General features: G+C 36.1%; 55 protein-coding genes and 1 riboswitch (2 of these 56 running past the window's edge). Of the genes, 30 read left to right on the top strand and 25 right to left on the bottom strand.

The window, feature by feature from the left end; translation table 11 throughout:
• From AC27VX_RS15710 to AC27VX_RS15700, 3 genes are all read right to left on the bottom strand, one after another.
• Positions 1-778: the 5' portion of an alpha/beta fold hydrolase gene (locus AC27VX_RS15710; RefSeq protein WP_236855495.1), read on the bottom strand. The gene continues 2 nt to the left of window position 1, outside the view; only the first 778 of its 780 coding nucleotides appear in the window; the start codon lies at positions 776-778; only part of the stop codon is in view: it crosses the left edge, with 1 base visible at position 1.
• A gap of 90 nt (positions 779-868) precedes the next feature.
• Positions 869-1588 carry a pyridoxine 5'-phosphate synthase gene (locus AC27VX_RS15705; RefSeq protein ID WP_300690989.1) on the bottom strand — a complete coding sequence of 240 codons (720 nt, stop codon included), beginning with the start codon at positions 1586-1588 and terminating at the stop codon, positions 869-871.
• 156 nt (positions 1589-1744) lie between these two features.
• Positions 1745-3013, bottom strand: coding sequence for a mechanosensitive ion channel family protein (locus tag AC27VX_RS15700; protein WP_236855497.1), 1269 nt, complete (start codon positions 3011-3013; stop codon positions 1745-1747).
• Positions 3014-3284: 271 nt separating this feature from the next.
• On the opposite strand from AC27VX_RS15700, the gene AC27VX_RS15695 reads away from it, so the two are divergent.
• From AC27VX_RS15695 to AC27VX_RS15685, 3 genes are all read left to right on the top strand, one after another.
• Positions 3285-4469: a peptidase associated/transthyretin-like domain-containing protein gene (locus AC27VX_RS15695; protein WP_488696559.1), complete on the top strand. Its 1185-nt coding sequence runs from the start codon at positions 3285-3287 to the stop codon at positions 4467-4469.
• A 76-nt stretch (positions 4470-4545) separates the two neighbouring features.
• A complete protein-coding gene (locus tag AC27VX_RS15690; protein ID WP_236855499.1) occupies positions 4546-5037 on the top strand; it encodes a DUF456 domain-containing protein in 492 nt (163 codons plus the stop codon).
• A 16-nt stretch (positions 5038-5053) separates the two neighbouring features.
• Positions 5054-5563 (top strand): hypothetical protein, encoded by a 510-nt coding sequence (locus tag AC27VX_RS15685; RefSeq protein WP_488696557.1) that lies wholly within the window; start codon positions 5054-5056, stop codon positions 5561-5563.
• Here AC27VX_RS15685 and AC27VX_RS15680 read toward each other — a convergent pair.
• The 3 genes from AC27VX_RS15680 to AC27VX_RS15670 form a co-directional block, all read right to left on the bottom strand.
• Positions 5550-6191 (bottom strand): uracil-DNA glycosylase, encoded by a 642-nt coding sequence (locus AC27VX_RS15680; protein ID WP_236855501.1) that lies wholly within the window; start codon positions 6189-6191, stop codon positions 5550-5552. The genes AC27VX_RS15685 and AC27VX_RS15680 overlap by 14 nt on opposite strands.
• 78 nt (positions 6192-6269) lie before the next feature.
• Positions 6270-6782: a GNAT family N-acetyltransferase gene (locus tag AC27VX_RS15675; RefSeq protein ID WP_236855502.1), complete on the bottom strand. Its 513-nt coding sequence runs from the start codon at positions 6780-6782 to the stop codon at positions 6270-6272.
• Positions 6783-6883: 101 nt separating this feature from the next.
• Positions 6884-7093 (bottom strand): hypothetical protein, encoded by a 210-nt coding sequence (locus tag AC27VX_RS15670; protein ID WP_488696554.1) that lies wholly within the window; start codon positions 7091-7093, stop codon positions 6884-6886.
• Between the two features lie 62 nt (positions 7094-7155).
• On the opposite strand from AC27VX_RS15670, the gene AC27VX_RS15665 reads away from it, so the two are divergent.
• Together AC27VX_RS15665 and AC27VX_RS15660 are read left to right on the top strand one after the other, a co-directional pair.
• On the top strand, positions 7156-9303 hold the full coding sequence (locus AC27VX_RS15665; protein ID WP_300690995.1) for an endonuclease MutS2: 2148 nt from the start codon (positions 7156-7158) through the stop codon (positions 9301-9303).
• Positions 9304-9461: 158 nt separating this feature from the next.
• Positions 9462-9722: a hypothetical protein gene (locus tag AC27VX_RS15660; protein WP_488696552.1), complete on the top strand. Its 261-nt coding sequence runs from the start codon at positions 9462-9464 to the stop codon at positions 9720-9722.
• Between the two features lie 117 nt (positions 9723-9839).
• Here the strand turns inward: AC27VX_RS15660 and AC27VX_RS15655 are convergent, their stop codons facing one another.
• Positions 9840-10925: a GEVED domain-containing protein gene (locus AC27VX_RS15655; protein ID WP_488696550.1), complete on the bottom strand. Its 1086-nt coding sequence runs from the start codon at positions 10923-10925 to the stop codon at positions 9840-9842.
• Positions 10926-11097: 172 nt separating this feature from the next.
• On the opposite strand from AC27VX_RS15655, the gene AC27VX_RS15650 reads away from it, so the two are divergent.
• The 3 genes from AC27VX_RS15650 to AC27VX_RS15640 all read left to right on the top strand — a co-directional run bounded on the left by AC27VX_RS15650 (position 11098) and on the right by AC27VX_RS15640 (position 14153).
• Entirely contained in the window at positions 11098-11898 is an 801-nt protein-coding gene (locus tag AC27VX_RS15650) for a hypothetical protein (protein WP_236855507.1), read from the top strand.
• A 34-nt stretch (positions 11899-11932) separates the two neighbouring features.
• A riboswitch (cobalamin riboswitch) is annotated at positions 11933-12112 on the top strand.
• 116 nt (positions 12113-12228) lie between these two features.
• Entirely contained in the window at positions 12229-12612 is a 384-nt protein-coding gene (locus AC27VX_RS15645) for an acyl-CoA thioesterase (protein WP_236855508.1), read from the top strand.
• Between the two features lie 167 nt (positions 12613-12779).
• Positions 12780-14153 carry a hypothetical protein gene (locus AC27VX_RS15640; protein ID WP_488696548.1) on the top strand — a complete coding sequence of 458 codons (1374 nt, stop codon included), beginning with the start codon at positions 12780-12782 and terminating at the stop codon, positions 14151-14153.
• A gap of 67 nt (positions 14154-14220) precedes the next feature.
• Here AC27VX_RS15640 and AC27VX_RS15635 read toward each other — a convergent pair whose 3' ends face one another.
• Both AC27VX_RS15635 and AC27VX_RS15630 read right to left on the bottom strand, forming a co-directional pair.
• On the bottom strand, positions 14221-14811 hold the full coding sequence (locus tag AC27VX_RS15635; RefSeq protein ID WP_236855510.1) for an HD domain-containing protein: 591 nt from the start codon (positions 14809-14811) through the stop codon (positions 14221-14223).
• Position 14812: 1 nt separating this feature from the next.
• Positions 14813-15511, bottom strand: coding sequence for an XAC2610-related protein (locus AC27VX_RS15630; RefSeq protein ID WP_236855511.1), 699 nt, complete (start codon positions 15509-15511; stop codon positions 14813-14815).
• 513 nt (positions 15512-16024) lie between these two features.
• Between AC27VX_RS15630 and AC27VX_RS15625 the strand changes: the two genes are divergently transcribed.
• The 5 genes from AC27VX_RS15625 to AC27VX_RS15605 all read left to right on the top strand — a co-directional run bounded on the left by AC27VX_RS15625 (position 16025) and on the right by AC27VX_RS15605 (position 20665).
• Positions 16025-16354 (top strand): PadR family transcriptional regulator, encoded by a 330-nt coding sequence (locus AC27VX_RS15625; RefSeq protein WP_103234940.1) that lies wholly within the window; start codon positions 16025-16027, stop codon positions 16352-16354.
• Positions 16355-16365: 11 nt separating this feature from the next.
• Positions 16366-18087: a PspC domain-containing protein gene (locus AC27VX_RS15620; RefSeq protein WP_488696545.1), complete on the top strand. Its 1722-nt coding sequence runs from the start codon at positions 16366-16368 to the stop codon at positions 18085-18087.
• A gap of 314 nt (positions 18088-18401) precedes the next feature.
• A complete protein-coding gene (locus AC27VX_RS15615; RefSeq protein WP_236855513.1) occupies positions 18402-18995 on the top strand; it encodes a 1-acyl-sn-glycerol-3-phosphate acyltransferase in 594 nt (197 codons plus the stop codon).
• A gap of 61 nt (positions 18996-19056) precedes the next feature.
• Positions 19057-19485, top strand: coding sequence for a PaaI family thioesterase (locus tag AC27VX_RS15610; RefSeq protein ID WP_236855514.1), 429 nt, complete (start codon positions 19057-19059; stop codon positions 19483-19485).
• Positions 19486-19696: 211 nt separating this feature from the next.
• A complete protein-coding gene (locus AC27VX_RS15605) occupies positions 19697-20665 on the top strand; it encodes a chorismate-binding protein (protein WP_488696542.1) in 969 nt (322 codons plus the stop codon).
• A 153-nt stretch (positions 20666-20818) separates the two neighbouring features.
• On the opposite strand, the gene AC27VX_RS15600 is transcribed toward AC27VX_RS15605, so the two are convergent.
• The 11 genes from AC27VX_RS15600 to AC27VX_RS15550 all read right to left on the bottom strand — a co-directional run bounded on the left by AC27VX_RS15600 (position 20819) and on the right by AC27VX_RS15550 (position 31113).
• Complete coding sequence (locus AC27VX_RS15600; RefSeq protein ID WP_236855516.1) at positions 20819-21022, bottom strand: hypothetical protein; 204 nt, start codon at positions 21020-21022, stop codon at positions 20819-20821.
• A gap of 5 nt (positions 21023-21027) precedes the next feature.
• The gene (locus AC27VX_RS15595) at positions 21028-21630 is read right to left on the bottom strand and encodes a MarC family protein (protein WP_236855517.1); all 603 of its coding nucleotides are present in this window, start codon (positions 21628-21630) and stop codon (positions 21028-21030) included.
• A gap of 44 nt (positions 21631-21674) precedes the next feature.
• The gene (locus tag AC27VX_RS15590; protein WP_236855518.1) at positions 21675-23414 is read right to left on the bottom strand and encodes a BatD family protein; all 1740 of its coding nucleotides are present in this window, start codon (positions 23412-23414) and stop codon (positions 21675-21677) included.
• Complete coding sequence (locus tag AC27VX_RS15585) at positions 23414-24154, bottom strand: tetratricopeptide repeat protein (protein ID WP_236855519.1); 741 nt, start codon at positions 24152-24154, stop codon at positions 23414-23416. The genes AC27VX_RS15590 and AC27VX_RS15585 overlap by 1 nt, the downstream gene beginning before the upstream one ends.
• A 98-nt stretch (positions 24155-24252) precedes the next feature.
• On the bottom strand, positions 24253-25260 hold the full coding sequence (locus tag AC27VX_RS15580) for a vWA domain-containing protein (RefSeq protein WP_236855520.1): 1008 nt from the start codon (positions 25258-25260) through the stop codon (positions 24253-24255).
• The gene (locus tag AC27VX_RS15575; RefSeq protein ID WP_488696539.1) at positions 25260-26252 is read right to left on the bottom strand and encodes a VWA domain-containing protein; all 993 of its coding nucleotides are present in this window, start codon (positions 26250-26252) and stop codon (positions 25260-25262) included. The genes AC27VX_RS15580 and AC27VX_RS15575 overlap by 1 nt, the downstream gene beginning before the upstream one ends.
• Entirely contained in the window at positions 26245-27141 is an 897-nt protein-coding gene (locus AC27VX_RS15570; protein ID WP_236855522.1) for a BatD family protein, read from the bottom strand. The genes AC27VX_RS15575 and AC27VX_RS15570 overlap by 8 nt, the downstream gene beginning before the upstream one ends.
• 56 nt (positions 27142-27197) lie before the next feature.
• Positions 27198-28061 (bottom strand): DUF58 domain-containing protein, encoded by an 864-nt coding sequence (locus tag AC27VX_RS15565; protein WP_236855523.1) that lies wholly within the window; start codon positions 28059-28061, stop codon positions 27198-27200.
• A 66-nt stretch (positions 28062-28127) separates the two neighbouring features.
• Positions 28128-28586 (bottom strand): GNAT family N-acetyltransferase, encoded by a 459-nt coding sequence (locus AC27VX_RS15560; protein ID WP_488696536.1) that lies wholly within the window; start codon positions 28584-28586, stop codon positions 28128-28130.
• Positions 28586-29590, bottom strand: a complete 1005-nt coding sequence (locus AC27VX_RS15555) for an AAA family ATPase (protein ID WP_236855525.1) — start codon at positions 29588-29590, stop codon at positions 28586-28588. Before AC27VX_RS15555 ends, AC27VX_RS15560 begins: the two co-directional genes overlap by 1 nt.
• 215 nt (positions 29591-29805) lie before the next feature.
• Positions 29806-31113, bottom strand: coding sequence for a hypothetical protein (locus AC27VX_RS15550; RefSeq protein WP_488696534.1), 1308 nt, complete (start codon positions 31111-31113; stop codon positions 29806-29808).
• 236 nt (positions 31114-31349) lie between these two features.
• Between AC27VX_RS15550 and AC27VX_RS15545 the strand changes: the two genes are divergently transcribed.
• From AC27VX_RS15545 to AC27VX_RS15505, 9 genes are all read left to right on the top strand, one after another.
• Entirely contained in the window at positions 31350-32684 is a 1335-nt protein-coding gene (locus AC27VX_RS15545; protein ID WP_300691021.1) for a peptide-N-glycosidase F-related protein, read from the top strand.
• A 283-nt stretch (positions 32685-32967) separates the two neighbouring features.
• Positions 32968-33441 (top strand): DinB family protein, encoded by a 474-nt coding sequence (locus AC27VX_RS15540; protein WP_236855528.1) that lies wholly within the window; start codon positions 32968-32970, stop codon positions 33439-33441.
• Positions 33442-33550: 109 nt separating this feature from the next.
• Positions 33551-34300 (top strand): 23S rRNA (guanosine(2251)-2'-O)-methyltransferase RlmB, encoded by a 750-nt coding sequence (gene rlmB, locus AC27VX_RS15535; RefSeq protein WP_236855529.1) that lies wholly within the window; start codon positions 33551-33553, stop codon positions 34298-34300.
• A 3-nt stretch (positions 34301-34303) separates the two neighbouring features.
• Positions 34304-35425: a serine hydrolase domain-containing protein gene (locus AC27VX_RS15530; protein ID WP_488696531.1), complete on the top strand. Its 1122-nt coding sequence runs from the start codon at positions 34304-34306 to the stop codon at positions 35423-35425.
• 15 nt (positions 35426-35440) lie between these two features.
• Positions 35441-36490 (top strand): DUF6263 family protein, encoded by a 1050-nt coding sequence (locus tag AC27VX_RS15525; protein ID WP_488696529.1) that lies wholly within the window; start codon positions 35441-35443, stop codon positions 36488-36490.
• 38 nt (positions 36491-36528) lie between these two features.
• Complete coding sequence (locus AC27VX_RS15520; RefSeq protein WP_236855532.1) at positions 36529-37710, top strand: outer membrane beta-barrel protein; 1182 nt, start codon at positions 36529-36531, stop codon at positions 37708-37710.
• 11 nt (positions 37711-37721) lie between these two features.
• Entirely contained in the window at positions 37722-37952 is a 231-nt protein-coding gene (locus AC27VX_RS15515) for a hypothetical protein (protein ID WP_236855533.1), read from the top strand.
• Positions 37953-37983: 31 nt separating this feature from the next.
• On the top strand, positions 37984-40500 hold the full coding sequence (locus AC27VX_RS15510) for a YfhO family protein (protein WP_488696527.1): 2517 nt from the start codon (positions 37984-37986) through the stop codon (positions 40498-40500).
• 36 nt (positions 40501-40536) lie between these two features.
• On the top strand, positions 40537-41853 hold the full coding sequence (locus tag AC27VX_RS15505; RefSeq protein WP_488696525.1) for a glycosyltransferase family protein: 1317 nt from the start codon (positions 40537-40539) through the stop codon (positions 41851-41853).
• 138 nt (positions 41854-41991) lie between these two features.
• Here AC27VX_RS15505 and AC27VX_RS15500 read toward each other — a convergent pair whose 3' ends face one another.
• Positions 41992-42636: a hypothetical protein gene (locus tag AC27VX_RS15500; RefSeq protein WP_236855536.1), complete on the bottom strand. Its 645-nt coding sequence runs from the start codon at positions 42634-42636 to the stop codon at positions 41992-41994.
• A gap of 180 nt (positions 42637-42816) precedes the next feature.
• Here AC27VX_RS15500 and AC27VX_RS15495 point away from each other — a divergent pair, with 180 nt between their 5' ends.
• Entirely contained in the window at positions 42817-43797 is a 981-nt protein-coding gene (locus tag AC27VX_RS15495) for a YpdA family putative bacillithiol disulfide reductase (RefSeq protein ID WP_488696523.1), read from the top strand.
• Between the two features lie 82 nt (positions 43798-43879).
• Here the strand turns inward: AC27VX_RS15495 and AC27VX_RS15490 are convergent, their stop codons facing one another.
• Positions 43880-45073 carry an MFS transporter gene (locus tag AC27VX_RS15490; RefSeq protein WP_300691049.1) on the bottom strand — a complete coding sequence of 398 codons (1194 nt, stop codon included), beginning with the start codon at positions 45071-45073 and terminating at the stop codon, positions 43880-43882.
• 306 nt (positions 45074-45379) lie between these two features.
• Between AC27VX_RS15490 and AC27VX_RS15485 the strand changes: the two genes are divergently transcribed.
• From AC27VX_RS15485 to AC27VX_RS15475, 3 genes are all read left to right on the top strand, one after another.
• Positions 45380-46258: a helix-turn-helix domain-containing protein gene (locus AC27VX_RS15485; protein ID WP_488696520.1), complete on the top strand. Its 879-nt coding sequence runs from the start codon at positions 45380-45382 to the stop codon at positions 46256-46258.
• Positions 46259-46347: 89 nt separating this feature from the next.
• Positions 46348-48288: an oleate hydratase gene (locus tag AC27VX_RS15480; RefSeq protein WP_488696518.1), complete on the top strand. Its 1941-nt coding sequence runs from the start codon at positions 46348-46350 to the stop codon at positions 48286-48288.
• Between the two features lie 135 nt (positions 48289-48423).
• Positions 48424-49320, top strand: a complete 897-nt coding sequence (locus tag AC27VX_RS15475) for a 3-hydroxyacyl-CoA dehydrogenase (protein WP_488696516.1) — start codon at positions 48424-48426, stop codon at positions 49318-49320.
• 209 nt (positions 49321-49529) lie between these two features.
• On the opposite strand, the gene AC27VX_RS15470 is transcribed toward AC27VX_RS15475, so the two are convergent.
• Positions 49530-51200 (bottom strand): glutamine--tRNA ligase/YqeY domain fusion protein, encoded by a 1671-nt coding sequence (locus AC27VX_RS15470; protein WP_488696514.1) that lies wholly within the window; start codon positions 51198-51200, stop codon positions 49530-49532.
• A 278-nt stretch (positions 51201-51478) separates the two neighbouring features.
• On the opposite strand from AC27VX_RS15470, the gene AC27VX_RS15465 reads away from it, so the two are divergent.
• Together AC27VX_RS15465 and AC27VX_RS15460 are read left to right on the top strand one after the other, a co-directional pair.
• A complete protein-coding gene (locus AC27VX_RS15465; protein ID WP_488696512.1) occupies positions 51479-52609 on the top strand; it encodes an alpha/beta hydrolase in 1131 nt (376 codons plus the stop codon).
• A 519-nt stretch (positions 52610-53128) separates the two neighbouring features.
• Positions 53129-53296, top strand: coding sequence for a bacteriocin-like protein (locus tag AC27VX_RS15460; protein WP_236855543.1), 168 nt, complete (start codon positions 53129-53131; stop codon positions 53294-53296).
• Between the two features lie 14 nt (positions 53297-53310).
• Here the strand turns inward: AC27VX_RS15460 and AC27VX_RS15455 are convergent, their stop codons facing one another.
• Both AC27VX_RS15455 and fbp read right to left on the bottom strand, forming a co-directional pair.
• A complete protein-coding gene (locus AC27VX_RS15455) occupies positions 53311-54315 on the bottom strand; it encodes an o-succinylbenzoate synthase (protein WP_488696510.1) in 1005 nt (334 codons plus the stop codon).
• The gene (gene fbp, locus AC27VX_RS15450; RefSeq protein ID WP_236855545.1) at positions 54316-55332 is read right to left on the bottom strand and encodes a class 1 fructose-bisphosphatase; all 1017 of its coding nucleotides are present in this window, start codon (positions 55330-55332) and stop codon (positions 54316-54318) included.
• A 324-nt stretch (positions 55333-55656) separates the two neighbouring features.
• Between fbp and AC27VX_RS15445 the strand changes: the two genes are divergently transcribed.
• On the top strand, positions 55657-56895 hold the full coding sequence (locus AC27VX_RS15445; RefSeq protein WP_300691046.1) for an aspartate kinase: 1239 nt from the start codon (positions 55657-55659) through the stop codon (positions 56893-56895).
• A gap of 23 nt (positions 56896-56918) precedes the next feature.
• On the top strand, positions 56919-57671 hold the beginning of the coding sequence (locus AC27VX_RS15440; protein WP_236855547.1) for a bifunctional lysophospholipid acyltransferase family protein/GNAT family N-acetyltransferase. The gene runs 1089 nt beyond the window's last position; the window shows 753 of its 1842 coding nt (coding positions 1-753); its start codon is at positions 56919-56921; its stop codon lies off the right edge, out of view.

Genomic DNA, 57671 nt, shown 5'->3' with positions numbered 1-57671 from the left:
AATTTAAATCAAGAAATTCCTTAACTACTATTGCGAAATCTACAGGATTTTCAGCCTGCACCCAATGTCCTGCATTTTTCACCGTAACTATTTTTGCTTTTGGAAACTGTTGTTTAATCCCAAATTCATCCTGCGGCAGAATATAATTGGACTTTTCTCCTGCAATGAATAAAGTTTCTCCTTCAAAAACACCATATTTTATAGCATTGGAGACAAATTCAGTATATTTTCGAGATAATGTTTCAAGGTTGAATCTCCACTTTAGCTTTTTATCCTCATCCCAGTAAAGATTTTTCGTCAAAAACTGTATGGTAGATCTTTCGGGGATATATTGAGTCAGAACTGCTTCTACTTCATTTCTTGAGCCTACTGTATTAAAATCTACACTTTCCAGCGCTTTTATAATCCCCTGGTGGTGTGGTGGATATGCTTTTGGGGAAATGTCTACAACAATCAGTTTTTCAACTCTTTCAGGATATTTTATGGCAAACTGCATCACTGCCTTTCCTCCTAAAGAATGTCCTAAAACATGTGCTTTCTGAATTCCATAATGATCCATATAACGGGCAATATCATCCGCCAGATCATCATGAGACATATTTTCTGAGTGAAAGCTTCTTCCGTGGTTTCTAAGGTCAATAAGGTGTACAGGAAGATATTCTCCCAGATCTTTTCCGAAAGTTCCCCAGTTATCAAGCATTCCAAACAGTCCGTGAAATACTAAAAGCGGTGTGGCGGCTACATTTTCACCGAATATTTTTGAGTTTAAAATTTCCATATTTTTTAATAATAGATTTGAGATAGAAGATTCCAGATCATCAGCTCATTTTTAACAAATGCGTCAGAAATATGGCCTCTTCTACCTATTTTACCATTTTGCCAGTCTCTTCAAATAAGCCTGTACCGTATTTTCCAATCCCATATAAAGTGCTTCAGAAACTAAAGCATGGCCGATGGATACTTCCAGCAAATTAGGGATATTATCGGCAAAGTATTTTAAATTTTCTAAGCTTAAATCATGTCCTGCATTGATTCCCAATCCAAAGTTGGAAGCAGCAACAGCAGTATCATAATAAGGTTTTATAGCTTGCTCTTTATTACTCAGATAGTTCTTTGCATAGGCCTCTGTGTACAGTTCAATTCTGTCTGCACCTGTTTTGGCAGCATACTCCACCAATTCCGGTAAAGGATCCAGAAAAACAGAAGTACGAATTCCAGCATTTTTAAATTCTGCAATAATTTCCGTAAGGTAATCCAAATGTTTTTTCGTGTCCCAACCAGCATTTGAAGTAATTGCATCATCTGCATCCGGAACTAATGTCACCTGCTCCGGCTTTACTTCCAGCACCATATCAATAAAGTCCTTATGGGGATTCCCCTCAATATTAAACTCAGTCGTAACCAATGGTTTCAGATCATAGACATCCTTCCTTGTGATATGCCTTTCATCAGGTCTTGGATGGATCGTAATTCCCTGTCCTCCAAACTCCTGAATCTTTACAGCTGCTTCTGTAACGCTTGGTGTTTCACCTCCTCTTGCATTTCTTAACGTCGCAATTTTATTAATGTTTACGCTTAGTTTTGTCATTTTATATTTAAGATGTTAGATATTAAAAAATTAGAAATACAGATATCTGTTATAATTTCAACATTCTAATTTTATATCATTATTATATACTTATAGATTAATACCGGGAATGTAATGAAGCCCATTTTCAAACTTCTCATATCCGGTTTCTTTCTTTTATACCTTGATGCTTACCTGCATTACCTGAAGATCAAATTCTTTGGAGGCTACCAGCAGATGGTCAAAAATATCAGCCTGAATCTGCTCAAAACGTTCCCATTTGGAATCATTGGCAAAGCAATATACTTCTAACGGCAGTCCCTGCGGGGTAATATCCAGCTGCCTTACCATTCTGGTCCCATTTTCATCTACATCGGGATCATTTTCAATATACTTTTGTGCATAGTATCTGAAAACGCCGATGTTGGTAAGCTGTCTTCCGTTGACAATGATCTCTTTATGCTCAAGACCCTCTTTTTCTTTTTTGATCTCAGAAGTTCTTTCTTCAAGGTAATCGGAAATCAAATTAATTTCCATTAAACGTTCAACATCTTCATCAGTTAAAAATTTAAAGGAATTGATATTAAAATAAATCGATTTCTTAATTCTTCGGGTGTTGGATTCTGACATGACCTGCATATTTTTGATCTCGGTCGTCATCAGATCATAGGTAGGAATGGTAGAAACAGTTTTATCAAAATTCGTAATTTTCGTTGTTAAAAGGTTAATTTCAGTAATATTCCCTTCAATACTGTATTTCGGAATCCCCACCCAGTCTCCTACTTTTAAATTTTTAGAAGTAGCTACATGAAGTCCTGTTACAAATCCTAAAATAGTATCCCTGAAAACCAGTACCAAGACAGCAGTAATAGCCCCTAAGCTTCCGACAATAGTAGTTCCTTTTATTCCGAAAACCACACAGATTCCTACAACGGTAAATACAAAGAGTCCTAAAATTTTTACGGTTTCGGAAATGGCATTGAGGGCCATGATTTTATAAAAATCCTGTTTTATGCTGAAATAATTTCTAAACGCACTCAGTGATCTGTAAAGCATTCCTGCCAATATCAATACTAATCCCAGATTGACACACCTTATGATAAAGACCGTCGTTTTAGGCAGTGCATTTTCAGGAAATATGGAACCTTGTATAGAACCTACAACAATCAAGGCGGCAAAGTGTGCTACAGAATTGGTGATTTTAGACTGATATACAGATTTTAGTATTGGAAATTTCTCTTCGTTATGAAATAACCGGAACACAGAATTGATCAGAAATTTAAAAACAAAATCTGTAATTAAAAACAGGACAATAAGTAAACTCAGCTTTATTATGATATGAAAAACCCAGTCCAGACCAGTTGGCGAAATCCGGGTAATATAGATATAAAGCTGCTCACTAAGCTCCTGTATAAAGTTTTTGGTTTCTTGTAACTGATCATTCATTACAGCAAATTTATGAAATTAAGAATCATGATTTTACTATTCACAATCAATTTTCATCCCAAAAAACATTCATCTTGAAATATTTGGTAAAATTTATCTCATAAAAGAATCATAAAGTAGGAAAGCCTTCAAAACACTCAACAGTAAATAAGAAATCAACCATAAACAGATGAAATATTTAAATAATATTAAAAAATATTACATTTTTAATGATATAATATTGATTATTTATTACATTTGATAAAACTAAATCCATCAAAATCAATTAAATATGAGACAAAAGTACTGGTTTATTATGCTATGCGGTCTTCTACTGCTGGTAAACTGTAAAGGAAGTGATGATTCCATCACTCCGGAAGATCCCAAAACTGTATCAACCGGGCAGGTTGAAGGCAAAGTTTTTGCTAAAAACGGAACAAAGCCAATTGGTGGTGCCATTGTGTTCACTATTGACAATAAAAATCAGGTTTATCATACCTACTCCAATGCTGATGGCACCTTTAGTCTGACGACTCCTGAGGGAAATACAACACTTCACATCCAGACAGGCAATGGATTAAATTTCAGAACCGAAGTTCCTATTACGGTAAAAAAAAATGAAACAACCACTGTGGCCGGTACAGATTCAAAACTGAATCAGGTAGCGAAAATAGCTTATATAAAAGGCAGTTTTGACAAAATAGAAGATATTATTGCAAGTCTGGGCTATACAGCAACGGAAATATCCTATCACGATTTAAAAAACTTCAATACTATTTCACAGTATGATATTATTTTTCTGAATTGCGGCTCACGTGGTTTTGCACAAACGGGCACCTCAGCTCCAGGTAATGATCTTGATGTTTTCAGCAATCTCTCTACTTTTGTAACTAACGGCGGAAGTATTTACAGCTCAGACTGGGCTGCTGCATACCTTGTAGGAGGAGGAATGAATGTTGATTACTGCGGTATGTATGGCGGCTTTATTGATGATACGCTTATTTGTTTTAAAAATATTGGAAATGCCGGAATCTATACCAACTGTAATGTTTCGAATACTGCCCTGGCAGCAGCATTAGGATTTAATACATTAGATATTGATTATGATATGTCTTCATGGGAAAAAATTCAGAATTACGACCCTACATTCTGGGAGGTGATGGTACAGAAAGGTAATGAACCTCTAATGGTAAGAACTAACCATTATACTAACAAGACAGATCCTAAGATACCTGTAGGAACCTCTTTAAACAACAACCATATGACGATCTGCCATCATACACCAAACGGCAATAATATTACCATCACCATCAATCAGAATGCATGGAGCGCCCACCAGGCTCACGGCGATTATGTAGGATCATGTACCGGAAGCACCAGCAGCGGGAATATCTATTATACCACATTTCACAATCATGCAAGTGGCAATATAGGTAAGACAGGACCTATTCTGGAATATGTAATCTTAAATCTTTAATAAAATTTTTATAATCTAAGATATGAAGTGGCTTTTATAAGGCCACTTTTTTTATATTGCATCTATATTTAAAGAAATGGATACAACAATCATTAATATATTCTGTCTTCTTTTGTTATTTGTAGGAATATTGGGAACTTTTCTTCCCATTTTACCGGGACTATTGCTGAGTATCTGTGGACTTTTGATCTACAAATTCGGGACGGATGCCGATCTTTCCATGATTTACATCTGGGCGTTTGGGATTCTGACCGTACTGTCAGTGGTTCTAAGCTATGTCATTCCGGCAAAGACCAACAGAAAATATGGTGGAACCCGGTGGGGAAGTATTGGTTCAGTCATTGGAACTATTGTTGGAATATTTATTCCTATCCCGTTAGGTTTTCTCATCGGCATGTTTGCCGGTGTTTTTATTGGCGAGCTTCTTCATGACAGTAAGGACATGAATAAAGCACTCCAGTCGACCAAAGGAGCGTTAATAGGATTTATCTATGGAACGGGATTCAGTTTTGTAGTGGGAGTGGCAATGTTTTTGGTAGTATTACTTAATATGTTTAACGTCATTTAATTAAATATAAGAAACTATGTTCCATAAAGCCATTATATTCAGTCTGGCCATATTTGCATTATCAGCATGCGATGCCCAAAAGAAAGTAAAAGCTGACACAAAATTATCTGAAATGCCCAAATCTATAAAACCTACGAACCTTCCAGATCAGAAAGACCAGGTTATTTATTTCAATGAGGGTGAAAATAAATTTCTGAGAGAATACCAGATGAATGTTACCTTTAAGGGTATTTCAGAAGATAACCGCTGTCCGGAAGGAGTCAACTGTATGTGGGCAGGGATAGCTGTTGCGCAAATTGAAGTAATGGGAACCTCTACCCGACCTGCCATTTTAAGCCTGTCTACTATGGATGATCCTGCAAAAAACCATCAGCAATCCACGAATTTCAACGGTTACACAATTACGTTACAGGAGGTAGCCCCTTATCCTAAATCAGAAGAAGGCACCCAAACACTGAACGGAAAATATAAAATAGGAATTACAATTAAAAAAGCTGAAAAGCCCTCTAATTCTACCATGAAATAGGCTTCTTCCCTTTAGAAACCAGATACTCATTAATCTTTGAGAATGGTTTGCTGCCAAAAAAACCTCTATAAACAGAGAATGGTGAAGGGTGTGCCGATTTCAGAATAAAATGCTTAGCCGGATCAATGAGTTCGGCTTTTTTCTGTGCAAAAGCGCCCCATAATACGAATACTACATTTTCTTTTTTGTCAGAAATTTCTTTGATAATAAAATTGGTGAATTTCTCCCAACCAAGGTCTTTATGTGAGTTGGGTGAATGCGCACGAACCGTCAAAGTAGCATTTAGGAGCAGAACTCCCTGCTTTCCCCAGTCATCAAGTTCTTTGGAAGTACGGGCTATTCCCAGATCATCCTTTAATTCGATGAAGATATTCTTTAATGAAGGAGGTGCGGTCACCTGTTCTGAAACAGAAAAGCACAATCCATTAGCCTGAAAGTCATTATGATAAGGATCCTGTCCGATAATCACAACTTCAATATCATCAAAGGATGTAAGTTCCAACGCTCTGAAAATCTGATCTTTCGGCGGGAAAACTTTCGTTGTTGCATATTCATTCTTCACTTTTTCCCAAAGTGTTTTAAAATATTCCGTACTCTTGATAGGGGCTAAAATTTCTGTCCAGGTCATAATAATGCAAAAATAATTAATATTAAAACAAAAGCGCAAACTATACTTTAAATATCTTCAGTTTTATTTTGAAGGCTTTCAGCATGTTGTTTTTCTTAAACTAAAAATAAAATTTTCAATATTATTTTCATCTTTTCTTCCTTCTTCCAAGACAAAATTGTGTCTAGAAAGCAACGATTGAGAATCTTTATTGTGTTTACCGGTACAAGCAAAAATCTCCTTTAAGTTTAATTCATCAAAACTATGTTTCAAAACAGATTTTAACGCTTCAGACATAATCCCTTTTTTATGATAATCCGGTAACAGTTCGTAACCTATCTCTGCTGTTTTCCTATCCTCTGAGAATTTCCACAGACCAATCGTTCCAATAAGATTTCTCTGATCTTTAAAGGAGATTCCCAGAAAAATCATTTGTTTATTTAAAGTCTCTTTTTTAATGTGTAAAATAAACTCCAGCGCATCATAATTATTTTGGGGCGAGTTTCTTTTTACAAACTTGTTGATGTACGCATTGCTCCTTATTTTCAGAATATCGTCAATGTGATTTTCATCAATTTCTTTTAAAACTAATCGTTCTGTTTCCAGTTTCATCTGATAATTTTTATAGTCCCTGTAATCAATCCGATATTCCCTTCTTTTTTCTTTTTCTAAATTAATAAGTAAAGTCTATGATTTTACAGAAGAGTTTTTTATTACAGAATTGTTGCTGTTCTATTACTTTTATTGTTCTTATTTACTATTTCTTTTCCGGGAGCATCATTTTGCCGGCTGGGATCAAAAATTATTTTGATCTTCACCCCTAAAGTTTTAAAGTGGGCGCTCTTATTTTCCAGTACCAGGGTTTTTGACCTTATATAGCCTTTTAAGGACAGGAAAGTAAGAATAATTGATCTTTGTTTCACGGATATCGTTTGTAAATCGCTCAAATATACGTAATAATCAAAATTCTCACTAAATTTGCAGTGTGTATATAGATAAAGAAGATTTAGACGAATTAGAGTTTCCGCAATTGCTCGCGGAAATCTCCCCATTTGCGTATTCTCCCAAAACAAGAGAAAAAATTCTTCAACTTCGTCCGATGGAAATAGACGAGGCAGAACTTTCCTTAAAAAAAACCTCAGAATATCTGTCGAGTTTTGAAAGTTCAAATGCAATTCCGTTTGATGAATATGAAGATATTGAAAGTGAGCTGAAACTGATGCTGATTGAGAATTACCGTCTGGAAAATATTGCTTTCATCAAAATAAAAACCATCACGGAACAGATCGGAAGGTTGCAAAAATTCTTTCCTACCATGCCGGAAACTTTCCCTACCTTACTGGAAGACGTTTCTGTACTGGAATTCAGAAAAGAGATCATTGATAAGGTAGATAAAGTTTTCAATCGTTTTGGTGAAGTAAAAAATGAAGCTTCTCCGGCCTTAAAAGGATTACGAACAGAGATCCAGCTTGCTAAAAAAGCAATTCAGGAAAACTTCAACCGTGCGCTTACCATGTATGGACAAAGTGACTTTTTGGATGATATACGGGAATCCATCATTGATGACCAAAGGGTTCTGGCTGTAAAGTCAGGATTTAAGAAAAGAGTTCCCGGAAGAACGTTAGGAATTTCAAAAACAGGTTCCATTACTTACATCCAACCGGATAGTGTTGTAAAGCATTACTTCAAACTACGGGAAAATGAAGAGGAAGAGAAAAAAGAAATTGACAGAGTTCTCCGAAAACTGACTACAGAACTGGCAGAGTTTCAACCTCAGCTCTGGAGATATCAGATGTATATTTTTGATCTTGACCTTACAAGAGCCAAAGCTAAATTTGCAGATTCAGTGAATGGGATTCTTCCAAAAATAAACCGTCATAAGACATTAAGACTGAAGGATGCTTATCATCCGTTACTGTGGTTAAGAAATAAAGTAGAGAACAAAACGATTCACCCGCAGAGTCTTGCATTAACGGAACATAATAGAATCATCTGTATTTCCGGGCCGAATGCCGGTGGAAAATCCATTACTTTAAAGACTGTGGGGCTACTGCAGCTGATGATTCAAAGTGGAATTCTGGTACCTGTTCATCCAAAATCTGAGATGTTTTTCTTTGAAAAGATGATGACGGATATTGGTGATAATCAATCCATAGAAAACCACCTTTCTACTTATTCTTCAAGACTGAAGAAAATGTCAGGAATTATCCGTGAGGCAGATGCCAATACGCTTTTGCTTATTGATGAGTTTGGGACAGGTTCTGATCCGGAACTGGGGGGCGCTTTGGCAGAAAGCTTCATGGAGTTTTTCTATGACAAAAAGAGTTTTGCTATTATTACCACTCACTATACCAATATTAAACTGGTTATAGAACAGCTTCCGAATGCTCAGAATGCAGCAATGCTTTTTAATGAAGAAACATTGGAGCCAATGTACAAACTGGAAGTGGGTCAGGCAGGAAGTTCATTCACCTTTGAAGTTGCGGAAAAGAATAAAATTCCGAGATTCATCATTCATTCTGCTAAGAAAAAAGTAGAACACGACATTGTTAATCTGGACAAAACCATTGTAAAGCTGCAACAGGAAAAGTTCGAAGTTGAAAAACTGAAATCTGATCTTGCAGAAAGAAAAGAATCTGTAGAAGACAAACGTGATAATCTTCAGAAACTGAATGATCAGCTTCAGCAGAAGTTATTCAATTTTCAGAAACTGTATGAGGAGGAGCACCGTAAACTTCAGTTTGGAAACAAAATTGAAGCCTTCATTGAAAGCTATACAAAAGGAAAATCCAGAAAGGATGTAGTGAAAGACTTTGTAAAGCTTTTAGAGCAGGAAAAGTTTAGAAAACTGGATAGTGATAAGGATGAAACGAAACGCCTTCAGGTAGTAAAAAGAAAGATTACCCAACAGCTGAAGAAGGAGGAAGTCATTGAGAAGATTGCTGAAACGAATGAAAAACTGGAAGAACAGCGCAAAAGCGACCGTGCTGTCTGGATGAAAATTGGCCAGCGTGTCCGTATTACAGGAAGTACTAGTGTGGGAACTATTGAAAAAATCTCCCGAAACAAGGTAATTGTTAATTACGGAACTTTCAAAACAACGATTGATGCTGATGAACTTGAAAGAATTTAATTAGTTTTTAGAATGAATTAATCTAAAAACTAACTTTAAGCGAATACTACAGAGAGGGTACTTTAATGTACTCTCTCTTTTTTATAGGGTTATGTAATATTTTTTCTAATTTTAACCGTCAGCTGATAAAAAGTATTAGAAAAAAGTATCTGTATCCTATGGTCTTTTCCGTGGTAGGACTGGTTTCCTTTTTATCTTTTTACCGGACTTTCCAGTCAAAAATGGAAGGAGTGGGAAATAATAAAATCGAAATGGGATTCGGAAGCGGAGTTTCAATCAGCTATGGCTTTGCAAGTGCATTTTATATTACAGGGATCTTCTTCCTGATCATCTTACTTTTCTATGGAATATTTTCTTATTTCCTTAAAAATGATATCGAAACAGTCTATGAACCTTGCCGACATCATACAGAATCTTAGAATTCCTTCTATACTACACATAAATACAGGCTGCCACATTTTTGAGACAGCCTATATTATTTTATCCTCATACATTCATAAATAGATCTTGTACTTGGGCTATAAAATATTTTAGAGTTACTTCTTAATAAATTTAAAACGTGTTATATTTTCTTTATCTTTTAACTGGATAAAATAAACTCCTTGGGGCAAACGCTGAAGTTTTACTTTATGATCTGAAGTTTTCCCTTCTCCTGCTTTTTGTCCTACAGCATTATAAATTTCAAAATCGGCTGCTTCCGAAATTCCAGAGACATTTAAAATGTCAGATGCCGGATTTGGATAAATTTCAGGTTTAGCAGATTGTCCAGGTTCTTTTACTGCGAGAAAAGGATCTAAAAAATCTACACCGTAATCTTCCACTTCTCCATAGGTAAATGTTCCACAGGCACCAGTTGGGAATGTCTGGCTGGAAATAACACGCATCGTTACACCGCATCCGCCAATAAGAGCGCTTGGTATGGTAGGATACCCTGGGATAGGGAATGTAGATACCACCGGTATTGCGGAACTGACATTAGCATTCATTACTTTTTCCACAGCTTCAAAGACTCCATTTCCATTAATATCAATCCATGCATTTACCGTTATAGGGCCAGCGGTGCCGGTCCACGTATTCGTTACCGAAAGTTTATTTGCCGGACTTCCTGCAAAGAACTTGACTCTACGGCCTGGATCTGTTCTGTAATCTGTGTAATTAGAAGGTCCTGAATTGCTGATCATTGGATTTGTCACTCCTGTAGAAGTTACCGTAACGTTGGAAATATGCATTATATTGGAATCTGTAGATGCAGAAATGCAATAATTCAGAGAGGTGTAAAAAATTACTGAAGTTGAAATATCCCCCGAAGCAACATCTATAATCTGCACTTCATAAGCTGTACAAGGCTGAAGGTCTGTAAATGTATACCCATTTGTATTAAATACTGATATACTGCTCCATAGATTAGGACCAACTGGCCTAAACCTCACTGCAAAGCTTGTAGATCCTGCAATCGGATCCCACATTACCGTTGCTGAAGTAGTAGAAATGTTAGAAACAACAACATTTATAGGAATTGTAAATGCTTTTTTAGTAACCGATGTTGCTGTAGAATTTTTAGATTGATACAATGAAAAAGCTCCCAATAATAGGAAGGAGCAAAAAAGTAGTTTTTTGGTCATAGTTATTAGTTTTAAAATCAGAATGAAAATTAATATAAAATTCAATAACTGTGTCATATTTTAACCACAAATTATTATATTTTTAAAAATGTAGAACTTACAGGCATTACGGCAATATAATTATCTGTCGAAAAGTATTTAATTTATATATTTGAAGGATCAAAAAATTTTCATGATGACTTTCATAAACAAAGCATTTTATCTGTCCGCTTTTAGTATTTTTTCTCTAGCCTTCGTTAAAGGTCAGAATAAAGTTCCTTTCGGCGTTGTAAAAGCTGAAGAAGGATACGCCAACGTAAGGGTGCATAAAGACAATTACAGAAAAATTGTAGATAAAATACGTATGCGCAAAGGGGATGTGTTTGTTTATGTAAAACCTGCTCCAGGAGAAACCGAATGGATCTGGATCAAATATCCTGAAAAACAGGATGATGACAAGCCATTTGTACGTTATGAAACGTTGGATAAAGAAGGAATGGTAAATAAGGAACGTATTGCTTATATTGATCAGCTTCCGGCTTATACTCCCTCTAAATCTAAAAACGGAAGATCCCTTATCTTCACGGACAATTCTGATCCGAAAATCCCTACCGCTCAAAGAAGTAAAGTAGTCATTGATGTTTATCCTTCCAATGCTGGTTACCGTAAAAAGGAAAAAGATGCAGATGGGAAACTCCTTACCATAGATAAAGTAAAGCCATGGGGAATTGGGAATGATCTCCCTGAAGGAATGACGGAGATAAAGTCTATCAGAGTACAGCAACCCGGAAGAGGCTCTGTTTTTGTAAGAGAAGCTATCAAAAATATGTTCCAGCCCACAATGGATTTTGATAATGTAGGAGTAACTTCTCTTGACACTGACAATATTTTCCTTTATATGATCAATGGTACAGGAGAAAACAGATATACAACCCTTTGGACCATTAAGAAGGGAAGAGTAATCAGTCAGATTATTTATCATAATCCGGAATAAATTCATTATTTTTGCACCCGAAAAAGTGTAATACTTATTCATCATAGAAACTGGTTTTGCCTAACCGCAAATTAAAAGGGAACCGTGTGAAAATCACGGACTGTCGCGCAACTGTAAGTAACTGTAATCTTTATCAAAGATCCACTGTGCGGGGCATGGGAAGGAGATAAAAGATGTTACAAGTCAGGAGACCTGCCTATTTCTTAAACAAAAAACTTTCGCGATATGAAGTTTTATTGATCTGATGGATTGTTTCGGGAATTTCCAAGGTTCCTGTCATTATTCTGTTGTTTTGATACGATTTCATTTCGCTTTAATTAATAATGAAATATGACGACAGAAGAAAGAATTGAAACATCCGAAACCAGAATCTTTAAAGCGGTTTTCCCAAACACAACCAATCATTATGATACCCTTTTCGGAGGTACTGCCATGCAGTTGATGGATGAAGTAGCTTTTATCACAGCAACACGTTTTGCAAGAAAAAGAGTGGTAACGGTAAGCAGTGACAAGATCGATTTTAAGAAACCTATCCCGGCAGGAACTATTGTAGAGCTGATCGGAAGAGTTTCCTATGTTGGAAAAACGAGTATGAAGGTAAATGTTGAGATCTACACAGAACAGATGTATTCTTATGAAAGAGAAAAAGCAATCGTTGGTGATTTTACATTTGTAGCAATTGACGAATTCAAAAAACCAATTCAGATTCTATAATTCATAAAAAAGTTTCGGGCGGCCAAAGGCCGCCGAAACTTTTTTACCTTACAATATCATCACCAAAAAATTCAGTGAATTCGTTTGTTTTTTTACTTAATTTAGCCAGCCCAGGAAAAAAAATAAAAAAATGTTTTTCTGCTACTAAAAACGAAAAACCTTATTCAATGAAAAAACTTATCTTAATCATCGCCCTTATCCTTTCTGTTTCCATAGCAGCACAAAAAAATGTCAAAATTGAACTTCCGGAAAGTTACGAATTGGGAAATATTATTTTAGCACTTACAGAATATGGCCAAACAGATCCTTATGATGTTCAGAAGATTCCTCCGTATTATGATGAGATCATGACTTATTTTAAGCCCGTAAAAGATCACCCGTTGTTACAAAAAGTAAATTACTCGCGAAGTGACTGGAAGAAATTTCTGGGTTTCCGAACTGATTTTTATGCTTTTTCATTTGACGAAAAAGGAATACTCAAAAGAGACTATCCTTTCAATTCATTTGGACCAAAAGAAGTAGATGAAAATATTGAATTAATAAATGATTTTGTAAAAAAGTCGAATTACAGGGCTTTTTTTAAAGACCATCAACAGTTTTACAATACCTTAATCAACAATTATAAAGAGTATTATTACATCAATGATACCTATGCTTTTTTGGACAAAATTGTCGGCAAAGTAACCGCTGAAAATACCAAAAACTATGTCATAGCAATCTCTCCTTTAGTAGGTGGACAAAATTGTCATAGAGATATCAATAGTTCATTAACCGTTGATTTTCCTGATATCGGAGAAGATCTTATCCGTGGAAATTTAAAAAATAACATTGCACGAAGAATTCTTGATAATCATACTGTATTTTCAGAAATTGATCATGGCTATGTTAACCCTATCTCAGATCAATATTCAAAGGAAATAACAGCGGCCTTCAACTTGAACAATTGGGATAAAAAATCAGGATATCCTGGTATAAGCTCATTCAATGAATATATGACATGGGCTGTTTACGACTTATTTATCAGAGAAAAATTCCCGAAAGAAAAAACTGACAGTCTCTCTATGATCTATCATAAAGTCAATATCCGACGTGGGTTTATTGCTCAGAATTTATTTTCTGAGAAAGTGATAGAGCTTTATAAAAAAAATAAGAGTCTGGAAAAATTATATACTCCATTGTTACAGTGGACAAAGAAAATAGGACCAAAAATCTCCCAGCCATCTGTATTAGATGCCAACAACAGCGACTTTGAAAAAGCGGATCTAAACAATATGGTTTTACGATTCACAGAGCCTATGAAAAAAACATCTACCCTCCAGTTGAGATTATTCGAATACATAGATAAAAAACAAACCAGCAATACGATTATTGTCGTTAAAAATCCGGTTTGGTCTAAAGATGGGAAAGAAGTAAAGTTTAAACTTGATACTTCTTATAAGAATTTCGAACTGAGATTTTATGTATACAACAGTATGTCCGGATTTTATTCCCAAAAAGGGATTTTATTAAATCCTGACAATTTCTTATTACTGACTCAATAAAAATTCCACAGATCATCTGTAAAAAGACACTGCTCAGCCAATGAACAGTGTCTTTTCCTTTTTTAAATTATTTCAATACCTTTTCAGTTTCCAGATTTTGGTTCAGCAATAATTCAAAAGCCTCTCCCATTTCATCTGATGCTCTGGTGATCGCATTTTCAAGCATATTTCTGATCTGCTTTTCTGTAACACCCGCTTCTGTCCAGCTTTTTCCTGAAGTATATGAATTTAAGATAAATGGCATAATTCTGTCGATAGCACATGCAAAAATGGCATCGGGAGTTTTTTCCTCTTCAAACTCAAGCCATAGATTAAAGAAGTCTGTACGCAAAGGCTCATCCAGAATTCCGAAGATATTTTGTGCGGAAATCTTTTCTCTATCAAACTTACCCACCATCCCTGCTTCATCAAAAAGGAACGTATCACCTGCTTCAATCTCCACAAGATCATGAATAGAAAGCATTCTTATCACTCTCAGCAGATCAATGTCTTCACGGTTTTTTGCATATGGATAAAGGATCTGTGCCAAAATAACAATCTGCCAGGAGTGTTCCGCCGTATTCTCTCTGCGGGAGTCATCTGCATTATAATTTCTTCTCTGTACATTCTTCAAAGCATCCACTGCCAGGATAAAATCGATCTCTTTCTGTATCTTCATCTTACTTTTCTTTATTATATTCATCTGAAGGATATACCTTCGTTTTGGTAATCCATTTATTTTTTACTTTTTCACTGGTGGTAACTTTTATTTGGCCTTCTTCTGTCATATCTTCTTCTCTTTCCAATACTTTATCTAATCCTTTATTGGGAATCACCGCAAATTCTGTGACAAAAATCCTGCAGCAGCCTGATTTCCCTGTAGCAATTAGCCGTTTGCGTTTAGCATCCGTTTCAAACAGGCCCAGATAACCAGATCCAAGTTCAGTAAGTTCTTTACTCTTTACAAAACCCATTTTGGTAATGTTGAATACGTATACATCATAAGAAGCTCCGCTATAGTTACCCATGCTCCCATTTCTTACTGCTATATCTTCGGTACCGTCAAAATTAAAATCTTCCATAATTACCGGACTTTGATCAGTGCTTAGCTGAATCATTTTTCCAGGAACCGCTTTTTGATCAGGATTTAAATCGAAAATGAGATCATCGGAAACAAACGTCTGAATTTTGCTGTTTTTGTTATCGAAGAGTTCTACAGTTCCTCTGTCTTTACACCGATCATCAACACAATTCTCCATATGGATAATCGCATTATAATTCTTTGATACATTTTTTACTTCAAATTGATATTGACCGAAACATAAGGGCCCCAATAGAAGAAAAGCAGATAAATTTCTGTAATGATTCAAAATTTTCATGATAATAGTTACTGTGAATTAAGGTGTTTAAAAAAAATCTTAACAAAAATACGAATCATAACACCGATCTCAAAATCTCTTTTCATTCCAATGTATAATACAGTTTCACACCATACTATTTTTTGAAACCGTTACCTGCTATCCATTATTACTTTTCATTCCATCGTTATTAATACTGCTACCCTGTTGTGAGTGACTGTTGCTTTTGGAATCAATAAAACAAATAACAGACCGCAAAAATTAACAGTGATTAGACTATATAGGCTTACTAAAACCTAAGATAAAATTTAAAATTCTCATAAAAATTCTCATTTAGTGACATTTAAGAAAAACTCAATTGAAAATTATAACACTGTTTTTCAAATGGTTAAATATATTATTTTCAAAATTTCACTACTTTGTATTGCATAATACCATTTTATTTATATATCTTTGTAATGTAAAATTAGAATAGGCTCAACTAGCTAGGAGCATTTTTCTGAAAATATAACTAATTAACAAAACTTATTAAAGATGAATACTGAAAATACCAAAGCGCAAATGCGAAAAGGAATTCTGGAATTCTGTATTCTAAGTCTCATCAATAATCGCGAAATGTATGTTTCTGATCTTATTGACGAGCTGAAAAAAGGAAAACTGGATGTAGTGGAAGGGACCCTCTACCCTCTTCTTACAAGACTTAAAAACGGGGAGTTTCTCTCTTACAGATGGGAAGAGTCTACTGGGGGACCACCCAGAAAATATTATCAGATTACAGAAAAAGGAAAACTTTTCCTGGATGAACTTCAGAATACATGGAATGAACTGACAGCCTCAGTGAACCAAATCACCCAACAAAATTAAAAAACAAAGCTATGAACAAGACACTCTCAATAGGACTCGCAGGTTTTTCTTTTACCATAGAAGAACACGCATATATAAAGCTTAGCGATTACCTTAATGCTCTGAGAAGCTCACTGGATGCTTCGGAAGCGGATGAGGTAATGCATGACATAGAAATAAGAATGGTGGAGATCTTCAGAGATTCACTGGGAAAACGTGAAGTGATCAATGATACCGATGTAGAAAAGGTAATTGCTCAGATCGGAAGCCCGGAAAAAATAGAAGAACAGGAAGAGGCTTATTTTTCTGAAAAAACAACACATAAAAACAATACCACAGGAAGCAATTATACAGACAAAAAGCAATTATTCCGTGATCCTGAAAAACAAAAGATTGCAGGGGTATGCGCAGGTTTAGCTCAGTATGTAGGAATGGATATTACTGCCATGAGAGCTATCTGGCTAGGAGTTTTTGTCTTAGGAATTTTTACAGCGGCTATTTCTTCTTCATTAATAGGACTGCTTTATATCATCCTTTGGATTGTACTTCCAAAAGCTGAAACAGCAGCAGATTTCCTGAAAATGCAGGGAAAGCCTATGAACTTCGACAATCTTAAAAATGAGTCCAACAAACTGGTTCAGTTTGCTAATGAATCTACTCAGAGAGTCGGAGAAATCTACAACGAAAACAAGCCTTATATCAATAATGCAGGAAGCGGGATCTGGAATGTATTAAAATATATTGTAGGGGTACTACTGGTACTGATGGCAGTAGGAAGTATCATCGGAATTTTCGTCATCTTCGGATTGTTTGGAACTGGTGCTGATTTCCCTGGAGCTAACAAAATAGAATTCTATATGGGGGAAAACGGACTTGATAAAGTTTTAGTAGCTATAATGATTCTAGGAAGTTTAATTCCGGCTATTATCTTCAGTTTATTAAGTATCAAAATCTTTTCTCCAAAAACAAAACTAAGAAATATCGGCTGGGTATTAGGAGGAATCTTCCTTTTATTACTTGGGCTGGGAGCTTATTTTGGAGTAAGTATGGCCAAGAAAAATATGATCTACCAAGGTAATAAAGAAGATACTGAAAACATCGCAATCAATACAACATCAGATACGCTTTATGTAGACATCAAGCAGGTGAATATTCCTCAGAATTTCAAAGCTTATGATGATGACATCTACTCTGATAAGAAAACTGTATTTGAAGAAGATTATATCTCTGTAGATGTAACAAGAAAGCCAGATATCAAAACACCTTATCTGATTATCAAAAAAGAGGGAGAGGGATACAATGTGCCGGTGCAGGTAACAGTTCCTGTAGAAATAATAGGAAATAGGGTAATGCTTCCCAACTTCATTAAATATCCTTATGAACAAAGATTCAGAAATTACAGAGTGGATTACGAACTTGTAGTTCCTCAGAGAACAATAGTAATTCCTGTGAAGAAAGATCATATCAGCTTTGATGGAGATCTGAATGGAGACGGTATTAATGACAATGATCAGGACGAATCTGAGAACCACAACGGTATCAGAATTGAAAAAAATAAGATCACGGTGAACGGTTCAAGCATTGAATATAATTCTGATGATAAAGACAGCATCATCATCAATGGTAAAAAAGTTCCAAATAACCAGGCAAAGAAAGTAATTGATTCTGTAGCGTCCAACATCAAGAAAATAAACAAAGATGTGGACATCAAAATCAAAGACGGGAAAAACGAAATTTCCATACAAACTAAATAATTAACTTCAGAGAGTGGTAGAAGGTGTGAATGGATGGCAACCGTTTGAAATTCACACCCTTCTTCTCTCAGAAAAGTGAAAAAAAAACAATATTTAGTTCTCCATGTAAAAAAAAAGTTTTAATTTCGTAAAGCTAAATTATAATAACCAATTAACAAAAAACACAGCCTTATCATGATACAATTTGCAATGGAATTCGTAATGAAAATCGTAGATTTAATTAACGGTTTGTTTTAAGAGCGATAATATTTCAATATATTTGTAAAGTATAACCAAAATATGGTTATACTTTTTTGTTTTTAATCCAAGAATCTATGAAAAAGCTTATAGGCAAACTGATGTTAAAATTATTAGGCTGGAAAGTCGTTCTACAGGGCGATGTAAACAACCTGGACAGGTGCATCCTTGTGGTGGCACCCCATACCCACAACATGGAATACATTTTAGGAAACTTTGCCTACTGGTCCTTGAACAAACCATTGAAAATAATTATCAAAGATGCCCATACCAAAGCGTGGTATGGCAGTATTGTAAGAGGTCTTGGAGGAATTGGTATCGACAGAACTCAGAAAAATGATCTTGTGAATTTTGTAGCCAATCGGTTTTCAAAAGAAAATTTCAGCCTTGTGATTACCCCTGAGGGAACAAGAAGCTGGGTTCCGAAATGGAGAAAGGGTTTCTATCACATGGCTTTAGCAGCTAAAGTTCCTATCGTACTGGCAGCAGGTGATTTTAAAAGAAACACTGTTTATCTGGGGTATACTATTCCATATGAAAGAATAGCATCCGTCCCTTTTTCTGAAATTATGCAGGAAATTCAGGATTACTATATAAAAAATGATATTGTCCCTAAGGTTCCTGCCAACTGGAATCCTAATATTATGGGAACAGGAGAGGAAAAAATTTAGAAACAAATTACTTTCCCATTTTCATTTATCTATTATTACTCACCATTTATCTATTATAAAAATGAAAGGTCAGACAAAAGAAGAAATATTAACATTTATCAATAACTGGGGTGGCGAAACCCTTGCGAAAACCCTTGAGATCAAATTCATTGATATTGATCTCGAAAATGAGACCCTAACAGCTGTTATGCCAGTGCTTCCTAGAACGCATCAGCCTTTTGGGATTATGCACGGAGGAGCCAGTTGCGTGTTGGCAGAAACTTTAGGATCAAGCCTGTCTAATATTTTTATAGATGGAGATAAATATTACGGGGTTGGCACCAATATCAACTCCAATCATCTGAGAAGTAAAAAAGACGGAGAAGTAACAGCCACTGCCCGATTTATCAGAAAAGGAAAAACGATGCACGTGTCTGAGATTGAAATTCGTGATGAAAAAGGAACTTTGATCAATCATACGACAATGACCAATGCTATTATTCACAGATAAAGCGGTATCATTTCCATAAACATAGAAAGCTCAACTTAAAATTGAGCTTTTTTTATACACTTATAGTAACATCGCCAGATTTTTATCTCAAAAAAGACTGTTTTAATTTTGACATTTTTAAGACTAATAATACCTTTGCAGAAAGGAAAATCAACTTCGGAATTTCCTATATTATTTCCGGGCGACGATTTTCAAAATCCATTCATAACTAATGATTTATTTCAAACTTCCTTTCGACGAGAGATTGCAGTCTGTAGATGAGAAAAACGATAATACCGCTGTTAACTTTCATTCTTATAACGGTGATTCTCAGATAAACTTCAACGGAGATATTATTGAAATCGACCCGTTTGAATTCAATACAACTTCTATTACAAATGAATCACTGATCAGTAATACAACCAGTACCGAAGCAGAAACCAAGGAAGAATATGGTCATACACTGCAACGGGTAATTGCAGTAATTAAAGAAAACAACTTACCCAAACTGGTTTACTCGAGAAGGAAGATTGTTACAGATTTTACAGTGATTGATTATAAGGAGAGTTTCAATAATCTATGCCAATCTTACCCCAATGCTTTCAGATATCTGTTCAATGATGGTGAAAACGCATGGATGGGGGCTTTTTCTGAGGTTCTTGGAAAGTTTAATAAAGAAACTCATGAATTTGAAACCATGGCATTAGCGGGAACTCTTCCTGTCTCTGAAGCATGGTCTGAAAAAGAAATTGAAGAACAGAAACCGGTTACTGCTTATATTCAGAATATTCTTAAAAATTATTCCGAACACGTTCAGCAATCGGAAACTTATGATCATATTTCCGGAAATATTAAGCATTTACGGACCGATTTTAAAACCAATATAAATCCGGAAGATCTGGATCAGCTTATCAGGGACCTGCACCCTACTCCGGCAGTGTGTGGTATTCCCAAAGATTTTTGCAATGCGAATATCCGGAAGTATGAGAAATACTCGCGTGAATTCTATGCAGGCTACAGTAAGATCGAAACCCAAGAAAGCATTCAGTATTTTGTAAATCTGCGATGTGCCAGACTTTATAAAAATGCAGTACATATCTTTGTTGGTGGTGGAATTACCGCACAAAGCAACCCTGAAAAAGAATGGATAGAAACAGAACTTAAGTCTGAAGCAATATTGAAAAACCTGGTTATTTCTTAATCTTCAAGAAAGTATTTTATTACTTATTTCAGGTTAAATACAAAGGACTAAAAAGCTTTTTCATTCAGAAATTCTGAAGTTTAACAGCAATATCTGTTCATAAAAAAATGCCTCTTCCGGATGAAAGAGGCATTTTTTATATTTTTTAATATTTTACTTTATTTTTTTAGCGCCAATTCTGCTCCATGTATCCATAACGAAAAGCACAAGAAGACCAATCGCAGCGGCTGATGCTGAAAACACAAATCTCAAATTGTCTTCATCACCTAAAATATCTGTTTGCCAATTGATAGCATAAAGATTGATTGCCATGAAAACGATAAATACTACTAGAAATACCTTATAAAACTTCTGCATGATATTTAAAAATTAATATAATTCTGCACCAATTGAGCAAAATTTGCGGTGAATAATTTAATTGAAATCGCCAAAAGGATAATACCAAAAACTTTCTGAAGAATCATTAGTGTAGCATCTCCTATTTTTCGTTCTAACCACTTCGCTGATTTCAGCACCAAATATACGAAAATTGTATTAAGTATGATTCCACAAATAATATTAATATCATGAAATTCAGCTCTAAGAGATAAGGCGGTTGTTAACGTTCCAGCTCCCGCAACCAGTGGAAATGCGATGGGAACGATAGATGCAGCCTTTGCTTCGGTTGTTTTATTGATTTCAATTCCTAGAATCATTTCCAGCGCTATGATAAAAATCACAAAAGCTCCGGCAATGGCAAACGAATTTACATCTACTCCAATCAGCTTTAGAATCTTATTTCCTACAAACAGGAAAACAATCATAATTGCTCCGGCGGTAATGGAAGCTCTTCCGGCTTCTATTTTTCCGAACTTCTGCTGAAGGCTTACTATAATAGGAACTGAGCCAATAATATCGATTACGGCAAAAAGAACCATGAAGCTGGTAACAATCTCTTTAATAGAGAAACCATCAAAAATTTCCATCTCTTTGTAATTAAAAATTTCGCAAAAATATGAAAATAAACTGATTATTTGCTAATTTGTGAATATAAATTAACAATAGTTTTCAAAAGTTCCTCAAGACCCTCCTGAGATTTCACAGGAGCATATTTCTCCATTTGAATTTTCTGCTGCATTGTACTGTAGTCTTCTGCAACGGAAGAACCTTTGTATTTTTCAAGAAAAGTCTTAAACTCCCCAGCAGAGCCATGGAAATACTGATTTCTAACTTCCTGGTCCAGCTCATCCAACGTCACAAAAAACTTTTCATACTCTTCATTATCTTTAAGGTTTTCAAGATAACCAAAATAATCGTTAATATCCGTTTTCATCAATTCTCTTATCTCCTGTTCAGTTTCAGCCACTGATCCTAAGGGTTTTGAAGGTACGGTTTCCCTAACTAATGTACGTTTTTTTTGCCAAGTTTTAAATAATAAATAAGCAACAAATAAACCTAAAAGAATCGCAATATTAGTCAATAAAATATTCCAGTGGAACTTGCTTTTTTCTTTTACTTTTAAGGAAGTTGTTTTTAAAACAGGTGTATTTACGGTCTCCAGAAGATTATTGGTATATTCATTTACCTTTTCTACTGTAGAGCGGGCTTCCAGTATCTGATCATGGGAAAAAGCATTTACATCCAGTGTTTTCTGACCTAGATCTACATATTCTCTGTTCTCAGGATCAAAGAAAGCAAACTGTTCCGTTTTTATGGATATGGCTCCGGATTTATTTGGAATTACCACATAATTGGCAAGAATTTCACCTTTCATTCCTGTAGTTCCCGGGGTAACTTTAGAAGAAATCTTTGGAGCATAAACTTCATAGTCCGGTGATGCCAGTATCTTTGGAAGTACCATATCCGGCAGATTACCTTCTCCGGATACTTTTACGATTACATTTATAGGCTTTTTGGCCTCAGGTTTTTCTTTGGAAGCACTATAAACGTTTACATTGAAGTTTCCTACCGCATTTTTAAAACATTCAGGAGCTCCTTCCGGAAGTTTTCTAACGATAAGTTTTACTTTATTGGAAACAATTTTATTTTTACTTGAATAAGAATTTACAGATGCTGAAACAGCGGGAACCTCCACATATCCTGCTTCATTTGGAAATACCATAAATACAGCAAGCACCTGGGAAGGCATATTTGCATACCCGGAAGGATCTATTTCAGATTTATGAAAACTGACCGCATGTACATTGATATTATCCTGCTGAGGAAGACGGATATCCTTTACCTTTCTAAGGTTATCCATATTTCTGGAATAGACTTTCAAAACAGCAAAAGTAGGCTGATCCTGATAAACATCCCTGTCCTCAATTTCCATATTCAGATATACATCATTGGAAACATTACTGGCTAAAGATTTTTTATCGACAATATCTTTAACATTAACCTCAAAAGGTTCAGTTTTATAGATTTTATTATTGATCGTTACCAGTACAGATCCTATCTTTATTTTACCTTTTTTCTTAGGCTCAAGGGCTATTCTGGATACTTTTTGGGTAACTAATAAATTAGTGGCAGGATCAATTACAGTATTTGTAACAGAGCCGCTGCCTATGATATTGAATTTTGAAAGATCCGGAAGCTGGAATTTGGTCTGCTGTTCAAGATCACTCCCGTTAAGCTCCAGTACAATGGTCAGGTTTACGATGTCTTTTCCACCATATTCAGTTTTATCTGCATCCATAGAAAGATTTACCTGTCCGTAAGTAATTACGGAAGCCAAAGTAAGCAATATGTAAATTAATTTGTACTGCATCACCAATCTTTCTCGTTGCTTTCAGGCATCGAATAAGAATTTTTGTTTAAAATTCTTCTGGCGGTTTCTTTTTCTTTTTCGTTTATTTTATCTAAGATCGCATTTTCAAGGTCTTTTGGCATTCTGCCCTCATTTTTATTTTGCTGAGGATTATTGCCCTGGTCACTTTTGCCTTCGTTCTGCGGACCATTTCCCTGATCTTGCTTTTGGTCTTTATCTCCTTTCTGATCTTCCCCTTTGTTCTGATCATTACCGCCGCCTCCTTTTCCTGAGTTATCCTGCTGGTTCTTCTGTTGTTCTTTTTCCTTTTCTTTCAGTTTGGCAATTTCATAGTTTTTTCTTGTTGCCTCGCTGTATGGATTTTGCTTTAATGCTTTTTTATAATAGTCTGCCGCTTTTTCCGGCTGGCTCATCTGCATATAGGTATTTCCTAAATTATGAAGAGCTGCAGCTTTATCAGGAAGGGTCTGCGAAAGTTTTTCTGCTTTTTCAAACTCAGCCTTAGCCTCTTCATACTTTTTACTTTTATACAAAGCATTTCCCATATTATAGTGGGCCGTAAAATCTTTATCATTGTCTTTTACAGCTTCCATATACTTTGAAGACGCCCCATCATAGTCTTTACCGTCAAATTTCTGATTACCTTCATGAACTAAAGTCCTATAATTTTCCTGCCCAAACAAAATGCCTGAGAAAGAGAAAGTAAGAATAAACGATAAAAATATAATTTTAGTATTCATCACTTGCAAAATTATCCCTTTATATGTTAAGAAACAGGGTTTTATTTGTTAAAATTCGGTTAAAGTATACTTTGGAATCATGATCACTTGTAGGGAAACTACACATTAAAATCCTTTTTAGGATTAAAAATATAAATTAAAAAGAAGAAAAGAATGGAAACAGCTAAAAAATACTGATAATAGTGATTGGCATTCTGTGATTTCACCAGGGTTTCAGAACCTGATGATTTCCTGTTAACTGCATCCAGAATCCTGTCAGGAGCTTCGTTGATATTATTCCCGTCAATATAAGTTCCTCCAGTAGATTCGGCCATCTTCTTCAGCGCATCAGTCTGCCTTTTGGAGATTACCGTACTGCCATTCATATCTGTTTTGTAGCCCATCAGCTGACCATAGACATATTCCGGAACCGGAGCGCCTTCATCCGTACCTACTCCTACTGAAGTAATACTGATTCCTTCTTTATTGGCAAGCCTTATTGCGGCATTATCATTTCCTTCATTATCCTCTCCGTCACTCAGCAATATTACTTTTCTGGATCCTTTGCTTACATTTTTAAATTTCTCTGCTGCTGCCTGCATTCCTTTTAGAAAATCAGTTCCCTGCATCTGCATAGAACTGGTTTCAATACCGCTGATGTAGGTTTCAGCAGAATTATAATCGGTAGTCAGCGGCATGATAGACATTGCCTGTCCTGCAAATATGACGATTCCTACTTTATCATTTTTCATTTTCTGCATGGTCCCCAGCATTAAGTTTTTGGCCTCACTAAGACGGCTTGGGTTAATATCCTCCGCATTCATAGAATTGGAGACATCCAGCATAAAAATAACATTATTCAGCTTCTGACTGCTTTTTACTTCTTCAGAACCATTGAGAAGATCGATAATTGAGAATATTAAAAACAAGGTTCCCAGGAGATATAACACAGGAAAAAACTTTGTAAATCCTGAACTTTTTTCAAATAGACTGTCATGAAACTCACTGGCTGCAAAAATTTCCCTCTTTTTACTTCTCCATTTCAAAAAACGGATCAGAAAAGAAGCTAACAGTGGGAGAAGCAACAGTAATAATAAATACCAATAATTTCCTAAAGACCAACTCATCAGCTTAAAATTTTATAAAACACCCATCTCAACAGTGCATCCAACATCAGCATTCCTAAAGCAATCCAAAGGAATATCTTAAAATACTCATCATAGTTGTAAAGTTTTGAAATCTTCACATCCGATTTTTCCAACTGGTTGATCTCATCATACACCTCTTCAAGACTGCTGTTTGATGTAGCCCTGAAATATTTCCCCCCTGTAGTCTGCGCAATTTCTCTCAATGTATTTTCATCAATAGTCACCTCAGCTTCTGTGAAGACAAGATCTCCAAAAATATCCTGAGATGTAGGCATCAGTGCATAGCCATTGGTTCCTATTCCTATAGCATATACTCTTATATTATTATTTTTTGCCAGCTCAGCAGCAACCTGCGGAGGAATAGCATTCTGAATATTACTTACCCCATCCGTCATCAGAATGACTACTTTACTTTTGGCTTTACTTTTTATCAAATGATTTACAGCAACAGAAAGTCCTTCTCCAATAGCTGTTCCCGGTTCAAGACCTGCAGAATTCAGGTTTTTAATTTCATCAATTACAACCTGATGATCTGAAGTAACGGGAACTTTTGTAAAAGCTTCTGCGGCATAAGCCACAACTCCTATCCTGTCATTAGGGCGCTTCTGAACAAATTTCACCGCAATATCTTTTAAGGCAGTGATACGGTCGGGATTTAAATCTTTTGCCAGCATACTGAGGGATACATCTATTGACAGCATAATATCAATTCCTTTTGTCTCATCTCTATCCTGAGAAATGGTAAAGGTCCTCGGTCTTGCCATTGCAATAATCAGGGCAGAAAGAATGATATACTTTGATATTTTCAATACAAAAAGTACTCCACGGATTCCACTGCTGTCATCCATATTTTTTATCGTAGGCACTTTTATCCCTTTCTTTTCCCGTTTACCTGCATCTTTTATAAAAAGAGGAATAAACAGCAGAAAAAGCAGCAAGAACCATGGACTGTAAAATTCAAAATCAAACATCCTTTCTCAAGTTTTCAAATTCTAGATCTTTGGATGATCTCTTCACAAAGTCTCTGATATTGGCAAAATCTTTTTCCATTGTTTCCTGATCCGGAAAGGTTTTGGCAAACTTCACAAGATCTCCTCTTAGGAAAACATCTTCCACTATTTTTTCATTATCCTGAGAGATGGTGTTGTTCTTTTTCATTACATCAATAAGATCATCAGTAAGAAGTACATCTGCAGGAAGGTGATATTGTTTTGTAATAAAGTTTCTGGAAATATCAATCAGTTCAACATAAAATGAACGGAAATTACCTCCTTCAATATATTTTTTCTTTTTAAGAGAATCAAGTTCTTTTAAAGTCTGATTGGTTGCGACAACAGGAGAGCTTTTTGTTTTTCTGCCCCATTTTATAATCATGATAATCGCAATAATCAAAGCGATAGCTGCTAAGGCTGCAAGGATATAAAACTTATACAGTTCCCAATAGTCTCTGGTAGCAAGCTTCACTTCCTTATTCTTCATGATATCACTGATCTGATCAGCTTTTTGCGCTGTATTAATCACCTCTATTTCATAAGGAATAGTTTTAAGGATTTTATCTCCCACTTTAAACTCAAGTTCCGGAATGGTAAATTTCCCTTCTTCAAAAACTGCAAATTCTATTTTTCTTTCATAAGAGTTGGCATTCTGCCCAATGCTGTCTTTAGTTTCTTCAAAATGAAAAGGAAGGAGTTCATTTTTTGGAGCAGAAGTTACCTGTTGCTCATTAAGGTTATCAATCTTAACAATAAGGTGGTTCACTTCGCCTAGCGCAATTGTTTTCTTTTCTACGTTGGAAGATAATATCTGTGAAAAAGCATTCGCACAGATGAAAAAAGATAATATTAATAGTATTTTTCTCAATGTTAAAATAATAAAGGCTAAAGCCTTAAGTTTTTATATATGGGTTTTGCCCAATGTTATTTTTTCTGAAAATAATTATACAGTAATTTTGAATAATCCGAACCGGTATTAATATTCATAAAACTGGCCGAACTATTGGCAAAATCTTCTTCTAAAGCTCTTAATTTTTGTTTTTGGGCTTCCGCAAAAGTATATCTCCATCTTGCATTGGAAGTATTGGCCCATATCTGTTTTCCTGTTTCTGCATCATACAGAAGGGTGTAGCCCACATCAGGAATCTCATTATCTTTTTCATCATAAATCCTCATTCCCAGCAAATGGTGTTTTTTAGAGGCTACTCTCAGCATTTTGGAGTCATATTCATCCGCAAAATCGGAAAATAGAAATACCAAAGATTTTCTTTTAAAAATCCCCATCATATATTCAAGTGCTTTATCTATTTTAGATTCCGCAGGTACATAATCTGCGGTCAGAATAGTACTGATAATGGAAAGGATATGTTTTCTTCCTTTTTGGGGAGGAATCACTTTATATACTTTATCTGCAAACAGGATCAATCCTACTTTATCATTATTTCCGGCCGCTGAAAACCCCAGGCTGGCCGCAATTTCCGCAACATATTCTCTTTTCAGCTGGACTTTCGTACCATAATCCATAGAAGCAGATATATCTACTATGAGCATCATTGTAAGCTCCCTCTCCTCTTCCATTACTTTCACAAAAGGTTCACGGAAACGTGCTGTTTTGTTCCAGTCGATCCTTCTGATCTCATCACCAAACTGGTACGGACGAACTTCAGAAAAAGTCATCCCCTGCCCTTTGAAGGCACTGTGATATTGTCCCATCAAAGCAGCCTCCGTCTTTCTTCTGGTACGGATTTCTATCTGCTTTACCTTTTTTACAATATCTTTTATCTGCATAGACGGGTTAAAATTTAAATTTAAGATTCGGATGCTTTACAATTTTCAGCTCCTGATGTCTACTTCCTAGTTTTTGAATTCAATGGATACATTCAACCATTCATCATCAAATTTCGGACTGTATTTTTTATAAAAATTGATGGCAGGCTCATTCCAGTTCAATACCTGAAATACCATTCCACTGTACTCATTATTTATTCCGTGTTCTACAGTAGCGTCAAATAATTTTTTTCCGATCTGCATTCCCCTCATTCTTTCGGTCACTACAAGATCTTCAAGGTAAAGTCTTCTTCCTTTCCAGGTTGAATATCTGTCGTAATATAATGATATTCCTACAATTTCACCATTAAGCTCAGCAACAAAAGCCCCCCAAACAGGAGATTTGCCGAAACCATCTGCTGTAAATTGATCTACAGTAATAATAACTTCTTGCAAAGCTTTTTCATATTCTGCCAGTTCTCTGATTAATTCCAGCATGGAGCCGCAATCTTCCTGAACTGCTTTTCTTATAATAACCTCACTCATTACGGAGCCTGGATTTTTGCTAAAATTCTGTTAATGATTTCTTCGGTAGAAATTTCCTCTGCTTCAGCCTCAAAAGTAAGCCCCATTCTATGTCTCAGTACATCTTTAGCCAAAGCTTTCACATCTTCAGGAATAACAAAAGCTCTTCCTTTTAAGAATGCATAAGCTCTTGACGCAATAGCAAGATTGATGGATGCTCTTGGAGAAGCTCCAAAACTGATATAATTTTTAAGCTCAGAAAGTCCATAATTTTCAGGATAACGTGTTGCAAAAACCATATCAAGAATATATTTTTCAATTTTCTCATCCAGATAAATCTGGTTGATCAATTCTTTGGCCTCTACAATATCCTGAAGAGAAATCACAGGCTTCACTGTAGGCTGATGTGAAGTAGAAACCATTCTCATTACCAGTCTTTCATCTTCAAAAGAAGGATAATCTATGGTACATTTCAGCATGAAACGGTCACTCTGCGCCTCCGGAAGCAGGTAAGTCCCCTCCTGGTCAATTGGATTCTGAGTGGCCAATACCAGGAACGGTTTAGGTAACTTCATAGTTTCATCACCAATAGTCACCTGCTTTTCCTGCATCACCTCCAGAAGAGCTGACTGCACCTTTGCCGGCGCACGGTTGATCTCATCCGCCAGTACAAAATTCGCAAATACAGGTCCTTTTTTTATAGAAAAATCATTGTCTTTGATACTATAAATCATCGTTCCCACCACATCAGCAGGAAGCAGATCCGGTGTAAACTGAATTCTTGAAAAATCACCATGAACGGCATCAGCTAAAGTTTTTATTGCTAAGGTCTTAGCCAAACCAGGCACTCCTTCAAGAAGAACGTGACCATTCCCCAGAAGTCCTACCAAAAGGCGGTCTATCATATATTCCTGTCCAATAATAACTTTGTTGATTTCCTGTCTCAGAAGAGAAAATAAGTAGTTTTTTTCTTTTACTTTTTCCGTCAACTGACGGATGTCTTCTGCTTGATGTGTATCTGACATAGCTTGATTTAAAATAAGTGGTAAATTTCTGATAAATACTTGCATTAATCAACACAATAAATGCCATTTTTGAGTTAAAGTTTGTTAAATATTCCGGGATCAGCAAACGATCCGGACGTATACAGCCTGACTATCTTGCACATAAAACAGATTCATCAGATAAATAAGACCCTGTTCAAGGTGTCCATTGATCAGAAATATGATTGTTTATAAGATTAGAGTTTAGTAATCGTTAGGGTAAATGTATCCTCAGGAGCATCTGTGGTATCGTCATACGCTCCTACATTGATGAAATATTCAGTTCCTGCTGTTGTAGCAACTGTAAGGGTTTCCGTACCTCCGCCGCCAGCATTATCTACTGTATCCACACATGATAAGTTGCTACAACTTCCACTATAAGCACCGATCTGAGGATCAAAACTACTTCCAGCAGGCATTGTTACTTTAATAGTATACTGACTGTCATCTCCAATGAGTTTAAACCACGTTCCATCATTCATCCCCGTATCACCGGCACTTGAGCATACACTTATATTCCCAGCATTATTGGTTGTGGACACGGCATCATCCTGAGTATAAGCATAAGGAAAAGCTGACGCCAGAAAAGCTCCACTGCATGCATCATTTAATGGTACCGGCGGAATGGTTTTAAAAACATACTCCGAACACCCGGAAGAAACGACATTTGCCGAAACGGACGCTATTTTTAAATAATAATTAGTCCCTGTTGCAAGATTGGCCATTGGCGTAAAATCAGTTCCCGAAACTGATTGCTGGTTGATAACATCTGTTCCGCCCGGACTGGTACCTAATGAAATCTTGTAAGAATCAGCGCCAGAAACCGGAAGCCACTTTATATTGGGAGAAAGAGAAACATTCTGAGTATTATTCAAGGGATAGATAATGAAAGGACAGCCAGGAGCCGTACTTGGTGTAAGCCCTGAAATAGTAACTGATGATTTATAATCTGCTCTTATTCCGCCTGGCAGTGCTGCAGTATCTACGATTCCACGATCTCCTTTATAATAAAGAGTTGAGTATGGAATATGAGTATAAACATGAAAAGCTTCATCAAAGTTATTAATATCGATATTGGGAGAATTCTCTTTTGCAGCGATAACCAGATTATCAGTATTATTATAAGCAAACGGAGTAGCAAAAATCACTTGTACCTGATTGTTATTTTTAACAACAGTTCCTTCAAATACCTGTGTAAGCTGAGTGGCAGGAATCCAATCTGTACCGGAAGAAAAAGTGTTTTTTGATGTATGCCCGAGATAAACAGTCCAGTTCGAAGATTCTACAATGGTTGACATAGGATCTATATAAAAGGTTAGGCCTGTAATATTTCCCGCAGCACTTGCATTGAGTTCCTGTTTAGGATAAATCTGCTGAACATAGGAATAGGAAAAAAAGCTACTTACAGGAGCAGTACCAACGTTTGTACTTCCGATATTTATATTGATCTGGGCCTTTACAGCCAACACTACAAACAATAGACTTAAAAGTAAAATTCTTTTCATTATTAATAATATTATTCTCGAATACCATGCTAATTTAATAATAAAAATATTGATTATAACAATAAAAATAATATTCAGCCATATAATTCAGCACTAACATTTTTTTTTAAACAAAAACTACCCAATAATTATTTCTTTTACATAATCAGCAATAAAAAACCAACCGTTTCAAAAATAAAAATAATTAAAAGCATCTTTAATACATATTTAATATATTTACACTAAATACCAATAACATGTATAAAAGGCTACTTCTTTTAAGTATTTTCTTATCAAATCTTGTTTCATCACAAACAACTATGACTAATGTGATTTCAGATGCAGTATATTATGACGGCTATGCTGCCACGGTATCCAACCCTGTACCTAGCGGTTTGACAAGATTGAACAACGCCAGATATACGAGAAAACTTACTGATACCGAGCTAGATTCTTTCAAAGCTAAGATTGCTATGAGGGTTACAATAGGTGCACTGTGCGATAACTATGACCGCCTTGGTGAAGTCTTTTTAGCGTTGGTCCCTAAAAGCCAGTCTACTTATACCATTGCTGATCCAAATGTGAAACGAATTGAAGTTGGAAGATACATCACCCCATTCATGAATAAGAACCGGACCCCCTCAGAAGTTCCGTATACTTATGACATCAGCAATTTATATAACGTATTTCATGATAATGCCCTACGCAGCACCTACGATATGTATATGGAATTGGATGTTTTTGGAGTTCCTTATGCCGCACAGACACAGGTTTTGGGATGCTCAGGAAGAATTGATGTCTTTTCCGGAACGCTTACTTTTTTCTCAACAGATACCGGAGCTTCCGTTACAGATTCCAACAACCTTATTCCAATATTGAGCTATAACAGACTTAATAATTATAATAGTACAGACAGTACGGGGGAAACTGTAAGAATTGTAACATTCAACCTGCCTGATCCGGTTACTAATGCTCGTTTTTTTGTAATCTCCACTCCTCATGGTGCCAACGCCGGTGGTGAAGAATACATCAGAAGACAAAATTACACCTACATTGATGATGTACAGGTACTCACTTATACCCCCGGAGGAACTTCCTGTGAACCCTACAGAGTATATAACACCCAAGGTAATGGGATCTACGGAACTGTTGCTAAAACATTTGCTGACTGGACTTCATGGAATAACTGGTGTCCCGGAAATTCAGTTCCTATCAGAGAATTTACATTACCCAGCCTCACTGCAGGAAATCACACCCTGAAACACACAGTACCTACAGCTGTTTTCAACCAACAGCAAGGGGATGTCTATCTATCCGTTTATATGCAGGGGAAAAGTAATGTAACTTTGGATGTGAAAGATATTAAAACAGTAGATGTCAACATATATCCTAATCCCACTTCCGATTTTGTGAACGTTAAATCTAAAGTAGATGTTGCCTCAATAACTCTTTTCAATGTAGAAGGAAGAAAACTTACTGAGACCTATAGAGAAAACAGAATAGACCTTTCTTCATATAGTACCGGAGTTTACTTTTTAAATATTATCCTAAAAGACGGAACAATTTTTAAGCATAAAATCATCAAAAAATAAAACCATCTGCAACCCTATAGATCAAATCATTTGCATCACGTAAATATAACAAAACCCTCCCTGAATCTTTTCACAGGAGGGTTTTATATTAATATTTCACTTGACAGGCTTTTGTAAAATTCGATTCAAAAAACTTGATAATACTGGTTAAAACCTTTCAAAAAGAGAACTTAAAGCTAGCCTCTTCCTGAATAGTTAAAAAACTTTAACTTTAATCCTTTACGCAAAAAAATTGTCATTTCCAGTTTATTAAACTATTTTTGGTGATTAAAAAATCCGCTAAATGAATTATCATTTTCAAGCACACAGACAGGTAAGACGAAACCTTTTGGATATTCTTCAGAACACTTCTCATGAAGACCTTCTGCTGATCCCTGATGGTTTCAATAACAATATTTATTGGAATATAGCACATACAGTTGCCACACAGCAGCTTTTGCATTATTACCTGAGCGGAAACCCTTTCCGTATTGATAAATACTGGATTGAAACGTACAAAAAAGGTACTTTACCAAACTTAAATGTTCAAAAATCTGAAGTGGAAGATTTAGAATTTTTACTTACAGAAACTTCAAAGATTTTGATGAAAGATTATGACAGCGACTTCTTTTCAGACTATACCCCTTACACTACCAGTTTCGGAATGGATCTGAAAAGCATTCAGGATGCTATTATCTTTAACAATATGCATGAAAGCCTTCACTACGGTTATGTGCTGGCACAGAAAAGAGCAATTTTAGGAGAGAACGGAGGATAGCGGCTGTACAATAAGGTCAACGGCAATGTATATTTTACATTTGCTAAAAATGACTTACCCCGTACAACGCACTATTAAATTCACTCTATAACTATATAATAAATTTTCAATGAAAGACGATTTTATTTTCGGGCTTCGTCCCGTGATTGAAGCAATTGAAGCGGGAAAAACGATTGACAAGATCTTTGTGCAAAATGCACTTCAGGGTCCTATTTATGCTGAACTGAAAGCAATTTTGGCTAAAAATAAAATCCGTCCCAATTATGTTCCGGTTGAAAAACTGAACCGTTTTACGAGAAAAAACCACCAGGGTGTGGTTGCTTTTATTTCGGATGTTCCGTTTCATAAAGTGGAGGATATTGTTCCCCAATTATTTGAAGAAGGGAAAATTCCTTTCTTACTGATTCTGGACAGGCTTACTGATGTAAGAAACTTTGGTGCCATCTGCAGAACAGCAGAATGCGTAGGTATTGATGCTATTATCATTCCGGAAAAAGGAGGAGCCCCTATCAATTCTGACGCGATAAAAACATCAGCGGGAGCTATTTATAATATTAAGATCTGCAAAGAAAACAACCTTGCACACGCAGTAGATTTCCTTCAGCAAAGCGGTATTTCTGTATATGCTGCCAGTGAGAAAGCTCAGAAATTGATCTATGATGTCAACCTGACAGAGCCATGCGCTATCGTTATGGGAAATGAAGAGACAGGGATTTCTAAAGAAGTAATGCATCATGCAGATGAAAAAATAAAGCTTCCTATTGAGGGAAAAACTCAATCATTAAATGTTTCTGTAGCATGTGGGGCGATTTTATATGAAGCGGTAAGACAGAAAATGACTGTAACACCCAATCTATAAGATATGAAAATAAAATTTCTTTTACCATTGTTTTTTGTGCCCTTTTTACTAAAAGCGCAATTGAAAAGTATACCTACAGACAATCGCCTTGCTACTGAGCTTGATAAAATTGTCCAGAAGGAAACTTCTGATTATATGAAAGATCCTTCTCGCGCAGGACTCTCAGTTGGAATCTTTAAGGATGGTAAAAGTTATTTTTACAATTACGGAACTGCGGAAATTGGAAAATCAACCCTTCCAACCTCCAAAAGTGTCTATGAAATTGCTTCTATTACAAAAACCTTTACCGGAACCCTTTTAGCCCATGCTTTACTGGACGGTAAAATTAAATTGGATGATGATATCCGGAAATATATAGACGGAAATTATCCAAATCTTGAATTTGAAAAGCATCCGATAAAAATTGCTGATCTTGCCAGTAATTCATCAGGACTGCCCCAGTTTTTACCAGATCAGTCGGAAACTTTTAAAAAGCCGATGGATTCTATTGCAATCGCCTTATCTGATTTTTATAAAAACTATTCCAGGAAAAAGTTTTATGAAGATCTGCATCAGGTAAAAATTGACTTTATTCCCGGAACAAAATTTAAATACTCGAATGTAGGGACACAAATTGCAGGTGACATTTTGGAAAAAGTGTATCATAAAAGCTATGCAGACCTACTTGCTGAGTATATCACAAAGCCAATGCAGATGAATAAAACCATTATTGGTACAGATTCTGCAAAGCTTCTAACCGGTTATAATGAAAAAGGAAAAGCAATGCCCCGAAATATTACAACCCTTTTTGCCCCTGCAGGCGGAATTCAGTCTACGACAGAGGATATGGTAAAATATATTCAGTATCATATGGACAAGAACAACAAATATGTTCAGCGGTCTCATAGTTCGGGAGAGAAAAATAAAGGAGATGAATCCGGGTTATTCTGGAAAACTCACACATCTGATGATGGAAACCAGGCCATCTGGCACACGGGAGGTACATTTGGATTTTCAAGTGTGCTGATGATATATCCTTCAAAAAACATGGGAGTTATTCTGCTTTCAAACGAATCAGATGCAGAATCTCAGGGAAAACTGTATGGTATTGCAGACAGAATAATAATAAACAGTAGTAAGAAATAAAATTAAAAAAATCAAATGAAGAATATTGCAGCGCTTGCGCTTATATCATCAATAGCTCTTGTATCTTGTAAAAAAGAAACAGCAAAGATAACCAAGGTAGATCCTAAGACAGGAAAAACAGTCACTGTAGAAGTTCCGGCGGATTCTGTAGCTAAAGTGGCAGAGAACCCAGCTATCAGAGACTCTGCGGGAATCGTTATACAATCTTTCAAGCTTGAAAAAGGAAAAACTTATCCTCTTACAACGTACCAGAGAGATGTAAAAACAATGACAGATCCTCAGGGAAAATCTATCACTGCGACAAGTGAATCTACGGATGAAATGAATTTCATAGTAAATGATATCAAAGGAAATGTATACGACATGACCCTTAATCTTGTTGCTAAAAGAAGTTCACAATCTTCACAGGGAAAAACAATCGTTGTAGATACCAAGCTTCCTATTCCAAAAGAAGATGAGCTTAAAATGATATGGAATGTTAACAGAGCACTTACCGGAAATAAGCTTGCCATGAAAATGGATACAAAAGGTAATGTAATTTCCATCACAGGTTTTGATGCTGTATACACTAAAGTGTTAAACGCTGTAGGAACGATTATCAAAGATGCTAACGAAAAAGCAAGTGTAGTAGCCAGCCTTAAAGAATCTTTCAATGAGAAAGTATTAAAAGACCAGTTCCACAAAAACTTAACAATCATTCCTAAAAAAGGAGTAAAAGTAGGTGAAAAATGGACAACTTCTGAAAATGCTGACCCAAGCGGAAGTGTAAAGGTTACTTCCAATTATGTTTTAAAAAGTCTAGGAAACGGAACTGCAGAAATTGCTGTAACCGGTGGAATTCCTAAGAAAACTGAAAAGAAAGCTCAGGGACCTATCACACACAGTCTGAGCAGCGAATTGGTTCAGAACGGGACCATTAAGTTTGACGAAAGTACAGGATGGATTACCAACCAGAATATCAATGTAAAAACCACACAGATTGAAAGTATTACAGATGGTAAACAATCTCAGTCTATGACAAGCATTTCCAACTCTTCTGTAATGGTAAATCCTTCTAATAAATAAATATTAAAAAACACAACATAGACATCTTCTAATCAATCATGAAAAACTTTTTTTACGCTGCTTTAATATTATTTCCGTCTCTATTTTATAGTCAGATAAATTTTGAGCAAGGTTACATTATCAATCAAAAAGGAGAGAAAATAAATGGCCTGATCAAAAACTATGACTGGAGAAACAATCCAACGATTATAGAATATAAACAGACTGAAAATGATAAAACAGAGAACTTACAAACAATAGATTTAAATGAGTTTTCTGTGGGAAGTATCAAATATATCAAAGCAAAAGTTCTGATAGACCGATCTTCTTCAAACTTACAGTCTTTATCAGGAACAAAAGACCTTAACAGTAAAGAAGAAGTGCTTTTATTAAAAACTTTAGTGGATGGTAAGATAAGTTTATATAAATACAACGATCAGTATGTAACTCGCTATTTTTATAAAAAAGAGAATGAAGATACTTTCAACCAACTTGAATACAAAGAATATTTAGAATCAGACAGATTAATAAAAAATGAACAATATAAACATCAGCTAAAGAAAGAATTTTCTGATAATGGAAATATTACAAGTTCTGATATAGAAAGATTAGTTTATAAAGAAAATGATCTCAAAAAGATATTCTTAAATTACAATGGTCTGGAAGATGTAAATGATAAAAATAAAAATGATTTTCATATTTATTTAAAACCTGGAGTAGGTTTCTCAAGTTATAAAATACTTACACCTTCTAACGACAATACAATAAATGAATACAAAAAAAATAGTATTGCTTATCGTTTTGGAGTAGAACTTGAATATGTATTAAGCTTTAATAAAGGTAAATGGGCCCTTATCTCTGAGCCGACTTTCCAGTCTGTGAATTATAAAATAAATGATTACAACGACAAAAACTTTGAAATAAAATATTCTTCCATACAAATTCCGCTGGGGATTAAATATAATATTTTTTTAAATCAAAAATCAAAAATATATGTAGTAGGATCAATATTTTATGACTTAATTTTAAATAACAGCAAGGTTTTTACCGTTGATAATAATTCTTTCAGTGGAGGAGACAGCGCCTTTTATATGACCTTTGGTGCAGGATATAATTATGATAAGTTTGGAGTAGAATTTAAATGGGGCAATGTACCTACTTTTTCTTCTGCTTACTATGGACATGCGGGAGAAATAAATATGAATGGGGTTAATATTTCCCTATCATACAAGATATTTTAAAAAAGTAAATTATGAAGTACATCCTTGAGTTAGTACTCACTGCTATTATTATATTTTTTGTCTGGAATATTCTAAAAAGAATTTTCTTTAAGACATTTTATAGTTATCGTTTCAACAACAATAATCAAAATAACAGACAGCAGGATATACAGGACTCGAATAAGAATAATAAAAAAGATCTTAACTGGGATGCGGAAACCGTAGACTATGAAGAGGTAAAAGAGAGTAACGAAAAAAGGTAAAAATTCCAAGAAATAATAGATAATAACCAGTATGGCAAAAAATAAAAACTTAATTTATATTGCATCTTCAATAGTAGTATTTATAGTTTTAGCATTTTTATATTCCACTCCTGTATTTACAGGAAAACAGCTTTTCCAGCATGACATTGTACAATACAGAGGAGGAGCAAAAGAACTGCTTGACTATAGAGCAAATACCGGAAGCGAAACCTATTGGAGTGACTCCATGTTCGGGGGAATGCCGACTTATCAGATGGGAAGCCAGTTTAAAGGTGACATCATCAAGAAGATCGACAGCAATCTGAATTTCCTGCCAAGACCGGTCAATTATCTTTTCTTGCTTTTTGCAGGCTTTTTCCTTTTGGGAATGGTAGTGGTCAGAAACTGGAAGTATGCCTTACTGGGAGCAACCTTCTTTGGGCTTTCAACCTATTTCTATATCATCATTGCAGCAGGGCACAATGGTAAAGTAAATACTATTGAATATTTCGCACCGCTTTTAGCCGGAATTTTACTGGTTTATATCCGAAAACAATATATCTGGGGATTTATTGTCACCACCCTTTTTATGGGGCTCCAGATTGCGGCAAACCATCCGCAGATGACCTATTACCTGTTTTTAGCTTTAGGATTTCTGTTTCTGTCTGAGCTTATCAGAGCAATTCAGAAAAAAATACCAATGAAACATTTCCTGATCTCTTCAGGAATCATTGCTGTAGCATGTATCATTGGAGTGGGAATGAACTCACAGAGAATCATGGCCAATTCTGAATATGTAAAAGAAACAGTTCGTGGAAAACAGATCTTAACAAACGACAGCCATACTTCAGGAAAATCCGGAATGGATAAAGAAAGTATGCTGATGTGGAGCTATGGACAGCTTGAAACGCTGAACCTTTTTATCCCAAGACTAATGGGAGGAGGAAGCCAGGAACCGGAAGGAAAAGCAATGATGAACAGAGTTCAGGAACTTGTTCAGGAAAATGTAGGTTCGCAGGCTGAAATGGACAGAATTTCAAAAGGCTTCAGTGGAATGACCTATTGGGGTGATCAACCGGGGACTTCAGGACCTGCTTATCAGGGAGCTATCGTATGTTTCCTTACGGTATTAGGATTTTTCTTCGCATGGAAAAAATACCGTTACTGGATTTTAGGAGCTTCTATCCTGACTATTTTATTAGCCTGGGGAAGCAACTTTATGCCATTATCTGATTTCTTTATTGATTATGTTCCGTTTTATAACAAATTCAGAGCACCTTCGTCCATATTAGTGGTAGTGGAATTATTATTTCCTCTTATTGCTATTTTAGGGCTGTACAGATTCTTCACAGATGAAAAGCTTACCGGGGAATACAAACAAAAAATTCTTATGTATGTAGGCGGTGGAACATTAGGTTTATTATTGATTCTTTTAGTCTTCGGAAAATCATTATTAGGATTTTCTACAGAAGGTGAAAAGACTTATTTCCCCCCTTTCCTTTTGGACTATCTGGTAGATGAAAGATATAAACTATTCAGAATAGATGCTATAAAAGCATTTATTTACGTGGCTATTGCCGGTGCCGCATTATTCTTAAGCTTGAAAAAGAAACTAAGTCAGAATATGGCTTTGGTTATCATTGGAGTAGTAAGTTTATTTGATCTTTGGACGGTTAATAAACGTTATTTAAATGACGAAAATTATGTAGACAAAATCTTTGCAGAAAACCCTTTCCAGACAGAAAGTTCAGAACTGCTTGCAGAAAAAGTTCAGGGAAACCCGAATTTAGAATCTATTTTAGCGAATGTAAATATCAACAAGACATTAGAAACTATTGCTGAAAAAGATAAGAACCACTATAGAATTTATAACCAGACTTTAGGAGTAACAAGTGAAACCAACACTTCTTATTTTAAAGCATCAATTGGAGGTTACCATGCTGTAAAGCTAAGAAGATATGATGATGTCCTGAATGAGTACATCTCCAATATCGACAGTGTGAAAACACCAAAGATCCTGAATTTGCTTAATGCAAAATATATGGTTTTCGGAGGGCCGGATCAGCCACAGGTAGTTCCGAATCCAAAAGCTAATGGAAACGCATGGTTTGTAAGTGACCTAAAGTTTGTAGATACACCTAATGAAGAAATTAAATCTATTGGAGTTATTGACAACAAAAAAACAGCTGTCATCGCATCATCTGACAAGTCTTATTTCAGCAATAAACCTGTTCAGGCAGATTCTACAGCCTATATCAATCTTACAAAATACCAGCCCAATGAATTAGAATTCAAATCTCAGTCGAAAACGCCACAGTTGGCTGTATTCTCTGAAGTTTACTATCCTCATGGCTGGAAAGTTATGATTGACGAGAAGGAAGTTCCTTACATCAAAGCAGACTATTTACTTCGTGCAGTACATGTTCCGGCGGGAAGTCATCATATCAGAATGGTTTTCGAACCTGAAGTGATAGAAAAAGGAAAATGGATCTCACTTCTTTCCTTCGGATTATTTATAGCACTGGCTGCATTTGGAATTTTCTGGATGAATAAAACAAGAAAAAAGTAACTTTAACTGAACCAAAAGCGTAATCAATAGCACAAAATGGAACAGAAAAAAATACTGATTATCACCTATTACTGGCCTCCTGCGGGAGGCCCTGGTGTTCAAAGATGGCTGAAGTTTGCCAAATATCTGCCTGATTTCGGTTGGAAACCCATCATTTATACACCGGAAAACCCGAGCTATCCTTTACTGGATGAAACACTTATGAAAGAGGTTCCGGAAAATATTGAAATGGTAAGAACCAAGATCTGGGAACCTTACCAGCTGGCAGAAAAACTGAATAAGAGCAATAAGAAATTTAAGGCCGGACAGTTTGATGTAGGTAAAAATCAAAGCTGGAAATCCAAACTATCAATCTGGGTAAGAGGAAATTTTTTCATTCCTGACGCCAGAGTCTTTTGGGTAAAACCTTCCATTCAGTTTTTGGAAAAATACCTGAAAGAAAATAAAATAGACACCATCGTTACTTCCGGTCCGCCCCACTCTCTTCACCTGATTGGTTTAGGGCTTAAAGATCAATTGCCAAACCTGAAATGGATTGCCGATTTCCGTGATCCCTGGACAGAAATTTCTTACTATAAACATTTAAAGCTGACTAAAAGTTCTGATAAAAAACACAGGCAGCTTGAAAGTGCAGTTTTTAAAAATGCAGATATTACTCTGGCGACAAGCTATACTGATGCTGAGAATTTCAGAAAGGCAGGCGCCAATGCATTCTGTATTACCAATGGATTTGATGAAAGTGATTCTGCTGAAAAAGTAAAAGATCAGACAATTCTCTCTGCTCATTCGGAAAGTAATCCAAACGGAGCTTTTATTTTGAGCTATATCGGAGTTTTGGAGCAGCTTAGAAATCCTGAAAATCTTTGGAAAGCGCTTAATGAACTGGTAAAAGAAAATTCAGAATTTGCAGAATACTTCAAACTCAAATTTGCAGGAAGAATTGATGACAAGATATTAAGTTCTATTGAAAATTCAAATCTTAAAAACCACATTCTGAATCTGGGATATCTTTCTCACGGCAAAGCTGTTGAAGAAATGGAAAACTCAGAAATGCTTCTTATCACCAATTTTCCAAATGAGTCTTCCAGAGGAATTATCCCCGGAAAAATATTTGAATATCTCGCTTCAGGAAAGCAGATTTTGTCATTTGGTCCGGAAAAAGCAGATGTTGCAAAGATTTTAGAAGAAACTCAGGCTGGGAAACATTTCAGTTATCATGATACTGAAACCGTTAAAACATTTATTCTTGAAAAATTTGAACTATGGAAAAGCGGAGAACTTCATAAGAATACCCAGCATATCGAGCAGTTTTCAAGAAGAAATCTTACTAAACAACTCACTGAAATTTTATAAAAAAAGGAAGCCGGAGGATAGCAATATGTCTGTTTCAATAAAGCAAACGCTCATCTTCACAAGGTAAAAAAACTCTACCCTCCCGCTTCTAAATTGTAACTTCTGATTTTCAATTTTCAACGCACAATTCTACATTCATTAAATCGTCCACTGGTCATTCACGACAGCAATCAGATAGTATTTTCCTTCAAACTCTTCAAATACAAACCGAACTGTTTTCCAGTCCATTTCACTTGACTTTTCAGCTCCTTTGATAAAATTCTCTGTAAAATCATCTTTCGGATAAATTTCTTTTAAATTATTCAGGGAATTACCTCCCCCCAGAAATTTATTCAATGAATATTGTGATGTAGTAAAGTCTTTTGAAAACACCCATTTGCTAAGATAGTCGTTAACTGTTGCTTTATAGGGATCTCCCGATCCGTCATGAGCTCCCCAGGTAAAAAGTGTTTTAGATGGCTGATACTTTTCAAAATCAGCCTTAGAAAAGTGTTTATCTTCTTTTAAATTCACAAAAGCATACATTGAAAAGCGGATTCCCTTTTCAGGATGGATGAATGAGGCAAAAGTTTTATAATCTTTATTCTTTAAAGCTTTAAGAATTTCATCATTTGCCTGTTTTAAAGCAGCTTCCTTCTCAGCTTTATTCTTAACCGTATTTGCTGCATTGTCAGATTTAGCCTGTGCCATTGAATCTATAACATTCGGAACAGGTTTTCCAGCTTCTTTCTTACAGGCTACGGCAAGGCTCAGAACAAACAGCGAAATCATCAGTTTTTTCATATTTTCAATTTTGTAATAGATAAAAAATACCAAAAGCAATGCCATAAGAATGAATGAGGCATTTCAGAATACTGAATTGGAGTAAAAAAACAAATTGTAATTTAATTTCTGAATTGCCTTTTTTCAATTATTCAATTATCCATTTTCAATTATTCATCATATACATCGTACCTTTGTTCTATGGAAATTTTGGACATTCTTATTATAGGAGCCGGCCCTATCGGTTTAAACTGTGCCATTGAAGCTCAGAAAAACAACCTTAAATATGTAATTATAGAAAAAGGGACCATTGTCAATTCACTGTACAATTATCCTTTATATATGCGGTTCTTTTCGACCGCTGAAAAACTGGAAATTGACGGTACTCCTTTTATTTCTACAGCCCCAAAACCGGGAAGGCAGGATGCGTTGGAGTATTATCAGGGAATTGCCAGACAAAAAGAACTCACTATCCATCTGTATGAAAGAGTTGTAAAGGTTTCAAAAAAAGAAGGAATATTTGAAATTGAAACAACAAAAGGGAGATATCATGCTAAAAATGTAGTCATTGCCACCGGATTCTACGATATTCCAAACCTTATGAATATTCCGGGAGAAGATCTTCCGAAAGTTAAACATTACTATACAGAACCCTATCCCTATGCCCGTCAGAAAATAGTTGTAGTAGGATCAAGTAATTCCGCAGTAGATGCAGCCCTCGAAACCTATAGAAAAGGAGCCGAAGTTACGATGATTATCCGCCATCCTGAGATTTCAAAAAGTGTAAAATACTGGGTAAAACCGGACATCGAAAACAGAATTGCAGAAGGCAGCATTACTGCTCATTTTAATGCAGAACTTAATGAGATCAGGGAAAATTCTGTTATCTTTAAAACAAATGATGACCAGGTTCATGAGATTGAAAATGATTTTGTTTTAGCCATGACAGGCTACCTACCTGATTTTGATTTTCTGAAAAATTCAGGAATCGAACTGAATGGAGACTGCCTCAATCCGTTTTACAATCCTGAAACGATGGAAACCAATGTTCCTGATCTTTATCTTGCCGGTGTTGTATGTGGAGGAAAAGATACTCATCTATGGTTCATTGAAAACTCGAGAATCCATGCCAATATAATTATTGGTCATATTATTAAAAGGTATTCTACAGACAGGTCTTAAAAAATTTAAAAGTATATTTTCAAATAATAATCCCGGCCGAAATTTTTTCGGCCGGGATTATGTATAATGTATTGTTTAAAGATTAATCGATTTCCAAAGGAAGCTTTCCATCCATCTTATTCTTATCCTTCAGCATCCACGGGATGATAAAGTAAAAACCTATAGCAATACCTATCGCTAATACTCCTGTCCCAATCCACAGAACATTAAAACCAAGCTTATCAGCAATCATAGTTCCTATATAAGGGGTAATAATAAACGCTATTGAAAAGGACATTCCATTCAGCCCCATATAGGCTCCTTTGTTATTTTCTCCCGAGCGCAGTGCTGTAATTGTTGACATAAAAGGCAGCGTCCAGATCTCTCCTATACAAAGAAGCGTCATAGAAACCAGTAATACCACCATACTATAGTCCAAAGCAAGCATAGCATAGGAAACACCACATAGAAAGGTCCCTATCAACATGGTGAAAGCTAATGTAAAATACTTTTCTGCCAGCTGCACCAGCCCCATTTCAAGCAATACAATCAGAAAACCACTATATCCCAGGATATAGCCGATATTCTGCTGGCTGAGATGTGCCGTATCTTTATAAAAAATCGTCAGGGTACTGAAGAGCTGGAAAAAACATATTGAAAACAGCATACAGAACACACAATAAATCAAAAACTTATGATCCCGGTAAGGAGAGCTTTCTTTTTTGACAGCTATTGCTTCTTTTACATTTTTTGCCTGTTGCTTGGCCAATCTTGTACGGGCTCTGAAGAACCATATATACATCAATCCTGCCAGCAAAGCAGCCAGTGCATTACTGTAAAACAGAAATTCATAGGAAATAGCAGATAAAATCCCCCCTAATGCAGGTCCTATAGAAAATCCCAGGTTTACAGCCATCCGGTTCAGCGAGAACGCTCTGGTAATGTTTTCAGGTTTTGCATATTTTGTGATGGCTACTGAGTTAGCAGGCCGGAAAGTTTCACTTACAATACTCTGTGCCAGGATAATCCCTGCCAATCCTGCTTCTGTTGTAAAAAACGGAATCAGACAAAATAGAGGCACACTCAGAAGCAGACTCAGGCTCTGTACCCAGTATTCACCTATTTTATCAGTAATCATCCCTCCCAGCCATGAACCGATAACCGAGCCTATACCAAAGAAGCTAAGCACAATACCTGAGTTTTCAATACTGAAATGCAAATGATTGGTCATATAAACTCCCAAAAAAGGAAGTACCATAGAACCGGCCCTGTTGATGAGCATTACCAACGCCAGCATCCAACTCTCCTGCGAAAGTCCTTTGAAAGAACTCGTATATACGTTAATTAATTTCACAATATTATTTTTGGGGGAGGAATTTGAAAATGCAAAATTAGAGAAAAATAACCCAAAACCCTTTGTTTATCGTACTTATTTATTAATAACATTCATAAAAACAGACTATCATCTGTATCCTGAAAAAAAAGCTTTTTTTAATATATTAAAGACTAGAGACTTTTATAAAAATCGTAAATTGCGGTAACAACAGGGTTTTTAAACTTAAAACTCTTAAAAACACAATAAATATTTAACCAATACTCAAGAATGGTAACCTACGAAAATTTACATGATACGCTATCCTTTTACAGTATTGACTGCCGCCAGTCCTATTATATATCTTCCGGAAAGCCCATTTTCAATTTTCCTGAGTCCCCTTTCAGAATGGATTATTATGCCCTCTGTATCTGTACCGCGGGAGAGATCAATATTGAAATAGACCGTCAGAAATATAAAGTAGGGGCCGACAGCTTTCTTATGGCTGCACCGTCTACCATCGTAAAATTCTTGAAAACCAGCGGAGACTTTATGATGAAACTCTTATTCTTTGATAAAAATTTCCTGATCAAAAATATTTCGAATCCTTTTATCATTGAGAAAATGAACCTCTTCTCTAAAGGCTCTTACAGCATTGTGAAAACTACTGCAAAAAATTCTGCGTTATTACAGAATCTGCTGGATTATCTTAAAAGGAAATCCAGGAAGCAGGGAAAGTTTACAGAAGAAATCATCCGGACCATTATTTTTAATCTTCTGCTCGAAACAGCAGAGATCGTAGAAAAAGAAAATGGAACAAGCCCTGAAAAAGAGGAAGGAAAGAAAGATCTTTATCTGAAATTCAGTAAACTGATCCGGGAGAATATCAGAGGGCAGAGAACGGTTCAGTTTTATGCTGATCAGCTATGCATATCCAATAAATACCTCATCAATATCATTAAAAAAGCCTGTGGGAAAACACCTCATGAAGTAATAGATGATACTTTACTAAAAGAAGCCTTTATGATGCTTGGCAATCCGAATATCACTATATCAGAAGTTGCTTTTCAGCTTCAGTTCAATTCTGCATCAGCCTTTGGGCGCTTCTTCAAAAAACATACTTCTCTTTCCCCTTCGGAGTACAGAATAAAAGAAAATATACAGTCGTAAGAATTTGGGGACAGTAATTCCGACATTGGGGATATATATTGCTTTGTGAATAGAGGTACCTTTATCATGTTAATTAAAAACAATAAAAAATGAGTACGATCAATTCAAAATTCGACAAAGTTTTAAATACCTCTGACCAGTTTGGAAAAGTAAACCACGAACCGGATTCAAGTAAAGAAGTTCAGATTAACACTCCTGAAAAAACGATGCCTTTCTCCGACCAGATCGGAAACTATCAACGTAACAAAGGAATTCCTTTGAAATCTTACGAAAACAGTAAAATCTATATTGTAGGAAGCGGTATTGCGGGAATGTCCGCTGCTTATTATTTCATCCGTGACGGCCATGTTCCCGGCAAAAATATTATTTTCTTGGACCAGCTGAATGTTGAAGGAGGATCTCTTGACGGAGCAGGTAATGCAAAAGACGGCTATATCATCCGTGGAGGAAGGGAAATGGACATGACCTATGAAAATTTATGGGATATGTTCCAGGATATTCCAGCTCTGGAACTGCCGGCTCCCTATAGTGTATTGGACGAATACCGCCTTATCAATGACAATGACCCCAACTATTCCAAAGCGAGACTTATTCATAACCAGGGAGAGATCAAAGATTTCAGCAAATTTGGGCTTGAAAAGAAAGATCAGCTGGCTATTGTCAAACTTTTATTAAAGAAAAAAGAAGAGCTTGATGATCTTACGATTGAAGATTATTTTGCAGAATCATTTCTAAACAGTAATTTTTGGTTCTTCTGGCGCTCTATGTTCGCCTTCGAAAACTGGCACAGCTTACTGGAACTGAAACTGTATATGCACAGATTCCTTCACGCCATCGATGGAATGAAAGATTTCTCATGCCTTGTCTTTCCTAAATATAACCAGTATGACACCTATGTAACTCCATTAAAGAATTTCTTAATAGAAAAAGGAGTACAGATCCAGTTCAATACTCTGGTAAGAGATCTTGACATCCATATCAATACCGAAGGAAAAACAGTAGAAGGAATTATTGCTGTACAAGATGGAAAAGAAGTTAAAATACCAATCGGTAAAGATGATTACGTAATCGTGACCACCGGATCAATGACAGAAAGTACCTTCTATGGAGATAATAATACGGCTCCTGAAGTAACGATAGACAACAGCAGTGCAGGACAAAGTGCCGGATGGAAATTGTGGAAAAACCTTGCTGCAAAATCTGAAGTATTCGGGAAACCTGAAAAATTCTGTAGCCACATTGAAAAATCTTCATGGGAATCAGCCACATTAACCTGCCGTCCTTCTGCTTTTACTGAGAAATTAAAAGAACTGTGTGTAAATGATCCTTATTCCGGAAAAACAGCTACAGGAGGAATTATTACCATTACAGACTCCAATTGGGTCATGAGTTTTACCTGCAACAGACAGCCGCACTTCCCTACCCAGCCGGATGACATCCTTGTAGTTTGGGTATACGCCTTACTAATGGATAAAGAAGGGAACTATATCAAAAAAACAATGCCTCAATGTACAGGAAACGAAATCCTTGCAGAACTTTGCCACCACCTGGGTATCGCAGAACAACTGGATAATGTCATAGAAAATACAATAGTACGTACAGCGTTCATGCCTTATATCACCTCCATGTTTATGCCCAGAGCTAAGGGAGACCGTCCGAGAGTGGTTCCTGAAGGATGTAACAATTTAGGTCTTGTAGGACAGTTTGTGGAAACCAACAATGATGTTGTCTTCACTATGGAAAGTTCTGTGAGAACCGCGAGAATAGCAGTTTACAATCTTCTTAACCTTAACAAGCAGGTTCCTGATATTAACCCGCTTCAGTATGATATCAGACATTTATTAAAAGCCACTCAGGCCCTTAATGACTATAAGCCATTCTTAGGAGAAGGTATTTTAAGAAAAGTATTAAAAGGAACCTATTTTGAACATATCCTTGTTAACCGCCCGGAAGAAAAAGAAGAACATGAATCTTTCTTAATGGAACAGGTAGGTAGATTCCAGGACTGGATCAAAGGAGTAAAAGGCTAAAATAAAAGCCCATACAATAAGGTTGTTTTAAAGGTAAGTCTACCGGTCTGATTACAGATTAACACTGTATTTTGATGTAATGGTATCATCTGCTTTTAAAACAACTTTTTCATTTTCACCATAAAAATAAATCTCATGGATTTTAAAAATATAACGATAGCAGGAAGTGGTGTCTTAGGATATCAGATAGCCTTCCAGACTGCCTATCACGGATTCAAAGTGACTGTGTACGATATCAATGACGAAGTGCTGGATAAGGCTAAAAGTAAATTCAGCGTTCTAAGTGAGAGCTATAAGCAAGATCTTAATGCTACACAGGAACAGCTTGATACAACGTTTAAAAACCTCAGTTATACGTCCGATCTCGCCGAAGCTGTAAAAGATGCAGATCTTCTGATAGAAGCCGTTCCGGAAGATCCCACAATAAAAACAGAGTTCTATCATAAGCTGGCTCAGGCAGCACCGGAAAAAACAGTATTTGCAACCAACTCATCCACTCTTCTTCCAAGTGAGTTTGCGGAAGCTACAGGAAGACCGGAAAGGTTTGTAGCCCTGCATTTTGCCAATGAAATATGGAAACACAACACCGGAGAAGTAATGCGTCATCCGGGAACTTCGCAGGAAGTATTTGATTCTGTCATTCAATTTGCCAAGGCAATCGGAATGGTAGCACTGCCTATCTATAAAGAACAGCCCGGATATATTGTCAATTCACTGCTTGTTCCGTTACTTGGTGCTGCGGTTAATCTTTGGATTGATGAAGTTTCAGACATTGAAACGATTGATAAGACATGGATGGTAGCTACGGGAGCACCTGTAGGTCCATTTGGCATTCTGGATGTTGTAGGGATTACAACAGCTTATAACATCAATAAAATGGAAGCAGAGGAAACTCAGGATCCGTTGAAGATCAAGGCCGTTGAAAGATTAAAAGAGGATTATATTGATAAAGGGAAACTGGGAGTTCTTACGGGCGAAGGTTTTTACAAATACCCAAACCCTACTTATCAGGATAAGGATTTTCTGAAATAGAATCTAAATTTTCAGATTTTAAACTGTTAAAAATAGCCAGGCAGGTTTTCTTGTAAGACCTGCTTTTATTGATCTTCTATTCCTGAAAATTATTTTACCTTGTCGACCTGCAGGTTTAAAAATCTCTATCCACTTCCGCTTTACAACAAAAGAAAAAGCAGGACTCCAATGAAGTCCTGCCTGTATGTATTAAGTATTTCTGATACCCCTTATGGTTTATAAGAATCTTTCAGAGTTACTGTACGGTTGAATACCAAAGTAGATTCTGTAGAATCCTTATCTTTTGTAAAATATCCGATTCTCTGGAACTGAAGTGGTTCTCCGATTGCTACATCTTTCAGGCTTGGTTCAGCAAAACCTTTCACTGTAGTTACAGATTCTGGATTAATGAAGTTCAGGAAATCCACATCCTTTTCAGCATCAGGCTGCTCCACCGTAAACAGTTGATCGTAGACTCTTACTTCTACAGGAATCGCATGCTTTGCAGACACCCAGTGAAGGGTTCCTTTTACTTTTCTTAAACTTTCTTCTGTTCCGCTTCCAGACTTGCTCTTCTTATCATAAGTAGCATAGATGGTAGTGATCTCACCATTTTCATCCTTCTCTACTCTTTCAGCTTTAATGATATAAGCAGATTTTAAACGAACTTCTCCGCCTAATTTCAGTCTGAAGAATTTATTATTAGCTTCTTCTTTGAAGTCCTCACGTTCAATATACAATTCTCTTGAAAAAGGAACCTCTCTGGTTCCGGCATTCTCCTGTTCCGGATTATTTTCAGTGTCTAACCATTCTTCTTTATCTTCAGGATAGTTTTCGATCACTAATTTTACCGGATCTACTACTGCCATTACACGCTTAGCTACCTTATTCAGGTCTTCACGTACACAGAAATCCAACAGCTGAATTTCGATCAGGTTTTCTCTTTTAGCCACCCCTACTTTATCAATAAAGTTCCTGATGGAAAGCGGGGTAAATCCTTTTCTTCTCATCCCGGAGATGGTAGGCATTCTAGGATCATCCCATCCTGTTACGGTTCCCTCAGCTACCAGTCTCTGCAGCTTTCTTTTGGAAGTAATCATATAGGAAACATTCATCCTTGCAAATTCTCTCTGCTTAGGTGCTATTTTAGTTTCATCAGATACCTGCTCCAGATACCAGTTATAAAGAGGTCTGTGGTTTTCAAACTCCAATGAACATAGTGAGTGGGAAACCTGTTCCAGATAATCTGATTCACCATGTGCCCAGTCATACATCGGATAGATTTTCCATGCAGTACCTGTTCTGTGGTGAGGTCTTTTCAGAATTCTGTACATCACAGGGTCACGCATATTCATGTTCGGCGAAACCATATCGATTTTTGCACGAAGTGACATTGTACCTTCCTCAAACTCTCCGTTTTTCATTCTTTCAAACAGATCCAAAGATTCTTCTACAGGACGGTTTCTGTATGGTGATTCCACTCCCGGTTCTGTAGGATTTTTTCTCTGTTCGGTAATCACTTCAGAAGGCTGTTCATCTACATAAGCCTTTCCTTCTTTGATCAATTGCACTGCCCACTCATAAAGCTGCTGGAAGTAGTCTGATGCATACAATTCTTTATCCCATTTGAAACCCAGCCATTCAACGTCTTTTTTGATAGAATCTACGAATTCCTGTTCTTCTTTTTCAGGGTTCGTATCATCGAAACGAAGGTTTACAGGTGCATTGTATTTTTCACCTAAACCAAAATTGATGCAGATTGCTTTTGTATGTCCTATATGCAGGTAACCGTTTGGTTCAGGAGGGAAACGGAAACGAATCTGATCTCTTTTCAGACCGTTTGCCAAATCATCCTCTATAATTTGCTCAATAAAATTGAGTGATTTTTTTTCTTCTTCCATTAAATTAGCTTTTATTTTTTAGCAAAAAAAGTTGCACAAAGTTACGGAAAATTTGGGGTTCAGAAAACTCTATCTTTTTAACCCTTTTTTATCGGGTTTAGGCTTCTGCAACTTATCGTTCTAAAATCCGTGTGAGGCTGGAAACCGCAAAACGCAAGTTCTTTTATCATACTGATAAAATTGAATGAAAATAAAATATTTTAAAGCTTTAAAATTTTAAATCATGAGAAAGAAATATTTTGAATCAATATTTTTTTTAACTTTATAAAAAACTAATCATGGCCGTTTATATCTTAAGCAACCGGAAAATAATCCGGCATAAAGGCGAAAGAGTAGATTCTTTTTCAAATGAAGAATACTCCATCCCCAATTTCAGGATCGCTAAATGTGATTTTGACAGCTATAAAGAACCTACAGCAGCGGCCAAAAAGAAAAAAGATTATACCAACAGGAATATTTTAAATTATCAACTGTTTTCTGAACCCGAAAAACAGGGATATGAAGAGGTTCTTGAGGTATTGCTAAACGAAAAAGGGATTAATCAATCTTCCCTTACGGCCAATAATCTTGGCGGAACCCAGAAACTTTTTTATGAATTGTACAAAAACAGGTCTTCCGACAAAAACAGAAGTGATATACTGATATTCATCCATGGTTATGCTTATGATTTTAATGATGAATTAAAAGCTATTCTTGACCTTAAGAAAATGTTTATTGATAACCCCGCATCGCCTGTTGAGCATATTCTGTTTGTGAGCTGGCCTGCTTCCGGCAGTATTGTTCCTCTGACGTATTTTGATGATAAAGCATCAAGCATCAATTCCGGAACTTCTCTCCTGAGGCTGTTTTATTTCTACACCCAATTTTTAAAAGATATTTTTTCCAACCGGAACCTTATTCCCTGCAATCAGAGAATTCACATTATGGCTCATTCTTTGGGAAACAGAGTTCTTCAAAGTATGTTATACAGCCTTAAAAGAGAAAATATACTACGGGTAATTGATCAGGTTCTGCTGTTGAATGCTGATGTGAGCTATAAAGTATTTGAAGATTTTGAAGACTCTTTCAACAAATTACCTTTATTAGCCAGCAGAGTTTCCATTTATCTAAACAGACAGGATGTGATTTTGGGAATTTCCCAGTTTACCAAAAACATTCTAACTCCAAGACTGGGTAAAAACGGACCAAGTGACATCAGTAATTATAAAGATGTGGTTTCAATAATCGACTGTACGTTTGTGAAGGATGATATTCTGAACAGTTTCAGATATGAAGTCGGAAATCATTGGGGATACCTTTCCAGTTCACAGGTTCAGAATGATATTTTTCAGAATTTAAATGGAATAGACCGGAACCTTATCACCAACAGATCAAAGGATAACGAAAACATTTTCACAATTATTTCTTAACACTTGCTTAAAATATAACCAATAAAATGAATTCTGTGTTAAAACTAATTATGACCTGCGCAATGGCATAGAGATTGCCAATTCATATGACAGAGAATTATAATTTTTCATTATGGAAAAGATCAAAAAGAAGTTTTCCTATATACTAAACTATATAAAGAAAGCAATTTTCGTAAAAGATGTGATTTAGCTGAATACCAACCTTATAAAACAATATACTATCCGACCTTAAAATTACTTCATCCTTTAATTATATCGATCAAAATACAATTGAATTCCTGCAAAGCCTTGAGGGGATTTATTTTTCGTGTCTAAAAATCTAAATTATTATTTAAGATCGCTCATTAACGCCTGTTATTTATATTCAGCGTCAAAAGCTGTATCAAGGCACAATCTCATGATAACGTATTCATAATTAAACATATTAAACTGTTAAATATTACTAAAACAATTCACCAAACGTTGTGTAATTAAAAAAAGTTTTAGATATTTACTAGCCAACAAATTAAAATAGTAATCATGAAAAATCTAAAAAAAATCAACAGAGGAGAGTTAAAGACAATCAAAGGAGGAAGACCTCCTCTTGGATGTAACAACTGGAACCCAAGTGCTATGTGCTGCAGATCATGGGCTCCAGATTACTGTGGCGAGACTACCTGTCCGGATTCACCTCCACCATTTTGCTAATTAACTTTTCCCCGTTATATTTTGAACCATAGCAACTCATTTCTGAGATCTAAATCTGATTCAAAATTATTTACAAATAAAGATCCGGTGCCTAAACCTTGAGGCATCGGATTTTTTTTCGTGAAGGTATACTGAGCAATGGCATTCAATCCTATATTGCTTTCCAGTGCAGAGGTAATCCACCAGCCGATTTGCTGTTCTTCGGCAATGGAAATCCATTCATCAGAACCTGAAAACCCTCCTACTAAAGCTGGCTTCAGGATAATATATTGTGGTTTTATTACTTCTAACAGTTTTTGTTTTTTTTCAGAATCAATAATCCCTATCAACTCTTCATCCAATGCAATGGGAGTAGGTGTATGGGCACACAGTTCTGCCATATCAGCCCAATGCCCAGCTTTAATGGGTTGCTCTATGGAATGAATATTAAGATCTGCCAGCTGCTGCAAAACGATAACAGCCTGTTCTTTACTGAATCCTCCATTGGCGTCCACACGCAATTCCAATTGATCTTTGGAAAATTTTTCTCTTAATTTCTGCAGAATTATATGCTCAGAGTTCCAATTGACCCCTATTTTCAGCTTAATGCAGTGGAATCCTTTATCCAGTTTATCCTGAATCTGTTCTTCCATATATCCTACATCTCCCATCCATATCAGTCCATTGATGGTAATGGCAGATTTTCCGTCAGTAAATTCACCTGGGAAATAAATATTGCGGCCATATTTCAGATTGAGAACAGCCTGTTCATAGCCAAACCAAATAGACGGGAATTCTTTCAGTTCTTCTTTCAGATCAAGAGGGCTCTTCTCTATATTTTCACAAAGCCATTTCAGCTTTTCTTCATAATCAGGTCTGTCATCGAAGCTAAGACCTCTGAACACGGCACATTCTCCTATCCCCTTTCTGCCATTTTCTGAAACTTCCAGAATGAAGGTTTCCTTATCAAGCAAAACGCCGCGAGATGTTCCACTCGGGCGTTTAAACTGTAATAAATATTTAAAATAATTTGCTTTCATTTATTTCACGCTGTCAATACGCATAAACTCTTCTGCTTTCTCTACCATTTCAACACTTCCGCAGAAAAAAGGAATTCTCTGATGAAGCTCAGTAGGTTCTATTTCAAGAATTCTTCTGAATCCGTCTGTAGCTTTTCCTCCGGCCTGTTCTGCAAGAAATGCCATTGGATTACATTCGTACAGCAATCTTAATTTACCGTTTGGAGCCTGTGAATAAGACGGGTAGATATAAATACCTCCTTTCAGCATATTTCTATGAAAATCAGCTACCAGGGAACCGATGTACCTTGAAGTATAAGGACGGTCACCTTCTTCCATCTGGCAATATTTCAGGTAATTTTTTACTCCCTGAGGAAATTTAATATAATTCCCTTCATTGATAGAATAGATTTTACCGGTTCTTGGGAAGGTCATGTTTGGATGAGACAGATAATAAGTTCCCAGAGACGGATCCAATGTAAACCCGTTCACACCATTTCCTGTTGTATAAACAATCATGGTAGAAGAACCATAGATTACATATCCTGCTGCAATCTGATTGATCCCTTTCTGTAAAAAGTCTTCCAGCTGCACTGGAGTTCCCGGTTCAGAAACTCTTCTGTAAATAGAGAAAATAGTTCCTACAGAAACATTCACATCAATATTGGAAGATCCATCCAAGGGATCGATAAGGACTACATATTTACTTAAATGACCATTTTCTCCGCATTTGATGTCAATAAAATCATCATTTTCCTCAGAAGCAATACCACAAACAACCTCTCTTTGAGACAAAGCCGTAATAAAAATCTCATTAGCGATCACATCAAGTTTCTGCTGTTCCTCACCCTGAATATTCTGGTTTCCGGCAGCTCCTGTTATATCTACAATTCCGGCTTTATTTACTTCTCTGTTTACTACTTTCGAAGCCAATCTTATTGCACTCAGAAGACGAGAGAATTCACCTGTGGAATATTGAAAATCGTCCTGTTTATCGATAAGAAATTCTCCTAAAGTCTGTAATGGTTGATTTGACATATTTTTCTTTTTACGTTTTCCCCAAATTTCGGAAAATTTATTGCATTAATGAAATTTAATTACCAAACCCACTACCACCTGTATTTCAGAACGATACATTAAAAACAAAACATAATATGATAGAGATGATGAGAATTATCTTTCCAAAATCGTTATCCCAAACCTCCGAAAAATTCAGATTATTTCATGAATTTTTCATTTTAAGGAAATCTTAATTCTATCCTACCGTCTGCCTATTTCATATCTCGTTGTAAATTTATAATTTTGACGTCCGTAAAAAACTCATGTAATTTTTTATCTAACAATTTATTTTTTAACAATTTAATGAAAATTTTCAAGTTTGGTGGAGCATCAGTAAAAGATGCCGACAGTGTGAAAAACGTGTCCATGGTTCTAAAAAGCCAGGGATTTGCCAAATGTTTGCTGGTCATTTCAGCAATGGGCAAGACGACAAATGAGTTGGAAAAAGTTGTAGAACTTTATTTCCAGAAAGATAACTATCAAACTGAGATTGAAAAGATAAAACGAAAACACATTGAGATTGCGGAAGGTCTGTTTCCTGGAAATCATGCAGTTTTCGCTGAGATCAATCTCTTTTTCGATGATATCGATTCTTTTTTAAGAAGAAATAAATCTCCTAACTACAACTTTGTGTATGATCAGGTGGTAAGCTGCGGAGAAATGATTTCTACTAAAATCGTAAGCGAGTACCTGAATGAAATACAGTTTGCCAATCAATGGCTGGATGCCAGAGATTATATAAAAACAGACAACTCATACAGAGAAGGGTCTGTAGACTGGGTAAGAACTGAGGAATTCATTTCTCATCTTAATCCGGAAATCTGTTATGTGACTCAGGGTTTCATAGGTTCTGACGACAACAATTTCACGGTAACCTTAGGAAGAGAAGGATCTGACTATTCGGGTGCTATTTTTGCTTATTGCTTAAATGCTGATGCCATGACCATCTGGAAAGATGTACCGGGAGTAATGACCGGAGATCCCAGAAAGTTCAGTGACGTATCTCTTCTTTCCAATATCTCATATGAAGAAGCTATTGAGATGGCTTATTACGGTGCCAGTGTCATTCACCCGAAGACATTGCAGCCATTACAGCAAAAAAACATTCCTTTTTATGTAAAATCTTTCATTGATCCGACCAAGGAAGGAACAAAAATAGGTGCTTCAGAAAAAAACCAACAGGAAGAGTCTTATATTTTAAAAGAAGACCAGGAACTTTTAAAAATCTCCACAAGAGATTTCTCTTTCATTGCAGAGGATCATATGAGCTTAATTTTCGGATATTTATCCAAATATAAAATCAAAGTATCCCTGATGCAGAATTCTGCAATCTCACTGGCTTTATGCCTTGAGGATAAATTTAATCATCTTGAAGAACTTAACGAAGAGCTTCAAAAAATTTTTAAAACCGAAGCAATTAAAAATGTATCTTTATTCACAGTAAGAAATGCGAAGATGGATCACATTGATAAATTTTACCATGAAAAAAATGTATTATTGGAACAAATTTCTAATAATACGCTTCAAATGGTAACACAATAATATTTAATTGCGACTAAACACACATGAGTTTAATTTCGAAAAACGATCTGATCAAAGCTTCCGGCTTAAGTAAAATTGGGTTCCTCAAGAATCCAGTAGCATCTGCTGTGATGAGCATTGCTAAAATAAACGAAGTAAATAAATTATACGACAAACTAAAAGATAAGGAAGGCAAAGACTTTTTCGACTCATTTGTAAGAGAAAGAAACCTAAGCTACATAGCTTTTGAGGAAGATCTGGCAAAAATTCCGAAAACGGGACCTTTTATTCTGGTTTCCAATCACCCGCTGGGTGCTATTGACGGAATTCTGATGTGCAAGATCTTATCGGAGGTTCGTCCGGATTTTAAGGTAATGGGAAATTTCCTTTTGGAAAAGATCAAACCTATGGAGCCGTTTGTAATCTCTGTAAACCCTTTTGAAAACAGAAAAGAAGCTTACAGCAGCTCGTCCGGAATGCGTGAAACACTCAAGCATTTACAAAACGGAGGCTGCGTAGGTATTTTTCCGGCGGGAGAAGTTTCCAATAAAAACAATCCTTATGGAGAAATTTTAGATAAAGAATGGGAAAAAACGGCACTTAAGCTTATCAGAATAGCTAAAGTGCCGGTAGTTCCTATGTATTTCCATGCAAAGAACAGCCGTCTTTTTTATCAGGTGGCTAAACTTCACCCGAATTTACAAACCCTGATGCTTCCTGCTGAAATGATGAACGACAGGGAAAAACCTATCCGGATCAGAATCGGGCGGCCAATCAGTGTGAAGGCAATGGATGAT

The organism is Chryseobacterium sp. 14P4.3.2 (assembly GCF_057799275.1).
Note: the sequence above shows the minus strand (reverse complement) of the source record. Positions and strands in the feature narration are given on the sequence as shown.

What these genes read in the sequence shown, in the direction of transcription:
- AC27VX_RS15690 (WP_236855499.1), top strand. Translation starts at nt 4,546, where the DNA reads ATGGATACAACAATCATTAATATATTCTGTCTTCTTTTGTTATTTGTA.
- rlmB (WP_236855529.1), top strand. Translation starts at nt 33,551, where the DNA reads ATGAAAGACGATTTTATTTTCGGGCTTCGTCCCGTGATTGAAGCAATT.
- AC27VX_RS15555 (WP_236855525.1), bottom strand. Translation starts at nt 29,590, where the DNA reads ATGTCAGATACACATCAAGCAGAAGACATCCGTCAGTTGACGGAAAAA.
- AC27VX_RS15685 (WP_488696557.1), top strand. Translation starts at nt 5,054, where the DNA reads ATGTTCCATAAAGCCATTATATTCAGTCTGGCCATATTTGCATTATCA.
- AC27VX_RS15480 (WP_488696518.1), top strand. Translation starts at nt 46,348, where the DNA reads ATGAGTACGATCAATTCAAAATTCGACAAAGTTTTAAATACCTCTGAC.
- AC27VX_RS15625 (WP_103234940.1), top strand. Translation starts at nt 16,025, where the DNA reads ATGAATACTGAAAATACCAAAGCGCAAATGCGAAAAGGAATTCTGGAA.
- AC27VX_RS15595 (WP_236855517.1), bottom strand. Translation starts at nt 21,630, where the DNA reads ATGGAAATTTTTGATGGTTTCTCTATTAAAGAGATTGTTACCAGCTTC.
- AC27VX_RS15550 (WP_488696534.1), bottom strand. Translation starts at nt 31,113, where the DNA reads ATGAAAAGAATTTTACTTTTAAGTCTATTGTTTGTAGTGTTGGCTGTA.
- AC27VX_RS15545 (WP_300691021.1), top strand. Translation starts at nt 31,350, where the DNA reads ATGTATAAAAGGCTACTTCTTTTAAGTATTTTCTTATCAAATCTTGTT.
- AC27VX_RS15500 (WP_236855536.1), bottom strand. Translation starts at nt 42,636, where the DNA reads ATGAAAAAACTGATGATTTCGCTGTTTGTTCTGAGCCTTGCCGTAGCC.
- AC27VX_RS15605 (WP_488696542.1), top strand. Translation starts at nt 19,697, where the DNA reads ATGATTTATTTCAAACTTCCTTTCGACGAGAGATTGCAGTCTGTAGAT.
- AC27VX_RS15520 (WP_236855532.1), top strand. Translation starts at nt 36,529, where the DNA reads ATGAAAAACTTTTTTTACGCTGCTTTAATATTATTTCCGTCTCTATTT.
- AC27VX_RS15540 (WP_236855528.1), top strand. Translation starts at nt 32,968, where the DNA reads ATGAATTATCATTTTCAAGCACACAGACAGGTAAGACGAAACCTTTTG.
- AC27VX_RS15610 (WP_236855514.1), top strand. Translation starts at nt 19,057, where the DNA reads ATGAAAGGTCAGACAAAAGAAGAAATATTAACATTTATCAATAACTGG.
- AC27VX_RS15505 (WP_488696525.1), top strand. Translation starts at nt 40,537, where the DNA reads ATGGAACAGAAAAAAATACTGATTATCACCTATTACTGGCCTCCTGCG.
- AC27VX_RS15445 (WP_300691046.1), top strand. Translation starts at nt 55,657, where the DNA reads ATGAAAATTTTCAAGTTTGGTGGAGCATCAGTAAAAGATGCCGACAGT.
- AC27VX_RS15485 (WP_488696520.1), top strand. Translation starts at nt 45,380, where the DNA reads ATGGTAACCTACGAAAATTTACATGATACGCTATCCTTTTACAGTATT.
- AC27VX_RS15490 (WP_300691049.1), bottom strand. Translation starts at nt 45,073, where the DNA reads ATGCTGGCGTTGGTAATGCTCATCAACAGGGCCGGTTCTATGGTACTT.
- AC27VX_RS15580 (WP_236855520.1), bottom strand. Translation starts at nt 25,260, where the DNA reads ATGAGTTGGTCTTTAGGAAATTATTGGTATTTATTATTACTGTTGCTT.
- AC27VX_RS15495 (WP_488696523.1), top strand. Translation starts at nt 42,817, where the DNA reads ATGGAAATTTTGGACATTCTTATTATAGGAGCCGGCCCTATCGGTTTA.
- AC27VX_RS15575 (WP_488696539.1), bottom strand. Translation starts at nt 26,252, where the DNA reads ATGTTTGATTTTGAATTTTACAGTCCATGGTTCTTGCTGCTTTTTCTG.
- AC27VX_RS15655 (WP_488696550.1), bottom strand. Translation starts at nt 10,925, where the DNA reads ATGACCAAAAAACTACTTTTTTGCTCCTTCCTATTATTGGGAGCTTTT.
- AC27VX_RS15560 (WP_488696536.1), bottom strand. Translation starts at nt 28,586, where the DNA reads ATGAGTGAGGTTATTATAAGAAAAGCAGTTCAGGAAGATTGCGGCTCC.
- AC27VX_RS15510 (WP_488696527.1), top strand. Translation starts at nt 37,984, where the DNA reads ATGGCAAAAAATAAAAACTTAATTTATATTGCATCTTCAATAGTAGTA.
- AC27VX_RS15660 (WP_488696552.1), top strand. Translation starts at nt 9,462, where the DNA reads ATGGTCTTTTCCGTGGTAGGACTGGTTTCCTTTTTATCTTTTTACCGG.
- AC27VX_RS15585 (WP_236855519.1), bottom strand. Translation starts at nt 24,154, where the DNA reads ATGAATACTAAAATTATATTTTTATCGTTTATTCTTACTTTCTCTTTC.
- AC27VX_RS15525 (WP_488696529.1), top strand. Translation starts at nt 35,441, where the DNA reads ATGAAGAATATTGCAGCGCTTGCGCTTATATCATCAATAGCTCTTGTA.
- AC27VX_RS15620 (WP_488696545.1), top strand. Translation starts at nt 16,366, where the DNA reads ATGAACAAGACACTCTCAATAGGACTCGCAGGTTTTTCTTTTACCATA.
- AC27VX_RS15675 (WP_236855502.1), bottom strand. Translation starts at nt 6,782, where the DNA reads ATGAAACTGGAAACAGAACGATTAGTTTTAAAAGAAATTGATGAAAAT.
- AC27VX_RS15565 (WP_236855523.1), bottom strand. Translation starts at nt 28,061, where the DNA reads ATGCAGATAAAAGATATTGTAAAAAAGGTAAAGCAGATAGAAATCCGT.
- AC27VX_RS15645 (WP_236855508.1), top strand. Translation starts at nt 12,229, where the DNA reads ATGACGACAGAAGAAAGAATTGAAACATCCGAAACCAGAATCTTTAAA.
- AC27VX_RS15590 (WP_236855518.1), bottom strand. Translation starts at nt 23,414, where the DNA reads ATGCAGTACAAATTAATTTACATATTGCTTACTTTGGCTTCCGTAATT.
- AC27VX_RS15470 (WP_488696514.1), bottom strand. Translation starts at nt 51,200, where the DNA reads ATGGAAGAAGAAAAAAAATCACTCAATTTTATTGAGCAAATTATAGAG.
- AC27VX_RS15680 (WP_236855501.1), bottom strand. Translation starts at nt 6,191, where the DNA reads ATGACCTGGACAGAAATTTTAGCCCCTATCAAGAGTACGGAATATTTT.
- AC27VX_RS15475 (WP_488696516.1), top strand. Translation starts at nt 48,424, where the DNA reads ATGGATTTTAAAAATATAACGATAGCAGGAAGTGGTGTCTTAGGATAT.
- AC27VX_RS15630 (WP_236855511.1), bottom strand. Translation starts at nt 15,511, where the DNA reads ATGAAAATTTTGAATCATTACAGAAATTTATCTGCTTTTCTTCTATTG.
- AC27VX_RS15465 (WP_488696512.1), top strand. Translation starts at nt 51,479, where the DNA reads ATGGCCGTTTATATCTTAAGCAACCGGAAAATAATCCGGCATAAAGGC.
- AC27VX_RS15600 (WP_236855516.1), bottom strand. Translation starts at nt 21,022, where the DNA reads ATGCAGAAGTTTTATAAGGTATTTCTAGTAGTATTTATCGTTTTCATG.
- AC27VX_RS15455 (WP_488696510.1), bottom strand. Translation starts at nt 54,315, where the DNA reads ATGAAAGCAAATTATTTTAAATATTTATTACAGTTTAAACGCCCGAGT.
- AC27VX_RS15700 (WP_236855497.1), bottom strand. Translation starts at nt 3,013, where the DNA reads ATGAATGATCAGTTACAAGAAACCAAAAACTTTATACAGGAGCTTAGT.
- fbp (WP_236855545.1), bottom strand. Translation starts at nt 55,332, where the DNA reads ATGTCAAATCAACCATTACAGACTTTAGGAGAATTTCTTATCGATAAA.
- AC27VX_RS15635 (WP_236855510.1), bottom strand. Translation starts at nt 14,811, where the DNA reads ATGAAGATACAGAAAGAGATCGATTTTATCCTGGCAGTGGATGCTTTG.
- AC27VX_RS15615 (WP_236855513.1), top strand. Translation starts at nt 18,402, where the DNA reads ATGAAAAAGCTTATAGGCAAACTGATGTTAAAATTATTAGGCTGGAAA.
- AC27VX_RS15640 (WP_488696548.1), top strand. Translation starts at nt 12,780, where the DNA reads ATGAAAAAACTTATCTTAATCATCGCCCTTATCCTTTCTGTTTCCATA.
- AC27VX_RS15695 (WP_488696559.1), top strand. Translation starts at nt 3,285, where the DNA reads ATGAGACAAAAGTACTGGTTTATTATGCTATGCGGTCTTCTACTGCTG.
- AC27VX_RS15530 (WP_488696531.1), top strand. Translation starts at nt 34,304, where the DNA reads ATGAAAATAAAATTTCTTTTACCATTGTTTTTTGTGCCCTTTTTACTA.
- AC27VX_RS15460 (WP_236855543.1), top strand. Translation starts at nt 53,129, where the DNA reads ATGAAAAATCTAAAAAAAATCAACAGAGGAGAGTTAAAGACAATCAAA.
- AC27VX_RS15705 (WP_300690989.1), bottom strand. Translation starts at nt 1,588, where the DNA reads ATGACAAAACTAAGCGTAAACATTAATAAAATTGCGACGTTAAGAAAT.
- AC27VX_RS15515 (WP_236855533.1), top strand. Translation starts at nt 37,722, where the DNA reads ATGAAGTACATCCTTGAGTTAGTACTCACTGCTATTATTATATTTTTT.
- AC27VX_RS15650 (WP_236855507.1), top strand. Translation starts at nt 11,098, where the DNA reads ATGATGACTTTCATAAACAAAGCATTTTATCTGTCCGCTTTTAGTATT.